The sequence below is a fragment of the Sphaerisporangium flaviroseum genome, assembly GCF_039537005.1.
GTDB classification, from domain to species: Bacteria; Actinomycetota; Actinomycetes; order Streptosporangiales; family Streptosporangiaceae; genus Sphaerisporangium; species Sphaerisporangium flaviroseum.
In genome coordinates this window covers 897105-954775 of sequence record NZ_BAAAZR010000002.1, presented here as the reverse complement: position 1 = coordinate 954775, position 57671 = coordinate 897105, and the positions used below count along the sequence as shown (strand labels likewise).

Sequence of the window (57671 nt, the reverse complement as noted above, 5' to 3'; positions counted from 1 at the left end):
CATCGAGGAGACCATCGACTACCTCGGCGCGGGCCTCGCGAACCTGATCAATCTGTTCAATCCCGAGCGCATCGTCATCGGCGGCTGGGCCGGGCTCATCCTGGGCCGGCACGAGCTGCCGAGGATCAAGAAGGCCGTCGCGGCGAACTCCCTGTCCCAGCCGTACGAGACGGCCTCCATCGTGCTCGGCAGGCTCGGGCCGGACGCGGTCGCGCTCGGCGCCGCGACGCTCGTCGTGGAGGAGTTCCTGCTCGGCAAGGGCTTCTCGTCCTCCGAGCAACCCGCCGCGATCTAGGTGTCGCGGGACAGGGCGTTCACCGAACGCCAGGCGCCGGTGGCGCCGCGGCCGATGCTCGGCCTGCCGGGCACGGTGTCGGGCGAGGACCGGCCGGGTCCTCCGTCAGCCGGTCCCGGCCATCGCCGCGAGGCGGCGGGCGAGCAGGGCGGCGGCCTCCCGCAGTTCCGGAGGCTCCAGCACCTCCGCCTCGAAGCCCAGCCGGGCCACGTGCATGGCGAGCCAGTCGAGGTCGTCCCCGCCGACGACGAGCAGGCACCACCCGTCGCGATCGTCCTCGACGCGCCCCACCTGGGGCGGCACCAGCTCCCGCACCCGGTCGGGCCGGGCGTGCACCCGCACCCGGGCGAGATACCGGTACGGCGCCTCCGTCACCGACCGTTGCACGTAGGCGACCGGGTCCGGATGATCCCTCGCCCGGAAGCGCCAGGTCGTCGCCACCACATCGCGCATCCGGTCCAGCCGGAAGGTGCGCCAGTCATCACGGTCGACGTCCCAGGCCATCAGGTACCAGCGGCGGCCGGTGGCGACCATCCGCACCGGCTCGACCATGCGCTCGTGGTGCCCGCCGTCGCGGCCGGCGTACCGGAACCGCACCCGGACGGCGTCGCGGCAGGCCCGCGCGAGCGTCACCAGCAGTTCCGCGTCGATCTGGACCCCGGGGCCCACCAGGGTCGAGGTGGCGCCGTGCACCGCCCGCACCTCGGCGCGCAGCCGGGGCGGCATCACCTGGTCGAGCTTCGCGAGCGCCCGCAGTGCCGCCTCGCCCGCCCCGGCGACCGTGCCCCCCGCCTCCAGCCGCAGGGACACCGCCGTCGCGATCGCCTCCTCGTCGTCGAGGAGCAGCGGCGGCAGCCGGGTGCCCGCGCCGAGCTGGTAGCCGCCGCCGACGCCGGCCGTCGCGTGCACGGGGTAGCCGAGCGTGCGCAGCCGCTCCACGTCGCGGCGCACCGAGCGGTCGGTGACCCCCAGCTCGGCGGCGAGCTCGGCGGCGGTCCAGGACGGCCGGCGCTGCAGCAGCACCAGCAGCCGCAGCACCCGCTCGGTCGTCGCCTCTACGGTCACGCGGTCATCGTTCCACAGATCAAGGAACGATCCTGTCCGCTATATGCGGGAGGGTGAACCCATGACTGACCAGACCTGGAATTCACTGCTCCGAGAGCAGATCGCCTGGCACTGGACCAACCAGCTGCGCGATCGCCTCGACGGGCTCACCGACGACGAGTACTTCTGGGAGCCGGTGCCCGGCTGCTGGAGCGTGCGCCCGCGCGGCACCGGCGCCGCACCGGTACAGGCCGGGTCCGGCGTGATGACCATCGACTTCGCGATGCAGGAGTCCGGCCCGCCACCGTTGACGACGATCGCCTGGCGACTCGGGCACGTGATCGTCGGCGTGCTCGCGGTGCGCAACGCCGCGCACTTCGGACGTACGCCCACCGACTACCGGTCGTTCGAGTACGCCGCGACCGCGACCGAGGCGCTGGCCCAGCTCGACGCGGAGTACGCCACGTGGATGGCCGGGGTCGAATCCCTCGGCGAAACCGGCCTCGCCCGTCCGTGCGGGGAGGCGGAGGGACCCTACGCCGAGCATCCTCTGGCGGCGCTGGTGCTGCACATCAACCGCGAAATGATCCACCATCTGGCCGAGGTCTGCCTACTGCGCGACCTCCACCAGCAGACCCGGCGGGAGGCGAGCTGAGATGGCCCGCGACGTCCAGATCACCATCGACTGCGCCGACCCTGCCGGGCTGGCGGCGTTCTGGGCCGAGGCCCTCGGCTATCAGGTGCAGGACCCGCCCAAGGGCTTCGCGTCCTGGGAGCAGGCCCTGGAGGCGATGGGAGTGCCGCCCGAGAAGCGCAACGACGCCTCGGCGGTGGTCGACCCCGAGGGCTCCGGGCCGCGGCTGTTCTTCCAGCGGGTGCCAGAGGGCAAGCAGGCCAAGAACCGCGTGCACCTCGATGTGCGAGCCGCCCCGGGGCTCGAAGGCGACGCGCGGATGGCGGCCCTGGAGGCGGAGGCCGAGCGGCTCCTCTCCCACGGCGCCACCCGGCTGCGGCGCTACGAGCCCGCTCCTCCGCTCAACGCCGGTCACGTCATGATGGCCGACCCCGAGGGCAACGAGTTCTGCCTCGACTGATCAGCCGCCACGGCCGCACCAATGTCGGCAACGTCCGCCCCTCGTACATCCAGGGCCCCGGCCGGTCGCGCTTCCTGGAGCGCCGCCCGGCCGGCCGGGGGTCCGGCAGGTTTCACTTTTATAAGCTGCCACTGATATATTCGCCTCCCTGTCGTCAAGGGAGGGAACGAGAGGCCATGAAGGACATCGTCGACGAGATCAACGCCGTCCACCGTGAGACCGGCAGGCGAGGGATCCCCGCGGGTGAGGCCCGCACCGTCCTGCTGCGGCGGACCTACGACGCGCCCGCCGAAGACGTCTGGGACGCCCTCACCGATCCCGCCCGCATCAGCCGCTGGTTCCTCCCCATCACCGGCGATCTCCGCCTGGGCGGGAAGTACCAGTTGGAGGGCAACGCCGGGGGCGAGATCCTCCAGTGTGAACCGCCCCGCCTGCTCAAGGCGTCGTGGGTGTACGGCGAGGAGCCCGCCGAGCCGGGAGGCAGCGTCGTGGAGGTACGGCTGTCCCCCGGCCCTGGCGGGGAGACGGTCTTCGAGCTCGAACACACGGCGATCGTCGACCCTGAATGGTGGGCCAAGTACGGGCCGGGCGCCGTCGGGGTCGGCTGGGACCTGGCCCTGCTCGGCCTGGGCCTGCACCTGCGCGGCGAATCCATCGGGGACCCGAGCGCCTGGGAACGGTCGCCGGAGGCGAGGCGCTTGATGACCGCGAGCAGCGGCGCGTGGGGAGCGGCGATGGCGGCGGCGGGCGCGACCGGCGACGAGATCGCCACGGCGGTGGCCAACACGACGGAGTTCTACGTCCCGGACGCCGGATCCGCCGAGGGCCGGGACACCACCGGCTGACCGAGCGGGCCACGCCGGGTGGGCGGTGCTGCGATGATGGGCCGATGCGGATCCCGCGCACGCCGGACGGGCGTCCAGACGACCACACGACCGCCCGGCCCGGACCACGACCCTCCACGGACACCCCGTCCACCCCGGCATCCGCCTCCACCGGGGCGCCCGACACGTTGCCCGGTCTGGGGGGCGTGGCGGCAGGATCGCGCGGCGCGGCCGGGCGGATCGCGAGCTACCAGATCGAGCAGGAGTTGCGCGCCGGTGGGGCGGTGCGCATCGCCGGGGTGGATGAGGTCGGCCGCGGCGCCTGGGCCGGGCCGGTCGTTGTCTGCGCGGCCGTCACCGGCCTCGGCCCGCCGCCCGAGCTCCCCGGCCGCGGCGGGCGCCCCGTACGGCTCACCGACTCCAAGCTGCTCACCCGGGCGCACCGCGAGGCCTTCGCCGAGGTGCTGCCGGGCTGGCTGGCAGGTCACGCGATCGGGCAGTCCGGTCCCGAGGAGATCGACGAGTTCGGTATGACCGAGGCCCTCCGCCGCGCCGCGGTGCGGGCCCTGGAGGCTCTGCCCCAGCGCCCCGACATGATCATCCTTGACGGTGAACACGACTTCCTCCGCAGGCCGTGGCCGGTGCGGTGCGAGGTCAAGGCCGACCAGCGCTCGATCACCGTGGCGGCGGCGTCGGTGCTGGCCAAAGTGCACCGCGACCGGCTGATGGCCGCCCTCGCCGCGGACCATCCGGCCTACGGATTCGCCGACAGCGCGGGCTATCCCTCCCCCGTCCACCAGCGGGCCCTCGCCGCCCACGGCCCCACGCCATACCACCGGCTCTCCTGGTCGTACCTCGACGACCTGCCTCGATGGCGGCACCTCAGGAAGCACCGAGACCCACACGCCGGCTCCGGCCAGCTCTCCTTGCTGTAGACCCGGGGCCGCTGTGCTGGAAGGCCGAGCCTGGGCCCCGGCACGTTCGCGTCATGGACCGTCGAGAGAACGGCTTGGGCGCGCGAACCGTTATGGCGAGGACGGCCTTTCGTCTCACCGAGAAAGAGCGGAACGCTGGTTTCGGCCCGCAGCATAAAGCGCGGTTAGGCGATTTATCCCGGTTTATGGGAGTATTTCAGGAAATTGTAGCAAGGTACCGCCGACGCCTGTTCTCCCGTGATTTCCGGACAATCCAGCGAAAGTCGATCGTGGAATGCCGGCCTGGGTTGGCGCGCGTACAGCGTCCCCGTCTCGGCGAGGAAAGGCGACACCCCCCAGTGCTCGCCCGCCGGTCGCCGGGTGAGCGCCGAGGCGGGCCAGGTCGGCGAGCTGGGCGGTGCGGGTCCTCTCCACGGTGGCGGCGAGCGCCTTGGTGTCCTCGCTGGTGCCCGAGCTCTGCTCGCCGCGGGACACCAGGGCGGACTGCCGGAGATGCTCTCCCATGTTCTCGGTGAACAGCCGGTCGAAGGCGGAACCCCTCGTCTCGCCGATGGCGCGCAGCTCGTCCGCGGTCACCATGCCGGGCATGTTGTGCCCCTTGTGCGGGTTGGTCAGGGGCACACCGGCCCGCAGCAGCAGTTGCCGCAGCCGTACGAGCTCGGCGCGGTGAGTGGTGCGTATCTGGGAGGCCAGCCTTTCCACGCCCGGGTCGGTGCTCCGCTCCGGAACCATCGCCAGCAGGCGCAGGGTCTGCTCGTTCATCGGGATCATCAGCTCCACCCACGCGATGTCGGTGGGGCCGAAGCCTCCCGGGGCGGTGACCGCCGCCGCGGAGGGGACGGTGGCGGTCGTGCCCCCCGAGGCCGGTCGAGCGCCCGGGGCAGGCGTGGCGGCGGCACACCCGGTGATCAGTGACACGGCGAGCAACGCGCCGGCCGCCGCCGCTCTCATCCCGCTGCCCTCATGGTCATCCTGGTCGCTCCACCTGCGCTGGGGCCTGGGAACGAGGTGACGGCTCGGCATGCCGCACCTCGCCCCCAGGAGAATCGGCTTCTCTCTCAAGGACGGGCTCGTCCGCTCATCGGCGACGGCCTCAGGGACGGCCGTCGGCACCACACTTGATCACTGGACGGATGCAGTCGTTCACCCGGCGCGCCATCTCGGCCTCGGGCCAGGCGTTGAAGAAGTCGCCGTGCATGGTGAAGCCCGCTCCCGAAGAGAGCCTGAAGTGCGACGGGTCCCCGTTGACGGGGTAGCGGAGGACCTGGCGCAGCTTCGGCACCGGGACGGGGTGGGTGGCGGGGCAGTTTTGGTTGACCGGGTAGGCCATGTGGCTCTTGTGGTCGGCGGAGTCCAGGTCCCTGCCGTTCCAGCACTGCGGGAAGTCCAGGTAGGACTCCATCATCGTGCCCGCGGGGCAGGTGACGAAGTCCTTGCCGGGGGGCACGTGTCCGGCGTGCAGGCACGACCAGCGGGAGATGGTCGTGGAGTCCGGCGCGGTCGCCTTGGCGTTGCCGGCCACGATCCGCAGGCCCAGGGGCAGGGGCTGTGTCCGTGCGACCACATCGCTGCGAACGCCCTCACCCAGGTAGTAGAAGGTGACGATGGACGGCTCCACCGGCACGTTGTCCCGGTACAGGGTCGGGACCCAGTACGACGACTTGTCGACCGCCGGGTTGCAGGTCGTGGGCGAGGTCATGAGGTTCGCCAGGGTGGTGCCGGCGTTGGTGACGGTGGCGCCGAAGAAGCTGTGCATGTGCGAGGCGCCGGGCAGGCCAGGGAACACGATGGGGTCGTCGGGAAGCCGGTGGGAGTACGGGCAGTCCGCGAGGAACTCCGCCACCCGCACGATGGGGCCGCCGGGCGCGGGCGGGGGCGCGGAGCCGCCGCTGCCGAACACCTGGAACTCCCACAAGGAGACGCCCCACTGGGTGGCGCGCTTGGTGGTGTGGATCCTCACGTAGCGGCCGTTGCCCGAGACGTTCAGGGTCTGGGTGCCGCCGGTGGCGCCGGTCGTGGTGTTGATCGTCGTCCAGGAGGCGCCGTCGGCGGAGGTGCGGATGGTGAAGTCGTTGGCGTACGCGTTCTCCCATTTCAGCACGACGCTCGAGATCGTGGCGGGTGCCCCGAGGTCGACCTGCAGCCACTGGGGGTCGCTGAAGGCGCTGGCCCAGCGGGTGCCGTCGTTGCCGTCGACCGCGGCGGAGGCCGGGGTGCCGCCGCTCTCGGAGGAGGAGGCGGTGACCGGCCTGCCTTGCGACAGCGGAGGCTCGGCGGCGTCGGCCCGGGTGCCGGCGGCGACGAGTGACGAGCCGAGGATCGCGATCAGGGCGCTCGCCAGTGTGGCCAGGCGCAGGCGGCGTCGCGGGAACCGGGGCGGGGGGATTGCCCGATCCATGGGTGACTCCTTCGGTCGGGGGTCCCGGCACGACCGGCGGGCCCCGCATCGGAGTCGCCTCGCGTCTCACGGGAAACCGGGGTCCGTACCGGCGTTGAACTTCGGGGAGCGCTCTCTCACCAAGAGAGTGCTTCCTTCCGACAACCCGTGTCAAGGGCCCAATTAACCCGCGCGAAACCCGCCGAACACAGCACGGCAACCAGGGTCTTTGCTGGGAACGCTTCCCGAGTTGCCCGTGCCGCGAATGCCATCCTGCCTGAGCTGGCCATACCCTCGCACTGCGCAGGGAGCGGTTTCTGGCACCGGGAGCGTCCGCCTGGCATCCGGCGGCTCCTCAGCGCCACACCCGGACACCAAGACGATCATCGATATCGGGGAGCGCGTTCTTCATGATCCAATACCACCGGTGGGCCTGGCCGGTTCACGACCTCTCGTGACCCGGCCCGTGCCGCCCGGCTCAGCGGGCGACGACCTCGGGGAGGGATCGGCGGATCAGCTCTCCGTCCCGCCCTCGCTCATGAGCGGCCACACCTCGATCCCGGTGTAACGGGCGTCCGGGATCTGGGCGGCCGGCGCGATCGCCCGTTCCCTGCTCTCGCAGTCGACCAGGTAGTAGCCGCAGAAGAACTCCTTGGCCTCGGCGTAGGGCCCGTCGGTGGCGGCTACGAGGAACGGCTCACGGAGCCCCTTCGCCGGAGGAACCGGAGTCCAGGGTGTGGCAGGCGCGGAGCCGCCACTGGCCGAGCGCCGGATCGTCGAGCGCCGCGGTGACCATGGCCTGGATCTCGTCGCTGGTGGTGTCGTCGGCGGTGTCGATACGGATGACGAGGTCTCCGTTGACCTGTCTGAGGTCTTTATGCCATTTTTCGGGCAAAAGTGCCAATATGCGAATACCGTCGATCGGCGAATTGGCAGATGCGGGTGACGTGGTGGTCCGGCGAATCGTCAGCTCGACCAGCATCGTCACGCGCCCTCATTCAGTCCCAGGTGACGCCTGGGGTCCTCATGGTGTCACCGCCCTGTATCGATGGTACCGGAGAAGGGAGCGGAGACAATCACGGCGGACGGATCGGCGGAGATAGCGGAGTTGGGCATTTCTCTTTCTCTTTTCGGGCGGCCATGAATTGCTTCTCGTACAAACAAGTCGGATTCACGGCCCGCGTACCTGACATGGCCGCCGCGGCGGGTGCCGGCTACGCGGACTCGCGCACGATCAGTTCGGTGGGCAGGACCACCGGGTCGGCCGGGCCGCCTTCGAGGAGCCGGAGCAGCAACCGGACCATGGCCGCCGCCTGCTCGCGGAAGGGATGGCGGACCGTCGTGAGCGGGGGTTCGGTGTAGCGGGCGGCCTCGATGTCGTCGAAACCCACCACCGCCACGTCGTCGGGCACCCGGCGGCCCGCCTGCCGCAGTGCCTGCAGGGCGCCGATGGCCATCAGGTCGTTGGCGACGAAGACGGCGTCGAGCCCGGGGTCGTCCTCAAGAAGCTGCCGCATCGCGATCGCACCCGACTCGCGGGTGAAGTCGCCGATGGCGACGATCGAGCGCCGGTCGGAGCCGTGCAGGACCGTGCGGTACCCGGCCAGCCGGTCCTGGCCTCCGATCATGTCCGGCGGCCCGGCGATGGTGGCGATCCGCCGCCGCCCCCGCTCGAGCAGGTGGCGTACGGCGGCCTCGGCGCCTCCCACGTTGTCGTTGTCGACGTAGGGCAGGTTGACGTTGACCGCCGGCCGGCCGTACGAGACCACAGGGACGCGCATGCGCATGATGGCGGCCGGGAGCGGGTCGGCGCCGTGCATGGAGATCAGCATGACGCCGTCGACGTGTCCGCCCGTGAGGTAGCGCTCCACCCGGGCGTGGCTCGTCGGGGTGCCGGCGAGCATCAGTATCACCTGCTTGTCCGCGGCCTCCAGCTCCGCGCTGGCGGAGCGGATGACGGTGGAGAACATCGGGTCGTCGGAGAAGACCCGCGTCGGCGGTTCGGAGACCACCAGGGCGATCGAGTCGGTCCGCTGCGTGACCAGGCTCCGCGCGGCGAGGTTGGGCACGTAGCCCATCTCGTCCACCGCGCGCATCACCGCGTCGCGAAGCTCCGCGGTCACGGTCGTCCCCCCGTTGACCACCCGGGAGACCGTGGCGCGGGAGACCCCCGCCCGTGCCGCCACGGCCTCGAGAGTCGGTCGTTTCATACCAGTGCCCTCCACGATGATGATTTACGCCGACTCTCTGATCACCAGCTCGTTGGGCATGATGACCGGATCGCCTGGCGCGCCTTCGAACAGGCCGAGCAGCAGCCTCGCCGCGGCCGCGGCCTGGTCCCCCATGGGACTTCTGATCGTCGTCAGCGGCGGTGCGGTGTAGAGGGCGGCCTCGATGTCGTCGAAGCCCACCACCGCCACGTCATCCGGCACCCGGCGCCCCGCCTCGCGCAAGGCGTGCAGGGCTCCGATGGCCATGAGGTCGTTCGCCGCGAAGACGGCGTCGAGACCCGGGTCGTCGTCGAGAAGCTGCCGCATGCCCTCGGCGCCGGAGATCCGGGTGAAGTCGCCGAGAGCCACGATCGACCGGCGCCCGGTGTCCCGCAGCGTCTCGCGGTAGCCCGTGAGCCGGTCCTGCGAGGCCAGCATGTCGAGCGGGCCGGTGATCGTGGCGATCCGCCGCCTGCCCTGGGAGTGCAGGTACCTCACCGCCACGGCCGCGCCGCCCACGTTGTCGTTGTCGACGTACGGCACCCCGGAGACGGACCGGCCCAGCGACACCATCGGCACGCCCATGCGGGCCAGTGATCCGGGCAGGGGGTCGGCGCCGTGCATCGACACCAGCATGACCCCCGCCACATGCCCGGCCGCCACGAACTGCTCCACCCGGAGCTGGCTCTCCGGCGACCCGGCGAGCATGAGCGTGACCTGCTTGCCCGCCGCCTCCAGCAGGCGGCTCATGGTGCGGACCACCGTGGAGAACATCGGGTCGTCGCAGACCAGGCCCTTCGGAGGGTCGGAGACGATCACGGCGACCGCGTTGGTCCGCTGGGTCGCGAGGCTCCTGGCCGCCCCGTTCGGCACGTAGCCGAGCTCGCGCACGGCCTTGATCACCAGGTCGCGAATCGCCGGGGTGACCGTGGCGTCTCCGTTGACCACCCGTGACACGCTGGACTTCGATACCCCCGCCCGGGCGGCGACCGCCTCCAAGGTGGGTCGTCTCATGCCAGTCCATTCTCCCTGATGACTCCGCCGTACCACATCCCGCTGTCCTTGAGCAGCCGCCGCTGGGTGGCGAAGTCGACGTGGACGATGCCGAACCTGCGGTGGTAGCCCTCGGCCCACTCGAAATTGTCCAGCAGCGACCACACCAGGTAACCACGAAGGTCGGCGCCTCCTTCGACGGCGGCGTGCACGGCCCTCAGGTGGGCGTCGAGGTAGGCGGTGCGGTCGATGTCGTGCACCCGCTCCCCCGCCTCGGTCCTGGTCACGACGTCGTCGAACGCGGCGCCGTTCTCGGTGACCATCAGGCCGACCTCGGGATAGTCGTGCGACAGCCGCAGCAGCAGCCGGGACAGCCCCGTGGGGACGATCGGCCACTCCATGGCGGTCTTCGGGACGTCGAGGGTGGCGAACTCGATGTCCTCGGTGCCGGGGAAGGCCGGGTTGCCGGGCTCCCCCGGGCTCGACCGCACGATGCAGGGGTTGTAGTAGTTGACGCCGATCACGTCCGTCGGCTGGTGGATGGTCCGCAGGTCGTCGTCGTGGATGTGGTCCAGACCCGCGTGCCGCTCCACGATCTCCAGCACTTCGGCCGGGTAGTGCCCGCGCAGCACCGGGTCGAGGATCTGCCGGTTGAGCAGGCAGTCCACCCGGTTCACCGCCTCCGCGTCGGCCTCGGACGGCTCGGCGGCGGGGTCGTTCGCCTGGGCCGGGGTCAGCACCGGCGAGGAGTTGATGACCAGCATGATCTCCTGCGCGCCCGCCTCGCGGAGCGTCTGGGCGGCCAGGCCGTGCCCGAGCAGGAAGTGGTGCGAGGCGAGCAGCGCGGAGGCGGCGTCCTGGCGTCCCGGGGCGTGCACGCCGGATCCGTACCCGAGGAACGCCTGGACCCAGGGCTCGTTCAGCGTCGCCCAGTTGCGGACGCGGTCTCCGAGCCGGGCGTAGACGGCTCCGGCGTAGTCGGCCAGCCGGTAGGCCGTGTCCCTGGACGTCCAGCCGCCGCGGTCCTCCAGCGTCTGGGGCAGGTCCCAGTGGTAGAGGGTGACGTACGGCGTGATGCCGGCGGCGCCCAGCTCGTCGACGAGCCGGTCGTAGAAGTCCAGGCCCCGCGTGTTGGTCGGCCCGGTCCCGTCGGGCTGCACGCGCGGCCAGGAGATGGAGAACCGGTAGGCGCCGAGGCCGAGGTCCGCCATGAGCCGGACGTCGTCGGGATAGCGGTGGTAGTGGTCGCAGGCCACGTCGCCGGTGTGCCCGAAGGCGACCTTGCCGGGCGTGCGGGAGAAGGTGTCCCAGACCGACGGGCCGCGGCCGTCGTCCCTGGCCGCCCCCTCGATCTGGTAGGACGCGGTCGCCGCGCCCCAGATGAAGCCTTCAGGGAAGACCGCCCGTCCCTCCGTCGAATATGAAGGCAGGGTCCCCCGAGTGGTGACGGTCATGGTCATCCCTTCACAGCTCCTTGCATGATTCCTCCGATGATCTGCTTGCCGAGCAGGGCGAACACGATGACCAGCGGCAGCGTGCCCAGTGCGGTGCCGGTCAGGCTGAGCGCGTAGTCGCTGACGTATCCGGCGGCAAGCGTGGACAACGCGACCTGCACGGTCGGGTTCTCCGGGGTCAGCACCACCAGGGGCCAGAAGTAGTCGTTCCAGGCGGACATGAACGTCAGCATGCCGAGCACGGCCGCCGCGGGGCGCGCGGCGGGGATGACCACGTGCCAGAACAGGCCCCAGGTGGTGCAGCCGTCGACCCGGCCGGCCTCCAGCAGCTCGGTCGGCAGCGCCCGCGACAGGTACTGCGTCATGAAGAACACGCCGAAGGCGCTGACGAGGGCGGGGACCACCAGCGCGTACATCGAGCCGGTCCACTCCAGCTTCACCATGAGCAGGTACAGCGGGATGATGCCGAGCTGGGTCGGGACCATCATCGTCGCGACGGTCAGCACCAGCAGCGCCCTGCCGCCGCGGAAGCGCAGCTTGGCGAAGGCGAACCCGGCCAGGGTGGAGAAGAACATGACCGAGATCGCGATCGCGCCGGAGACCAGCACCGAGTTCATCAGGGCCAGGGCGAAGGGCACGGTGTCGAAGACCCGGGCCACGTTGGCGAACAGGTTGCCGCCCGGGATGAGCGGAGGCGGCACGTCGGCCAGCGCCGAGTTGTCGCGGGACGCGACCACCACGCTGTAGTACAGCGGGAGCGCGGAGAAGAACGCCACCGCCAGCAGGGTGAGGTAGGTCAGCTTGCGGGCCGTGCCGGATCCGAGGCGGGGGTTCACGTCAGGCTTCCTCTCGTCCGGCGGGTCAGCAGGTAGTTGACGGCCGCGACGACGACGATGAACAGGAACATCATCCAGGAGACGGCGGAGGCGTAGCCGAAGTCCAGCTTGGTGAAGTACTCGTAGATGAACAGCGACAGCGTCTGGTACTGCCGGTCCGGGCCGCCGGTGATGCTGTAGGTGCCGAACAGCAGCGGTTCGGCGAGGATCTGCATGGCGCCGATGGTGGAGGTGATGACCACGAAGACGATCGTGGGCCGGATCATCGGCACGGTGATCTTGCGGAGCTGCGTGAAGCCGCTCGCGCCGTCGATGGTCGCGGCCTCGTACAGCTCCCGGGGCACCGCCTGCATGGCGGCGAGGAAGATCAGCGCGTTGTAACCCGTCCACCGCCACATGATCATGATAGAGATCGCGACGTGCGAGGTGGCGGTTCCGGCGTTCCAGTCGACGGCATCGACGCCGACCCAGGACAGCACCCAGTTGATCATGCCGAAGTCACGGCCGAAGAGCTGGCTGAAGATGACCACGACCGCCACCACGCTGGTGACGTTCGGCAGCAGCAGCGTCACCCGGAACAGCGTCTGGGCCCGCAGCGGGCGGTTCAGCAGGTGGGCCAGCCAGATGGCCAGCAGGAGCTGCGGCACCGTCGACAGCACGCCGATGGACAGCGTGTTGAACGTGGCGTTCCAGAAGTAGTCGTCGCCGAGCAGCGCGGTGAAGTTGTCCAGGCCCACGAACTTGTGCACGTCGGACAGCAGGGTCCAGTCGTGCAGGCTGACCCAGGCGGTGTAGGCCAGGGGGAACAATCCGAACGCGCAGAACAGCAGGAAGAACGGGGCGACGTAGGCGTACGGCGAGGCCTTGACGTCCATCCGGTGGGCCAGATGGCGCCGGTGGGACGGGGGACGTGGCCGCGCCGGCGGGGAAGGCGGGATCGCCGCCAGGTTGTCGGGGGCGCGGGTGGCCATGGCAGCTCCTTTCGGCAGGGCATCGAGTCGGGCGGGAGCGGGGGTTCGCCGCCTTCCCGCTGGAGGCGGAAGGGCGGAGATCCGCCGCCGTTTCCGCGGGACGGAAGGCGGGGCGATCCGCCGCCGTTTCCGCGACGGAAGGGCGGGAGAATCCAGCGCCGTTTCCGCAGGACGGAAGGGCGGGGAAATCCGCCACCCCTCGCTGGCGGGAGGACGGGGGTCCGCCGCCCCGCCACCAAAGGGAAGGGCGGGCGACCGGATCAAGCACCTGCCCGCGGATCCGGGAGGCGCCTGGCCGGTCCGGTGGATCCGGACCGGCCGCACATCCGGCGGGCTACTTGATCCTCTCGAGATCCTTGAGCACCTGTGCCCACGCTTCCTCTGGCGACTGCTTACCCTGCTCGATGCGCTGCAGGCCGTTGTCGAACGCCTGGCGGACGTCACCGGACTTCGGTCCTTCGTGCTGCGGCTTGAGCGCCTTGGCCGCGTCCGTGAAGATCTTCCCGGTCGGGGCGTCGTTGAAGAACGGGTTGGTGAACCCTGTGATCGCCGGGTCGTCGTAGAGCGCCGGGATCGAAGGAAGTGCCCCGGCCTCGGAGAACAGCTTCAGCTGGCTGTCCTTGGTGGTCAGCAGGTCGATGAGCTCCGCCGCCTCCTTGGGATGCTTGCCCTGCTTGGGAGCCATCAGGTGGGTGCCGCCCTGGTTGCCGCCACCGCCGCCCGGCACCGCGGCCACGTCCCACTTGCCGGCCGTGGTGGGGGCGGCGTCCTTGATGCTGCCGGTCTTCCACGAGGGGCAGACGATGGTGGCGAACGACCCCTTGGTGAGGCCGGTGTTCCACGGCGGGCTGAAGGCCAGCAGCTTGGCCGACTCGTCGGCCTGGATCATCTGCACCGACAGGTCCCAGGCCTTCTTCACGTCGGGATTCGTGCCCGCGACGATGGTGTTCTGCTCGTCGTAGAAGCCGACCGGGGCCTGCTCGACCATGGCGCGGAAGTTCTCACCCGGTCCGTCGAACCACTTGGCGCCCGACCCCTTGGCGGCGACGAACTTCTTCCCCGCTTCCAGGTAGGCCTCCCACGTCGGCCAGAGCTTCGACACCTCTTCACGGTCGGTCGGCAGCCCGGCCTTCTTGAACAGGTCGGTGCGGTAGCACATGGCGAGGCCGCCGACGTCGGTGCCGAGGCCCAGCAGCTTGGAGCCGTCGGGCGACAGGCCCTGCTTCCACTTCCAGTCGAGGTAGTCGCCCTGCCGCTTGGCCAGGCCGTAGTCGTTGAGGTTGTAGAACTTGTCGGCCAGCGGACTGAAGGTCGCGATGTAACCGGCCTCGACGGCCTCGACGTCCGCGGCCCCCGCCCCCGTGGCCAGCTGCGTGGTGAGGTTCTTGTGGTGGTCGTTGAACTGCGCCCGGCGCTCGACGATCTCGACGTTCGGGTGCGTCTTCTTGAACTCCTCGTACAGCGGCGCGAAGTGGAAGTCGCTGAACAGCGCGACGGTCAGCTTGATCTTCTCGGCCGGCTGGGCGGCGCCTGACGAGGCACCGGTACCGGCGGCGCCACCGCCGCCGCAGGCGGTCACGCCAACGGCCAGAACAGCGGCGAGCAGCGGGGTGACCATCCCCGGGCGAAGCTTGCCCATAGACCCTCCCTGGGGGGTTATTAAACGATCATGAAGGGAGCGCTCCCTCAGAAGGGTCATTCCGTTCAGCCCCTCGTGTCAACGGGTTCGCACGTAACGATCGTCGTGACCTGGGCTCCGGATCAACCTCCGCGCAAGGGAGCGCTCTCATATTTCTCGCACCGTTTACTCAGCTCAGCGGCGCCGATCGAACCTTTCGGGAACATAGAGAGAGCGCTCTCAGCTCTGCATCGTGGGTGGCGGAGGGGTGTGAGGAAGGTTTCTTTCGAGTTAATTGGGCCCTTGACAGCTCCTTACACAAAAGCGCACTCTCGGTCTCCGGGAGCGCTCCCCGAACCCCCCTGCCTGACGAGGAGACGCCGTGAGTTCTTCCCGCAGCCCGAGCCGCTACCGCTTGGGGTTGCTCGTCGCCACCGCGATCGTTGTGATCATGTCCTGCCTCCACCTCGCCCCCGCCATGGCCGCCGACGCCCTGCTGTCACAGGGCAAGACGGTCACCGCCTCGTCGTCGGAGAACGCCACCTTCGCCGCGGCCAACGCGGTCGACGGCAACGCCGCCACCCGCTGGGCGAGCGGGTTCACCGACCCGCAGTGGATCCAGGTCGACCTCGGCGCGAGCGCCGCCATCAGCCGCGTGGTCCTGAACTGGGAGGCCGCCTACGGCAGGGCCTTCCAGATCCAGACCTCCACCGACGCCGCCACCTGGACCCCGATCTACTCCACCACCACCGGCACCGGCGGCACGCAGGACCTCGCCGTGACGGGAACCGGGCGCTACGTGCGCATGTACGGCACGCAGCGGGCGACGGCGTACGGGTTCTCGCTGTTCGAGTTCCAGGTCTACGGCTCGACGGGAGCCCCCTCGGCCTGCGGCACCGGCAACGCAGCGCAGGGCCGCCCCGCCACCGCCTCCTCCACCGAGAGCGTGGCCTTCGCCGCGGCCAACGCGGTCGACGGCAACGCCGGCACCCGCTGGGCGAGCGGGTTCACCGACCCGCAGTGGATCCAGGTCGACCTCGGCTCCGTCACGCAGATCTGCGGGGTGACCCTGACCTGGGAGGCCGCCTACGGCAGGGCCTTCCAGATCCAGACCTCCACCGACGCCGCCACCTGGACCCCGATCTACTCCACCACCACCGGCACCGGCGGCACGCAGAACCTCACGGTGAGCGGCAGCGGGCGCTACGTGCGCATGTACGGCACACAGCGGGCGACGGCGTACGGGTACTCGCTGTTCGAACTGGCCGTCCACACCGGCACCGGCTCCACGCCCACCCCGACTCCCACCATCACCCCGACCGGCGACCCCGGTGGCGACAGGCTCCTGTCGTACGGCAGGCCCGGCGTGGCCTCCACCACCCAGGACGACGTGAACTGCGGAGGCTGCACGGCCGCCAAGGCGTTCGACCGCGACCCGGCGACCCGCTGGGCGACCAGTTCCACCACCGGATGGGTCGACCCGGGCTGGATCTACGTCGACCTCGGCGCCGTCGCCCAGATCCACAAGGTCGTGCTCCAGTGGGACCCGGCCTACGCCAGGGCCTTCCAGATCCAGACCTCCACCGACGCGGTCACCTGGACCCCGATCTACTCCACCACCACCGGCACCGGCTTCAAGCAGACCCTCACCGTGAACGGCACCGGGCGGTACGTCCGGATGTACGGCACGCAGCGGGCCACCGCCTACGGCTACTCGCTGTGGGAGTTCCAGGTCTACGGCACCGGCGGCGCCCCCATCACCCCGCCACCGCTCCCGCCCGACCCGCGTAACCCCCCGCAGCTGGTCTGGAGCGACGAGTTCAACGGCCCGGCCGGCACCAAGCCGGACGCGGCCAAGTGGAGGCCCGAGATCGGCCCCGGCGTCAACAACGAGCTTCAGTACTACACCAACAACGACAACGCCTCGACGGACGGCGCCGGCAGCCTCGTGATGGAGGCTCGCAGGCAGACCACCGCGGGCTCGTCCTGCCCGGGCGGCCCCTGCCAGTACACCTCCTCCCGGATCAACACCTACGGCAAGTTCACCTTCACCTACGGCCGGGTCGAGGCCAGGATCAAGGTGTCGGGGACCAAGGGCCTGTGGCCGGCGTTCTGGATGCTCGGCGCCGACTTCTTCGACCAGGGCAGGCCCTGGCCGTACGTCGGCGAGATCGACATCATGGAGCACCTCGGCCGGGAGCCGCAGACCGTCTACTCCACCATCCACGCGCCCGCCTACTTCGGCGGCGGCGGCTTCGGCTCGCCGTACTCCATCTCCGGTGACTTCGCGAGCGGCTTCCACGTCTTCGCGGTCGACTGGAACAGCCAGGGCATGAGGTTCACGGTCGACGGCAACACCATCCACACGGTCGACCGGGCGACGCTGGAGGCGACGCGCGGGCCGTGGGTCTTCGACCACCCGTTCTTCATCATCCTCAACAACGCCGTCGGCGGAGACTGGCCAGGCCCGCCCGACGCCACCACCGTCTTCCCGCAAAGGATGCTCGTCGACTACGTCCGCGTCTACCAGTGAGCGCCACCGGGGTCCCGCTCCCGCGGGACCCCGGTCACCCCCCACCCCCTGGATGCCGCCATGCCCTCGATCCGCCGCTGGGCCGGCGCCACGCTGCTGGCGCTCGCCCTGACCGCCCAACCGCTCGCGGCCATCGCCGCGCCGGTCGACCCCACCCAGTTCCAGCAGGTCACACTCGCCAAGGGTGTGGCCGAGGTAGGCGAACCCATGTCCATGGCCGTGCTGCCCGACCGCTCGGTCGTGCACACGGCCCGCGACGGCACGATCCGCGTCACCGACGCCGCGGGGGCCACGAAGGTCGCGGGAAAGCTCTCCGTGTACTTCAACGACGAGGAGGGCATGCAGGGCGTCGGTGTCGACCCCGGCTTCGCCACCAACCGGTTCATTTACCTGTACTACGCCCCGCCGCTGTCCACCCCGCCGAACGGCGCCCCGCTGGACGGGACCGCGGCCGACTTCGCCCGCTTCGACGGGGTCAACCGGCTGTCGCGCTTCCGGCTCAACACCGACAACACGCTCGACACGGCGAGCGAGAAGACCGTACTTGAGGTCAAGACCAGCAGGGGCTTCTGCTGCCACGTCGGCGGTGACATCGACTTCGACGCCGCGGGCAATCTCTACCTGACCACGGGGGACGACACCGAGCCCGGCTTCAACGACGGCTACGCCCCGCTGGACGACCGGCCCACCCGCAACCCCGCCCTCGACGCGCAGCGCGGCGCGGCCAACACCAACGACCTGCGCGGCAAGCTGCTGCGCATCAAGGTGAACGCCGACGGCTCCTACTCGATCCCCTCGGGCAACATGTTCCCTCCGGGAACGGCGAACACCAGGCCCGAGATCTACGCGATGGGATTCCGCAACCCGTTCAGGATGAGCGTCGACAAGGCCACGGGCGTGGTGTACCTCGGCGACTACGGCCCGGACGCCGGCGCCGCGGGGCCGCGCGGCCCCGGCGGCCAGGTGGAGTTCGACCGGGTGACCGGGCCGGGCTTCTACGGCTGGCCGTACTGCACCGGGAACAACACCCCGGCCGAGACCTACGCGCACTACGACTACGCCACCCGCGCGGTCGGCGCCAAGTACGACTGCGCGGGCGGGCCCACGAACGGCTCGCGCAACAACACCGGGCAGGCCAAGCTGCCGCCCGCCAAGGCCGCGTGGATCACCTACGACGGCTGCTCGCTGCCGGAGTTCGGCTGCGGCGCCGAGTCGCCGATGGGCGGCGTGGTCTACCGCTACAACACCAACGTCAGCTCGCCGGTCAAGTTCCCGCAGTCGCTGGACGGCCACTTCTTCGCGGGCGAGTTGCAGCGCGGGTGGATCAAGGACATCATCGTCAACGCCGACGGAAGCCGCGGCGCGATCCAGCCCTTCCCCTGGTCGGGCAAGACCGTGATGGACATGGCCTTCGGCCCGGACGGCGCCCTGTACGTGCTCGACTACGGCACGGGCTGGTTCAACGGCAACGCCGACTCCGCCCTCTACCGCATCGAGTACATCGGCGGCGGCACCGGCGGGCGTGCGCCCATCGCGGCCGCCTCGGGCACCCCGCTGAGCGGCAGGGCCCCGCTCAACGTGGCGTTCTCCTCGGCCGGCACCTCCGACCCCGACGGTGACGCGATCACCTACTCGTGGGCCTTCGGCGACGGCGGCACCTCGACGGCGGCCAACCCGGCCCACACCTACACCGCCAACGGCACCTACGTGGTCACGCTGACGGTACGCGACAGCACGGGCAGGACCGCGACCGCCAACGTCACGGTGACCGTCGGCAACACCGCGCCGGCCGTGAGCATCCAGCTCCCGCTGAACGGCCAGGTGTTCTCCTTCGGCGACGCGGTGCAGTACCGGATCACCGCGACCGACGCCGAGGACGGCACGATCGACTGTTCCCGAGTCAAGATCAACTACATCCTGGGGCACGACACGCACGGCCACCCGATGGCCACGGGGACCGGCTGCACCGGCACGCTCCAGACCCCGCTCAACGGGGAGCACGACGGCGCCGCCAACCTGTTCGGCGTCTGGGACGCCGAGTACACCGACGCCGGCGGCCTCACGTCCCACACCCAGGTCGTCACCCAGCCGAGGACCAGGCAGGCCGAGCACTACACCGCCTCGCAGGGGGTCGCGCTGTTCGACAAGGCGGCCGCCCACGGCGCCAAGACCGTCGGCAACATCGAGAACGGCGACTGGATCTCCTTCGACCCCTACGTCCTCGCGGGCATCACGACGTTCGGCGCCCGGGTCAGCTCGGGCGGGGTGGGCGGCTCCATCCAGGTCAGGGCGGGCTCCCCCACCGGCACGCTGCTCGGCACCGCCACCGTGCCCGTGACCGGAGGATGGGAGACCTTCACCGACGTCACGGCCCCCCTGTCCGGAGCCCCTGCGGGCACGACCAGGCTCTACCTGGTGTTCACCGGCGGCGCGGGCGCGCTGTTCGACCTCGACGACTTCACCCTCGGAGCGGGATCCACGACGCCCACCCCGGGGCTGCTGTCGGCGGGCCGTCCGGTCACCGCCTCCTCCACCGAGAACGCCGGCACCGCGGCCGCCAACGCCGTCGACGGCAACACCACCACCCGATGGTCCTCCACCTTCACCGACCCCCAATGGATCTCCGTCGACCTGGGCGCCAACCGCTCGATCACCAGGGTCAAACTCACCTGGGAAGCCGCCTACGGCAGGGCCTACCGCATCGAGACCTCCACCAACGGCACCACCTGGACCCCCGCATACACCACCACCACCTCCGACGGCGGAACCGACGACCTGACCATCACCCCCACCACCGCACGCCACGTCCGCATGTACGGCACCCAACGAGCCACCGGCTACGGCTACTCCCTCTGGGAAATGGAGGTCTACGGTGTCTAAGCTCATCGGCCTCGTCGCGGCACTGGTGGTCGCCGTCGCCGGCATCGGCGCGCCGGGCGCGCTCGCCGATCCGGCCTACAAGGTGCTCGTGTTCTCCAAGACCGCCGGGTTCCGGCACGACTCCATCCCCGCAGGCATCGCCGCGATCAGGGACCTCGGCACGGCGAACGGATTCACCGTCGAGGCCACCGAGGACGCCACCGCGTTCAACGCCGCCAACCTGGCCGGATACCAGGCGGTGGTCTTCCTGAGCACGACCGGCGACGTGCTCGACACCGGCCAGCAGGCGGCCTTCGAGTCCTATGTCGCCGCGGGCGGCGGTTACGTGGGCGTCCACGCCGCCGCCGACACCGAGTACGACTGGCCGTTCTACGGCGGGCTCGTCGGCGCGTACTTCGCCTCCCATCCCGCCATCCAGCAGGTCACGGTCCGGGTGGACGACCCCGCTCACCCCTCGACGGCGCATCTCCCTGCCGCCTGGGTGCGGACCGACGAGCTGTACAACTACCGCACCAACCCGCGTGAGGTCGCCCACGTGCTCGCCCGGCTCGACGAGTCGACCTACACCGGCGGGTCGATGGGCGCCGACCACCCCATCGCGTGGTGCCAGAACTATCGGGGCGGCCGGTCCTGGTACACCGGGCTCGGGCACACGCAGGCGTCGTACGCCGAGCCGGCGTTCCGCGCCCACCTGCTCGGCGGGATCCGGTGGGCCGCGGGCGTCGCCACCGGCGACTGCTCGGGGCCACCGCCCTCGTCCGCGGTGCAGGCGGAGGGCTTCTCCTCCCAGTCCGGCGTCCAGGTGGTCGACAAAGCCAGCGCGCGCGGCGGCAAGGCGATCGGCTACGTGGACAACGCCGACTGGCTCGGCTTCTCCGGCGTCGACACGGCCGGGGCCACGGGCTTCTCGGCGCGGATCGCCTCGGCGGGCGCGGGCGGCACCATCCAGGTGCGGTCAGGCTCGGCCACGGGCACGCTGCTCGGTTCGGTCACCGTGCCGGTGACCGGCGGCTGGGAGACCTGGCGGTCCGTCTCCACCACGCTCGCCGGTACGGGCGGCGGCCCGCTGTACCTGGTCTTCACCGGCGGCGCGGGGTCGCTGTTCGACATCGACGAGTTCACGCTGACCCGCGGCCCCGCCCCGACGCCGACGCCGACCGTGACCCCCACGCCGACGGTGTCGCTGCTGTCGGCGGGCCGTCCGGTCACCGCCTCCTCCACCGAGAACGCCGGCACCGCAGCCGCCAACGCCGTCGACGGCAACACCACCACCCGATGGTCCTCCACCTTCACCGACCCCCAATGGATCTCCATCGACCTGGGCGCCAACCGCTCGATCACCAGGGTCAAACTCACCTGGGAAGCCGCCTACGGCAGGGCCTACCGCATCGAGACCTCCACCAACGGCACCACCTGGACCCCCGCATACACCACCACCACCTCCGACGGCGGAACCGACGACCTGACCATCACCCCCACCACCGCACGCCACGTCCGCATGTACGGCACCCAACGAGCCACCGGCTACGGCTACTCCCTCTGGGAAATGGAGGTCTACGGGACCTGACGTCCCCGGTCCCGGCGGCCCGCCGCCGGGACCTTCCTTCACAGATCAGCCAGCACGGCCTCGGCGGCCCTGCGCCCGGAGACCAGGGCTCCCTGGGTCGACCCGGGGTCGACGGGCGCCCCGCGGCGCCCTCATCTTGACTTCGGGACCGGGCCTCGAAACGGATGCGGAGATCGCGGACGGCGGTTACGAGCCCGCGCCGAGCTGCTCGATCATCCACCTGCACCAGGCGGCGCGGTGCCTCTCGTAGCTGAGCCCGCACCACAGCGTCGCGTAGTTGCCGAACGCCGGCCGATCGGCCGCGGGAACGTCCTCGAAGTCCGCCTGCTGCCGCTCGTACTCGGCGATCCGCGCCTCGTGCTCGGCCAGCCGCTCCCGGAACAGCTCGGCGACCTGCTCGGGGTCCGCCAGCCACGAGGCGTAGCTCTTCAGGACCAGCTCGTCCCGCTCGGGCCGGGAACGCGGCGGCTCGGTCACCCAGTCGCGCAGCGCCTCCCTGCCCTGCGGGGTCAGGTGGTAGACCTTCCTGCCCTGCGGCCCGGGCCCGTGCTCGGCCTCGAACCGGACCAGATCCGCCGCCAGCAGCTTCTGCAGGTCGACGTGGATCTGGCTGTGCCCGGCGGTCCAGAAGTACCCCAGGGGACGGCTCATGGCCGTCGCCAGCTCGTAGCCGGTGCGGGCTCCTCTGGCCAGGACCGCCATGATCGCGAAACCAAGTGTTGAGGTCATCGTGTTCCCAGGGTAGTGTGCCCAACTATGTCAGTTCAGACATAGTTCAGGAGGCGGACGATGCGGAGAACAGTCGGCGTGGTGGCACTGGTCCTCGTGCTCGCGGCATGCGGGAACCAGCCCGGTACGACGAACGCCGGCCCGGCGCCCACCCCCACGACCGCCACCACACCGCCCGCGCCGCCATCGAGTCCCACCCCCACCAGATCACCTCTCAAGATCCCCACCGGGCCCAACCTGTCGGGCTGTTACACCGAGGAGGACGGCAAGATCTTCTCCTATGGGGACGATCTGCCCGGCGTGGTGATGGGCAAGGGCGAGGTGGGCGCCGTGATCACCTACGAGCGCGGGGGCAGGGCCTGCACCTGGCGTCCGCTGGCCGACCGGCTGGTGGCCGGCGGCTATCGCGTGCTGCTGTACGCGCGTGACCTGGACGCCGTCCCCGCGGACAACGTCGTGGCCATGGCCAGGCGGCTGGACAAGGAGCGCGGCGTCAAGCGGCTGTTCCTCATCGGCGGTTCGATCGGCGGCATCGCCTCCGTGGACGCCGCGCCGAGGCTTGAGGGCATGGTCGCGGGGGTGGTGAACCTGGCGGGCGCCCCCAACCCAGCCGACTCCGCCAAGCTCCGCGTGCCGTTGCTCCAGGTGACCGGCGAGAACGACGGCAGGATCCCGGCGGCCATCCAGCAGGCCCACGACGCCGCGACCGGGTCGCCCGACCGTCGCACGATCGTCGTCCCGGGCGAGTCGGCGCACGCGTCGTTCCTGTTCGACACTCCGCACGGCCAGGAGGTGCTGGACGGCATCATGGCCTTCGTGGATCGGCACAAGGGCTGAACGGCGATCAGAGGGCGATATGCCGCGAACGATGTCTTGTGACCCCTAAGTAATACGGCGTTACTAAGGTCCCGAGCATGAGTTCCAGAATCGGCCGGGCTCTCGCCGCCGGTGCCACCACCCTCATGGCCCTCGGTGTCCTCGCCCCCGCAGCACCCGCCTCCGCCACGCCCGACCACTCGGTGACGGTCACCGTGATGGCCAGTTCCGACATCCATGGCAACGCCCTCAACTGGGACTACTTCAAGAACGCCGAGTTCGACGACAGCGCGCACAACGACGTGGGCCTGGCGAAGGTCTCCACCCTCGTCAACCAGATCCGCGCCGACCGCGGCGCCGGGCACACCCTGCTGTTCGACTCCGGCGACACCATCCAGGGCACTCCGCTCGACTACTACTTCGCCAAGGTCGAACCGATCACCGAGACCGGTCGGACCCACCCCATGGCCAAGGCCATGAACGCCATCGGGTACGACGCGGTGACGCTCGGGAACCACGAGTTCAACTACGGCCTCCCCCTGCTCGCCAAGTGGGTCAAGCAGATGAAGGCCCCCGTCCTCGGCGCCAACGCGGTGTCGGCCAGGACCGGCCTTCCGGCCTACCTGCCGTTCATCATCAAGACCATGAAGGTCGACGGCGGCAAGCCCGTCAAGGTGGGCGTGCTCGGCCTCACCAACCCCGGCGTCGCGATCTGGGACAAGGCCAACGTCGAGGGCAGGCTGAAGTTCCTCGACCTGGTCGCCAGTGCCAAGAAGTGGGTGCCGGTGATCCGCGCCCTCGGTGCCGACGTCGTCCTGGTCACCGCGCACGCCGGCGACAACGGCCTGTCGTCCTACGGCACCGACCTCCCGGTCGAGAACGCCTCCGCGCTGGTCGCCGAGGAGGTCCCCGGGATCGACGCGGTCCTGTTCGGCCACGCCCACAACGACGTGCCGCAGAAGTTCGTCACCAACAAGGCGACGGGCCGGCAGGTACTGCTCACCGAGCCCGGCAAGTGGGGCCAGCGCCTCTCGGTGGTCGACTTCACCCTCGCCAGGCAGCACGGCAGGTGGGCCGTCACCGGCAAGTCCTCCACCACGCTGAACACCAACACCGTCGCAGAGGACCCCAAGATCGTCGCCCTGATGAAGGGCCAGCACGACAAGACGGTGGGCTACGTCAACCAGGTCGTCGCCCAGTCGAAGGAGCAGCTGTCCGCGGCCGAGTCGCCGTACAAGGACACCGCCATCCTCGACTACATCCAGAAGGTGCAGACCGACCTGGTCGCCAAGGCCGTGGAGGGGACGGCCGACGCGTCGCTGCCGGTGCTGTCCATCGCCGCGCCGTTCAGCCGCACCGCCGTCTTCCCGGCCGGTCCGGTGAGCGTCCGTGACATGGCGGGCCTGTACGTCTACGACAACACGCTGCTCGGCGTGAAGCTGACCGGTGCCCAGATCAAGGACTACCTGGAGTACTCCGCCAAGTACTTCGCCCAGGTGGCGCCGGGCGCGCCGATCGACCTGGCGACCCTCACCAACGCCGGCGGCACCCCCGACTACAACTACGACCAGTTGTCGGGCGTCTCCTACGACATCGACATCTCCAAGCCGGTCGGGCAGCGCATCGTCAACCTGTCCTACCAGGGCCAGCCGGTGACCGGCGACCGGCAGTTCGTGGTCGCCATCAACAACTACCGGCAGTCCGGCGGCGGCGGCTTCCCGCACGTCACCACCGCCCCGGTCGTCTACAACGCCCAGGTGGAGATCCGCCAGGCGCTGATCGACGCCGCCACCGCCTCCGGCACCATCGACCCCGCCACCTTCGCCGACCCCAACTGGAAACTCGTCCGCGAGGGAGTGCCCGTCTTCTAGACGCCCTCGCCGACACGGCCGTACGCGTTTCCATCGCGGCCTCCAGCACGCTGGAGGCCGCGATGCACGTTCGCGCGAGACTATCTGTACACGCCGAACTCCCACAGGGAGTAGCCGTAGGTGGTGGCGCGCTGGGTGAGGTTGAGGCGGACGTATCTGGCGGAGGCGGTCAGGTCGATGCCGTCGAAGCCGCCGTCACCGGTGGTGGTGGAGTAGGCGGTGGACCAGGTGGAACCGTCGGTGGACGTCTGGAGCTGGTACGCCCTGGCGTAGGCGCCCTCCCATCCGAGCTGCACATGCTTGATCGCGGTCACGCCGCCGAGGTCGACCTGGATCCATTGGGGGTCGCTCCACTCGCTCGCCCAGCGGGTGGTGAAGGCGCCGTCGACGGCCTTGGAGGGCAGGAAGGGCGCGCCGTCACCGGTCGGCTGGTAGGACGACGCGGTGGCCGGCCTGCCGAGCGCCACGTTGGTGCCGCTGACCGGTGGGGCCACGACGCGGAACGACTTCTGCTCGATCCCGACGTTGCCCTGACCGTCGTAGGCGTAGACGTAGACCTTCCACACCCCCATCCGCTGGGGCGCGGTGACCGAGAACCGGCCGGGAGCCGTCTCGGTGAACCGCACGTGGGAGAAGCCGGTGTTGCCGGTGATGTGCTTGTCACCGACCATCAGGTTGTAGCGGAGCGGGTCGCCGTCCGGGTCGCCGGCGGTGACGTCCACGGTGAAGCGACCGCCGGCGGGCACCGCGGTCTGCGAGCCGACCGTCATGGCGGTGATCTCCGGTGGCGTGTTGGCCGACGGCCGGCCGGTGTAGGCCTGCTTGAGTGCGTGGTAGCCGAGCCGGCGCCAGCCACCCGTGAAGGTGTTGAGCCACACGCCGCCGAAGTCGTTCTCCAGGCCGTAATGGAACTCGGTGGCCCCCAGGGCGACGCCGGGGTGCGCCTTGACGGCGTTCCAGCTCGCGGTGTAGCCGGCGCGCTTCTGCAGGTCGGTGGGCTCGGCCGGGACGCCGTTGACGTCGTTCGGCACCTCCCACTCCCCCGCGGGCCCGCCCTCGGTGATGATGTACGGCTTGGTGTGCCCGCCGTCGATCCACGCCTGCTTGACGCCGCCGATCGCACCGTAGGAGTTGACCGCGAGCAGGTCGAGCGCGGGGGCGTGGGCCTTGTAGTACGGCCAGGCGCCGGTCCAGGCGTCGGTCGAGGTGACCGGGTGGTTGGGGTCGGCGGCGTGGACGGCCTGGGCGACCTCATTGACGAACTTGGCGTAGCCGATCCGCCGTGCCTCGACCTCGGCCGCGGGCAGGCCGTGGTCCTGCATGGTCAGGATCACCTCGTTGCCGATGTCCCACATCAGCACGCCCTGGTGTCCCTTGAGCGCGTTGACGCGGGCGACGATCTCGTTCTTCACGCTGTTCTTGTAGGCGGTGTCGCCGACGTAGTCGGCGCCCTGGTTCAGCCAGTGCCCGACGACCACCTTGATGCCCTGCTGGGCGGCCCGGTTGAGCAGCGAGGGGGTGTTGGCGTCGTCCACGCCCCAGGTGCGGACCGTGTTGACGCCCATGGACTTCAGGTCCCGCATGTAGCCGTCGGCCGCCGCCTGCGGCGGGCCGTAGGTGAGGCCCTTGAGTTCGTACGGCGCGCCGTTGACGTTGAGCTGCCAGTTGCCCTGGGTTCCGGTCACCCTGACCACGCTCGGCCCCGCGGGGGTGGCCGGGTCGGTCATCGCCGGGGGCACGGTGCCGGTGCTCCTGGCGACCGCGACCGACTCGACGCTGAGGACGCCGCCGGAGGTGGTGGCCGGGGTCGGGGTGGTGAACCCGGCGACGGCGTTGGGCAGCGAGCCGCCGATGGCCAGGTCGAACCGCAGGTAGAAGCCGTGGTGGACGGCGGCCTGCCATGCGGCCACCCCGACCTGGCTCTCGCGTACGACCCACGTCTGCTTGCCGTCGAGGAGGAAGCGGATCTCCTCGTCCGTCTTAGTACGGTCGATGATCTGCGTGTACTCGTGATAACCGGTCTGGCAGCCCGTGCAGGAGGCCAGCCCGCTGGTACGGCCGTCGTACTCGTTGCACACTCCGCCGGGGGCGGTGCCGCAGTGCAGCGTGTTCAGCGACTGGCTGCGGCCGTTGACGTCGGTCATGATGTCGGTCTCGCCCACACCCGGCCAGTTGGTGTAGTTGCCTCGGTAGGCGGCGCCGGTCGCCCGGAAGCCCGGCCAGTAGCCCGTCGCGTCGGCCACGTCCGGCTGCTTGAGCGTCGCGGTGAACCTGAGCTGCTCGCCGGGCCGGGGGGTGAAGTCGGTGCGCTGCGTCTCGACGCGCCCGGAGGTCCAGTTGCCCGCGCCGTCCCTGATGGCCTTGATGGCGAGCCTGCCGCCGCCGTCCAGCGAGACGTTGGCGGTCGAGGCGCTCATGGTCTCGACCTCGCCGGTACCCCAGTTGGCGGCGCCGCCCGGGTACTGGGTGCCGGTGCGCAGGAGCCAGTTGGCCCCCGAGGGCGAGGTGCCGGCGGCGCCGTTGAAGTCGTCCCGCCAGAGCTCGGTCCAGGTGCCGGGGACCGTCGGGGTGGGAGTGGGCGTCGCTCCTGTGCTGCCGTAGACCTGGAACTCCCACAGCGAGTAGCCGTAGCCGGTGCCCCGGGCGGTGCCGTACATCCGCACGTACCGGCCGGTGCCCGAGACGGCAAGGGTCTGCACGCCGCCGGTGCCGGTGGACGTCGAGTACACGTCGGTCCAGGCGGACCCGTTGTCCGACACCTGGATCGCGAAGCTCCTCCCGTACGCGGCCTCCCAGGTCAGCACCACCTGGCTGAGCGTCGCGACGGCGCCGAGGTCGACCTGGATCCACTGCGGATCGCTGAAGGCGCTGGCCCAGCGGGTGCCGGTGAGGTCGCCGTCGACGGCGGCCGAGGCGCTGTAGGCCGCGCCCTCGGTGGAGGACGCCGTCGCGGGCCTGCCCTGGGACAGCAAGGTGTCGACGGCCATGGCGGGGGCGGTGAGCGCGAGGCCCGACGCGACCAGCGCGACCAGGGCGGCGACGAGCAGGCCCAGTCGGTACCTGGCTGGGCTACGGGATGGATGCACGATCTCTCCTCGGTACGGGGGTGCCGGCCGGTGTACGGCTGGGGCAACGATGGGAGAGCGCTCTCCGAATGGAGAGTGCACCCGCTCGACAAGCGCTGTCAAGACTCAGCGGCAACCCGGGTGAAACATGCCGCTCATGCCGGGGAAACGTGTGCGTCGCAGTGACCCGCGGCGATCGCCCCCCATTGACATCCCCGCCTGGGACGGTGACCCTATGGCCAGAACGGAGAGCGCTCTCCAATCCTGGAAGGAACCAGAGTGACCGACGACGAGTTCGACGACGTGGTGCGAAAGCTGGATCTGGAGCAGAAGGTGAGGCTGCTCACCGGAGCCACCGCGTGGCGGACCCATGCGGAGCCGGACATCGGCCTGCGTTCGATCGTGACCTCCGACGGGCCTATCGGCGTGCGGGGCCAGGGATGGGACGAGCGCACCACCTCCCTGACCCTGCCCTCCCCCACCGCGCTGGCGGCGAGCTGGGACGAGGGCCTGGTGGAGCGGCTCGGCGTGCTACTGGCGGCCGAGGCACGGCGCAAGCGCGTCGACGTGCTGCTGGCCCCCACCATCAACCTGCACCGCTCGCCGCTCGGCGGACGGCATTTCGAGTGCTACTCCGAGGACCCGCTGCTGACCGCGCGGATCGGCGCGGCCTATATCCGGGGTGTGCAGTCGCGCGGGGTCGCCGCCACGGCGAAGCACTACGTGGCCAACGACTCCGAGACCGAGCGCCTCACGCTGGACGCGCGCGTCGACGAGCGCACGCTGCGCGAGGTCTACATGGTTCCGTTCGAGGCCGCCGTCGAAGCGGGCGTGTGGGTGGTCATGGCCGCCTACAACGGCGTGAACGGCGCCACGATGACCGAGAACCCCCTGCTCGCCGAGCCGCTGAAGGGCGAGTGGGGTTTCGACGGCCTGGTCGTGTCCGACTGGGGCGCGGTACGCTCCACGGGCGCGGCGGGACGGGCCGCCCAGGACCTCGCCATGCCCGGGCCGGACGGGCCGTGGGGCGACGCCCTCGTGGCCGCCGTGCGGGCGGGCGAGGTGCCCGAGGAGGCGGTCGACGAGAAGGTCCGGCGCCTGCTGCGCCTGGCGTCCCGCGTGGGCGCCCTGTCCGCGGAGGACGCGCAGCCCGAGGAGGACGCCCGGCCCGAGGAGGACACGCGGCCCGCGCCGCCGGTCGCCGGCACCCACGCCGCGCACCCGCCGAACGACCCGGTCAGCCGGGCGCTGCTGCGCGAGGCGGTCGTGGCGGGCACCGTCCTGCTCCGCAACGAGCGGTCGATCCTCCCCCTGGACCCGGGACGGCTGCGCAGGGTCGCGGTGATCGGCCCCAGCGCCGCCGAACCCCGCATCCAGGGCGGAGGCAGCGCGGGCGTCTACCCGGTGTCCTTCGTGTCGCCTCTGGACGGCATCCGGGCCGCCCTCGCCGGCCGGGCCGAGGTCACCCACGCGTCCGGCGTGCACATCGCCGGCCGTCCCACGCCGCTGGACCTCGGCAACTCCCGTAACCCCCTCACCGGCGAGCCCGGCGTGCTCGTACGGCTCCTGGACGAGACCGGCGCCGAGGTGCACGCCGAACACCGGCTCACCGGGCGCATCCTCGAACCCGCGCTCGTCGGCTCCTCGGCCACCGTGGAGATCCGGGCGCGCCTGTGCCCGCAGGTCGGCGGCGCGTGGAGCCTGGCGGTGTCCGGATGGGGCCATGTGTTCCTCGAGGCGGACGGCGCGACGCTGATCGACGAGGAGGTCGCGCGCGACACCGACGACCCGGCGACCGTGCACCTCACCCCGCCGTACCGGCACGCCAGGCTGGACCTCACCGCGGGCCGGGAGGTCGAACTGGTCGCCCGGCGTCGCCTGGAACCCGGCACCGGGCTGGCCTCGGCGCTCGCCGCCGACCCGCCGCGCCGCGGCGACGAGGAGGAGTTCGCCGCGGCGATCGAGATGGCCAGGGCCGCGGACGTCGCGGTCGTGGTGGTCGGCACGACCGAGGAGGTCGAGAGCGAGGGGTACGACCGCGAGGGCCTGTCCCTGCCGGGTGAGCAGGACGCCCTCGTCCGCGCCGTGCTGGCGGCCAACCCCGACACCGTCGTGGTGGTCAACGCGGGCGGCCCGGTCGCCATGCCGTGGCGCGAGCAGGTGCCGGCCGTGCTCCTGAGCTGGTTCCCCGGGCAGGAGTACGGCGGCGGCCTGGCGGCGGTGCTCTTCGGCGCGTGCGAGCCCGGTGGGCGCCTTCCCACCACCTGGGCCGACCGCGCGCTCATCGGCACCACGCCCGTGGACGGCGTGCTGGAGTACGCCGAGGGCCCGCACATCGGCTACCGGGCATGGCTGCGGCAGGACGCCGCTCCCGCGTACTGGTTCGGCCACGGCCTGGGGTACACCACCTGGGCGTACGAGAGCATCCAGGTGGGGGAGAGCGCCGAGCCCGGCCGGCCGTTCACGGCACGGGTGCGGCTGCGCAACACCGGGGAGCGGGCGGGCGGCGAGGTCGTGCAGGTCTACCTGGCCCGGCCCGAGAGCGAGGTGCCGCGCCCGGCACGCTGGCTCGCCGGATACGCCCGGGTGGAGGCCGAACCGGGTGAGAGCGTGGAGGCCGAGATCGAGATACCGGCGCGCGCCCTGCGGCACTGGTCGGCCGAGGATCACGCCTGGGCGGCAGAGCCCGGTGCCTTCGCCGTACTGGCGGGCCGCTGCGCCGGGGACCTACCCTTGGAGACCACAGTGACCACGCCCGCGTGACAGCCGAGGCCGGGGCGGGTGGGAAGCCTGGAGAGCGCTCTCCCGCCATGCTATAAAAGCCACATGAGCGAAGTACGCCCGCCTCTGCCGGCCTCCCCCACCCTGGAGGACGTGGCGCGCGCGGCGGGTGTCTCGCGTGCCACCGTCTCCCGCGTGATCAACGGCATCCGCAACGTCGACCCCGTGATCCAGGAGACGGTCAAACGGGCCATCGCGGAGACCGGCTACGTGCCCAACCGGGCCGCCCGCTCCCTCGTCACGCGCCGCACCGGGTCGATCGCCCTGGTCGTCTCGGGCGCGGGCGAGGAGAGCGGGGAGAACCCCTTTCACAGCCAGGTCTTCGCCGACCCCTTCTTCGGCCGCGTGGCCAGCGGCGTCGTGGGGTTCCTGCGACCCCGGGGCATCCACCCGATCCTGATGTTCGCCGAGACCGCCGAGGCGCGTGCCCAGGTCATCGCCTACCTCCGGCAGGGGAACGCCGACGGGGCCGTCCTGGTCTCCACCCAGTCCGACGATCCGCTGCCCCGGCTGCTGGTCGACGCCGCGCTGCCGGCCGTGCTCTTCGCCAGGCCCTCCAAGCCCCTCCCCATCAGCTACGTCGACGTCGCCCACCGCACGGGGGCGAAGCTCGCGGCCGACCACCTGGTGGCCCGGGGCTGCCGCCGCGTGGCCACCATCGCCGGGCCGCTGGACGTGCAGGCCAGCCAGGACCGGCTGGCGGGGTTCCGTGACGCGATGGCCGCGCACGGCCATCCCTACATCCCGTGCGTCGAGGGGAACTTCACCCTCGACAGCGGCGAGGCCGCGATGGAGCGGCTGCTGAGCCAGCACCCCGGCATCGACGGCCTCTTCGTCGCCAACGACCTGATGGCCCAGGGCGCCCTGCCGGTGCTGCGCCACCACGGGCGCCGGGTGCCGGACGACGTCGCCGTGGTCGGCTTCGACGACAGCAGCGCGGCGACCGCCAGCCGCCCCCCGCTCACGACGATCCGCCACCCCGTCGAGGACATGGCCGCCGAGATGGCCCGGCTGCTGCTGACCCACGTCGACGACCCGGACCAGCCGGTGACCTCGATCATCTTCGAACCCTCCCTGGTGATCCGCGACTCCGCCTGAACCACTTCACGGTAGGCCTCAGAGCTGCAAGGGCAGGCTTTTTCGAACCGGTTCTTCACCAGGACGATCGACTGCTCCATGGTGTGCATGGCGAGATGAACCAGTCTTTCTTCCTGTGCCCCACATGCCCTAGACCGGTTCAGCTCCGGGTGTAGGTGTGGCGATCACCTTCTTTCCTGGAGTTCACGCTCTTGTCACTTCACCGCACCGGCGGTGAGACCCTGTACCAGGTAGCGCTGCAGGAGTAGGAAGCCGGCCACGACGGGCACGCTGACCACCAGGGATGCCGCCATGACCTGGTTCCAGTAGACGTCGTTCTCCGTCGCGTAGCCCCGTAGCCCTACGGCCAGGGTGCGGGTGGACTCATCGGTCATGACCGAGGCGAACAGCACCTCTCCCCATGCCGTCATGAACGCGTAGATGGCCACCGCCACGATTCCGGGGATCGCGGCCGGGATCACCACCCGGAACAGGGCTCCGAGCGGCCCGTTGCCGTCCACCTTGGCCGCCTCGTCCAGTGCCACCGGGATGGAGTCGAAGTAGCCGACCAGCATCCAGATGGAGAACGGCAGCGAGAAGGTCAGATAGGTGATGATCAGCCCGGTGCGGCTCCCGTAGAGCTCCAGCCCGGTGATGTTGCCGAGGTTCACGAAGATCATGAACAGCGGGAGCAGGAACAGGATGCCCGGGAACATCTGAGTGGACAGCACGGTGACCGAGAAGAGCCGCCGGCCGGGGAAGCGGTAGCGGCTGACGGCGTAGGCGGCGAAGATCGCCACCACCACCGAGAGCACGGAGGCGATGGACGCCACGATCACGCTGTTGACGAAGTAGCGGGCCAGCGGGATCGTCTTCCAGATGTCGGCGAAGGGCCGGAAGCTGATCGTCGAGGGGATCCAGCGGAACCCGCTCTGCACGTCACGTAGCGGCTTGATGGACGAACTCGCCATCACATACAGCGGTGTCAGGGTGAAAAGGCCGAGGAATCCAAGGCCGATCCAGCGCGCCCAGGGCAACCAGCGCGGCTCATGCATGGGTCCTCCTCCGGGAGGTGATCATCAGGTACACCGCGGTCACCACGAGGAGGAACAGCAGCAGCAGGACCGACATCGCCGAGCCCGAGCCGAAGTTCCAGGTGATGAAGGAGCTTTGGTAGATGTGCACCGAGATGAGGTCCGCCTGTTGTGGCGCCGCCTGACCGAACAGCACATACGGGGTGTTGAAGTCGTTGAAGGTCCACAGGAACAGCACCAGGATCAGCACCTGGTTCACCGGGCGCAGCATGGGGAGCGTGATGGAGCGCAGTTGCCGCCACCAGCCGGCCCCGTCGATGGCCGCCGCCTCGTACAGGTCCCTGTCGATGTTCTGCAGCCCGGCCATGAGGATCAGGAAGGCGAACGGCCACGACCGCCACACGCAGACCACCACCACCGCGGCGAAGCTGTTCGGGCCGATCAGCCAGAACGGACGGTCGTCGGCCAGGTGCAACTGGTCGACCAGGATGTGGTTCACGAACCCGGTGTCGCGCTGGAACATGAAGCTCCACGTGATCACCCCTGCGTAGACGGGCAGCGCGTAGGGGACCAGGAAGAACGTGCGCAGGAACCCGCGCCCCCAGAAGGCGCCCTGCATCAGCACCGCCCCCATCGTGCCGAAGAGCCAGGAGAACCCGACCGCCAGCGCGGTGAAGCAGACGGTGACGATGAACGAGTGCAGCAGCGAGCTTCCGACGGCGGAGTCGAAGTCGACCGCGACACGGTAGTTGGCGAGCCCCACGAACGGGGCGGCCGACCAGTTCCTGATGAAGAACTGCGTGAGCTTCAGGAAGCTCATCCCGACGCCGATCAGCATCGGCACCACGTGGATGAGCAGTTCCAGCACGATCGCCGGCAGGATCAGCAGATAGGGCACGCTGAGCCGGCGCAGCCGCACCGGGAACCTGCCGGCGACCCGCGACGGCAGCCCTCCCGCGGGCGGGGGCGGCCCGCCACTCGCCTGCGCGATCTCGCGGCGCTCGTCTTGGCCGGGCGTGGTACGGGCGACCATCGATTCCTCTCGATTCGGCAGGGCGGACGGACCGGCGGGGGCATCGCACGGCGCCGGGACGGGCGGCGATCGCGGGTGGCGATCGGGGAAGCCGCCCGGCCCGGCACCGTGGCGCTGGGCGGTCGGCGGCTCAGCCGCCGGCCTGGACCTGCTCGTTCGCCTGGGTCAGCTTGGTCTTGACCGCTTCGTCGGTGATGGGCTTGCCGCTCGCCGCGTCGGCCCACAACTGGTTCATGGCGGTGCCGACCAGGGTCTCGAACTGGCTCTCCTCCGGCACCTGCGGCAGCGGCGCGGCGGTCTTGGCGAGGATGTCCTGGAAGGTCTTGATCTCCTCGGACTGGAACGCCGGGTCGTCGTAGGCGTCCTGGACGGTGGGCAGCGAGCCGTAGGTCTTGTTCAGGGTCTTCTGCTCCTCCGGGCTCGTCATGAACTTCACGAACTTCAGCGCGCCGTCCTTGTTCTTCGTGAAGTTGAACACGGCCAGGTTGATGCCGGCCACCATCCCGTTGACCTGCTTGCCGCCCGAGCCCGGCGCGGGCAGCGGGATCGGCGCGAGGCCGTAGAAGTCGTCGGTCAGCCCGGCGGACTTGATCTGGGAGGCGATCGACTGCCACATCAGCATCGCGGCCTTGCCGTTGACGAAGTCGTTCACGGCCTCGGTGCCGTTGGAGTACTCGGCGTTGCTCGGATTGACGATCTTGTGCACGGCCATCAGGTCGAGGTACTGCTTGATGGCCGCGACCTGCTGGGGAGAGTCGAACTGCGGCTTGCCGCTCGGGTCGAACAGCTCTGAGCCGTGCTGCTGGCCGAAGATGAAGGCGTGGTGGGAGTTCTCGCTGACGCTGGCGCCCTCGACCGCGAGCCCCCACTGCTTGCCGTGCGTCAGCTTCTTGCCGTCGGCGACCAGCTCGTCCCAGGTGGCCGGCGGCTTGTCGATGCCGGCCTCCTTGAACATCTTCTTGTTGTAGTACAGCCCGTACGTCATGCCGTAGATCGGAACGGCCGTGGGCGGCTTGCCCGGCGCGCCGGTGGCGGCCAGGCTCGGGCCGAGGAAGCGGTCCTTGCCGCCGAGCCCGGCCAGCAGGGCGTCGTCGAAGGGAAGGAAGGCACCCGTGGCCTGGAGCGAGGCCGACCAGGTGTTGCCGATGTTCACCACGTCCGGGCCCTTGCCCGACGTGGTCGCGGCGAGGATCCGGTTCAGCAGGTCGGCCCAGGGCACCACTTCGACGTTCACCTTGATGCCGGTCTGCTTCTCGAACTTGTCCAGCTCGGGCTGGAGCACCTGCTTGTCGTACTCGAGGCTGGTGCCCTGGTTGGACGCCCAGTACGTGAGCGTCTTGGCCGCCCCGCTGCCGGCGGATCCGCCACCCGAGGCGGTGCCGCCGCCGTCACCGCCGCCGCACGCAGCGGCCGCCACCATCAGCGCGCCCGCCACGGCGATGTATCCGAACCTGCCTATACGCACGATGAACCCCTCACTTGATCGCGGCTCCGGCCTCGTGCCGATGGAGCCGCCACATGCCACAGCGGCCTCGCCGCCTTGTGGCGGGAAGCCGAAAGGAGGCCGTCAAAGGCCAAAAGAAAGAGACCTCCCCCTTCAAGGACTCCGGGCCCCGCCGCCGGCGGCGGGGCCCGGACCGTTTCCTATGGGTAGTTGGTGAGGTAGGCGACCTGCGTGCTCGTGTTCGCCGGGCCTCCGGTGGTGTTGATGACATGGCGGATCGTGCCGACCCCGCCGAGGGAGACGCTCACCAGGTCGTGGAACCTGACGCCCGGCTTCTGCGGCACCTCGAACGAACGGTCGGCCACGATGCTGGGGTCGACGTTGAAGTAGGAGTAGCTCCCGACGCCCCAGGCCTCATGGGTGGTGACCGAGTCGGCGACCTTGTAGGCCGCGTATCCCTGGAGCGACCCGTTCATCCAGGCCGCCTGGTTGGGCGGGTCGTACGGGAACTCGTTCTGGAAGAAGTAGGTCCGGCCGCGGTCGCCGTTCCACACCGTCTCGTACTTCTGGTAGTGCTCGACGAACAACCCGTACATGATGACGTCCGAGCCGTTGACGATCAGGCCGGTGTCCGCGGTGTTCACGGTCCAGCCGATGCCGGTGCCGTGGTCTCCTCGCCACAGCCACAGGTTGTCGCCGATGACGTTGCGGCTGTTGATGACGACGCTGGTCGTGGCCTTGCCGACGTGCGCCCCGCCGATGCGGACGAACACGTCCTGCAGCGTGGTCGGATTCGCCGCGTGGCTCGCCGACGATCCGGCGGGCCCGACCTCCAGCAGCACGGGCGAGTTGACCGGGCCCGCGTCGATGAGGATGCCGGCCAGCTTCACGCCGTCGACGTCGGCCACCGACAGGGCGGTGACGCCGTTGTCGGGGATCAGCGTGGCCAGGCCGAGGCCCAGCACGACGGTGTCGGGGCGGGTCACCCGGAGCGGCTGGTCCAGGTGGTAGACGCCCGGTGTGAACAGCAGGTGCTTGCCCGAGGCGAGCGCCGAGTTGAGCGTGGCGGCCGAGTCACCCGGCTTGGCGACGCAGAACTGGCTGATCGGAATGGACGATCCGGCCGTGGAGCCGCCGGTCCAGCTCGGACCGCGGGAGTTCGTCCTGAGCGCGGGCGTGAAGACGTTGTACTGCCCGGCCTGGTCGACGTAGAGGAACGGCTTCTCCCGGGTCAGGGGTGCCTGGTCGACCGTGGTGTGCGAGGGGTTGGGGAAGTGCTGCGGGGGCGCGTTGTTCACGCCGACGAAGACCATGTTCCACACCGAACCCGACCAGCTGCCCCACTCGCTGTTCCTGGACAGCCACTGCTGCTGCGACCCGGAGCGCACCTGGCCGTCGATCTTGGAGTCGGAGATGAAGCCGCCGCTCGACCAGCCGCCGTCGTCCAGTTGCAGGTCGGAGCGCACGTGCATGCGGCGGAACGGAGCGGCCTGGGAGACGGCCCAGCGGTTGTAGCCCTCGTTCGGCCGCATCGACAGGTTCTCGGCGGCCCGCCAGAAGTTCTGCGTGGCGTTCCCGCTGAACCATCCGGCGTCGACCATGACGGGCCCGTTGATGGTGACGTCGTCCGGCGACAGGCCGAGGCCGGCGACCTGGGTGTAGAAGCCCACCCGCGCGCCGACGTTGTAGGTGCCCGGCTTGAACAGCAGCGCGTACCTTTCCGTGCCGAACTGGTTGCGCTCCTGCTGGGCGAACACCGTGTTCAGCCGGTCCTGGATCGTCGCGGCGGACATGGAGGGGTCGAAGACGAAGACGTTCGGGCCGAGGCCGGAGCTGCACGGCGGGCCGGAGGATCCCGATCCGGCGCGCACGGCCAGTTCCCACAGCGAGTAGCCGTACCCGGTGGCCCGTGTCGTGCCGTACATCCGCACGTAGCGGCCGGTGCCGGAGACGGCCAGCGTCTGCGTGCCGCCCGTGCCCGTCGTGGTCGAGTAGACGTCGGTCCAGGTGGATCCGTTGCCCGACACCTGGATGCTGAAGGCCCTTGCGTACGCGGCCTCCCAGGTCAGCACGACCTCGCAGATCGCCTGGGAGGAGCCCAGGTCGACCTGGAGCCACTGGGGGTCGCTCGCCGCGCTCGACCAGCGGGTGCCGGTGGTGTTCCCGTCGAACGCCGCCGAGGCGGGCGTGCCCGCGTTCTCGGTCGAGGAGGCCGACGCCGCCTTGCCCTGGGCCACGTTGGCCGTGCCACACCCCGGCGGGGGCGGCGGAGGGGGCGGGGTGGTGCCTGAGGTGCCGTAGACCTGGAACTCCCACAGCGAATAGCCGTACCCGGTCGCGCGCGCCGTGCCGTACATCCGCACGTAGCGGCCGGTGCCGGAGACGGCCAGCGTCTGCGTGCCGCCAGTGCCCGTCGTGGTCGAGTAGACGTCGGTCCAGGTGGATCCGTTGCCCGACACCTGGATGCTGAAGGCCCTTGCGTAGGCGGCCTCCCAGGTCAGCACGACCTGGCTGATCGTCGCGGACGCGCCGAGGTCGACCTGGAGCCACTGGGGGTCGCTCGCCGCGCTCGACCAGCGGGTGCCGGTGGTGTTCCCGTCGAACGCCGCCGAGGCGGGCGTACCCGCGATCTGGGTCGAGGAGGCGGTGGCGGGCTTGCCCTGCGAGAGCAGGGCGTCGGCGGCCATGGCGGGTCCGGTCACCGTCAGGCTTGAGGCGATCATCACCACCGAGGAGGCGATGAGCAGGCCTAATCGGAACAGGCCTGGACTGCGAGGAGGATGCACAGCCTCTCCTTGTGACAAGGGGGTGTACCCGTCGATCATGGTCACGACGGGCAGGGAGAGCGCTCTCCTGACCGAGGCTGTCTGTTCTATCCCGACTTGTCAACACATCGCTGCGGACGTTTTGGAAACCCCCTGCTCACTCCCCTGAAACATGGAAGAGCTTCGCCGGACCGCCCTTCCGACGTCAGGGAACGGCGTACCGGCCCGCTCCGAGCGCAGGCCGAACCCTGTCGAGCACCGGTTGACAGATACGAAACATGTGCGTAACTCTCAATGGAGAGCGCTCTCACCCTCTGCCCACACCGGGCGGCGGGCCGCCATCCGCTTCTCCGCGCGGAGATCCTTCGTCCGCCGCGCCCGGCCACAGGTCGTGGGCGCACCGGTGCGATCGCCCACCGGGAGCGACGGCGCGACGGTCGTCACCAATCTTGACTCCCGCTGAAATGTCGTGCCAGATAGAGGGATGCAGGAGACCTGTCACAGGCGTACACCGGCCGATACGATCTCGACCGGGCGCGGCTGACGATTTCTCGATCAGGTTAGAGGTCCATGGCTTTGCCAGGGTATTCCGAATCGAAGCGGCCTCACGGAGCGACGTTTCCGGCTCCCATTGATCTGGAGAAGTTGCTCGAGTCGGGCTGGCGGCCCTCCGCTTTCCGGCAATTCATCCTCAAGATCAATAGCCGGTGCGATCTGTCCTGCCGATACTGCTACATCTACGAGATGGCGGATCAGTCGTGGCGGTCCCAGCCGCGCCACATGGCCCCCGCCATCGTCGATCACGCGGCCCGGCGCATCGCCGCCCACGCCCGCCTGCACGACCTCGGGGAGATCGAGGTCATCCTGCATGGAGGCGAGCCGCTGCTGGTGGGCCCCGACCTGCTCTCCTACACCGTGAAGGCCGTGCGGGGGGCCGCCGACACGGGCACGCGCGTCCACGTGGCCCTGCAGACCAACGCCGTGCGAATGGACGAGGCGTATCTCCGGGTCCTCGACGGCCTGGGCGTCCGCGTGGGCGTCAGCCTGGACGGCTATGCGGAGGCACACGACAGGCACCGAAGGTTCGCCAACGGCAAGGGAAGCCACACCGCGGTTGCGTCGTCTCTGCGCCGCCTCGCCGCAGGTCCTTTTCACCATCTGTTCAGCGGAATCCTCTGCACCATCGACGTCCGCAACGACCCGGTGCGAACGTACGAGGCATTGATCGAGTTCGACCCGCCCGCGGTGGATTTCCTGCTGCCGCACGGAAACTGGGTCACGCCTCCGCCGTTTCGCGATCCGGAAAGCACGGAGACGCCGTACGCCGACTGGCTGATTCCCATATTCGACCGCTGGTACGGATCGCCCAGGGAGGAGACCGAAGTGCGCATGTTCAATGAGATCATGCGCCTTCTCATGGGCCGTCCATCACGTACGGAGGCGGTCGGGCTCTCCCCCGCGCGCATGGTCGTCATCGAGACCGACGGAAGCTACGAGCAGTCCGACATCCTGAAGTCCGCCTACCACGGCGCCGCCGCGACGAAGATGCACGTGCTGCGGGACTCCCTGGAGGACGTACTGGCGCACCCGTCGATGATGGCCAGGCAACTGGGCGTGGCGGCGCTGTCCCCTCGCTGCCACGCCTGCGACATCCACACGATCTGCGGCGGAGGCCTCTACGCGCATCGCTACGACGACACCGGGGGATTCACCAATCCGTCGGTCTACTGTCCGGACCTCTATCGCCTGATCGCGCACATCCACCACCGGGTGGCCGACGACATCGCCAAGCTGAAGGGCCGACGAGATGGAGCTCCTCCCGCACCGGATCTCCGATGAGGCCTTCGCGGGCCTGTCGAAGGGCGGCGGCGGCGCCCAGGTGGTGGCCGGGCTGGCGACCGCCCAATCGAGCAAGCACCGGGTGCTGGTACGCGCGCTGACCGAGGAGGCCGCCCGGTCCGGGCACCCGAATGCCGGCGTGGCAAGGGCGGCGTACGGGCTGCTGTCCGACCTCGAAGACCGGGCTCCGGAGCAGGTCGAGCGGGTCCTGCGGTATCCCGCCGTGGGAGCGTGGGCATGGCGGACCTACCGGTCGCTGACCACCGATCAGGACCGCCGGGACGACCCCGGTCATCTGGGCGCGGTCACCGCGGCGGCCGCGGTCCACGCCGGCCTCCCCTGTCGCCTGCGGCTCCCGGTCGGCGGCGGGACGATCATGCTGCCGTCGCTGGGCCGCCTGCTGCTGGAGGACGGCACCCGCGCGGTAACCGACGTCCTGGTGGAACCGAGCCGGCCCGGCGCCGCGGTGCTGGACGTCGGCGGGACCAAGGTGCTCGTCGACCGCTCCCGGGACGAGTCCGGCTGGCAGGTCCTGCGCCGCATCACGGTCACCCCGGACCTCTCGCTCGTCATCGACGACCTCGACCCCTACCGGTGGCTCAGCGCCGACCTGGTGGACGAGCGCACGAGAGAGGACCGGCTCGGCATCTGGCGGTCGGCCGTCACCGGCGGCTGGCGGCTGCTGGAGCGCGACCACTGGACCCTCGCCGCCGAGACCGCCTCCGCGATCCGCGTCCTGACGCCGATCAAGGCTCCGCCGGTCGGCCAGAACAGCGGCACCTCCCGGGAGACGTTCGGCACGATCGCCCTGTCGGAACCGCCGAGCGCGCTGTCGGTGGCCGCGACCTTCGCGCACGAGGTCCAGCATGCCAAGCTGATGGCCCTGCTCGACATCATGCCGCTCACCACCCCCGACGACGGCTCGCGCCACTACGCGCCCTGGCGGGACGACCCTCGGCCTGTCTCCGGCCTGCTCCAGGGCGCCTACGCCTTCCTGGGGGTCAGCGGGTTCTGGAGGCGGCACCGCCACCGGGAGAGCGGGCAGGGGGCCTTCGTGGCCGAGGTGCAGTTCGCCCGGTGGCGCGAAGGCGCCCACCTGGTCACCGGCACGCTCCTGGCGGGCGACGGGCTCACCCCGCGCGGCCGGGACTTCGTCACCGGCATGCGGGCGACGCTGGAGTCCTGGTGCGGCGAACCGGTGGACCCGGCCGCCCTGGCGCAGGCTCGCGCCGACAACGACGCCCACCGCGACGCCTGGCTCCTCCGCAACGCATGACGGGGACCGGCGCGTGGCATGCCCGCGACAGACCCACGTGAGGTAGGCGCACGGGATCAGAAGGGCGGCGGGTCGAAGTCGCAGTCGACGCGGACGCCTTCGACCACGCGCAGGGCATCGGGATATCCGAGGCGCACCGCCCTCTGCTGGCGCCCGACCATCTCGTCCCTGATCCGGTCGGCCTCCGCCACCTCCCCGCACGCACGAAGGTCGAGCGCGTGGTTGGCCCCGGCGCACACCGTGAGGTAGTGCTGCTCGCCGAACCTGTCCTCCAGCCGCCGATAGGTCTCGTGGCCGAGCTCGCGGGCCTCGTCGAGCTTCCCCAGCGCCACGAGATCGGTGGTCAGGTTGATCGCGCAGGTCAGGGAGAAGTCGTGGTCGCGGCTCACTCGGCCGGCCAGCCCTTCCAGGGCGGCGGTGTCGACCCGGCACGCCTCGGCGGCGTCACCCTGAAGGCGATGCAGCAACGCGAGGTTCACCTGGCAGCCGTAGGTGTACGGGTGGGTCTCGCCGTAGACGTCGGGATAGAGCGGAAGCACCCGCTCGACAAGCTCGAAGGCCTCCCCGAGCTGGCCTGCGGCCCGCAGGCAGTTCGACAGGTTCAGCGCGGCGGCCATCGTGTCGGGATGCCGGTCGGTGAACAGCCGCTGGAACCGGGAGTGGGAGTCCCGTGCCAGCTCCAGGGCGGCGTCGTGCTCCGCCAGCCGCCGGAGGGCGATGGACAGATCCTTCGCCGTGAGCAGTGTGCGGGGGTGGTCGGGGCCCAGTTCCCTGACCCCGTACTCGTAGGCCTCCTCGCCCAGGTCGCGGGCCTCTGTGTAGTCTCCGCACAGACGCACCGTGCGGGCGAGGTTGTTCCAGGCGATGAGGACGGACGCCTTCCCGACCTCGTCGGTCTTGGACTGCTGGTCCATGAAGTTCTCGGTCAGCACGGCTCGGGCCGACTGGTAGTCACTGGTCAGGGCGTGGTCGAGCCCCACGCTGTTGCGCAGCCGCAGCAGGTCGGGGTGGCCCTCCCCGAACACCGACAGGTAGTCGCCCTCCAGCTCCTGGTCGAGTTCGAGGGCGGGAAGGAAGTGACCGCGGGCACGGAGGCTGGCGCCGAAGCTGCGGCCCATCCACAGGCGATCGGGAGCTTCCGGCGGAAGCGTGTCGCGCATCTGCCGCAGGGTGGCCTCGTCCTCGGTGAAGGCGTCGCCGAACCTGCCGAGCGCTCGCAGGATGTTGCCGCGAAGGCGACGGGCGGCGAGCACGTCCGGATGTGAGGGCCCGTCGACCTTCGTCCACTCCACCTCGAAGTCCTCGACGAAGGACAGCGCCGACGGGTAGTTACCGGCCGCGGACAGGTAGCCGACGATGTCGAGCGCGAACTTGCGGACGGCCGGCGCCTTGCACCGCGCTACCTCCGACCGCTGCACATGCGGCAGCAGTGCCTCGAAGACCGGCCACCGGTCGGTGCTCTCCGGACGGGAGGGGGCGCCAAGGGCCAGCAGCAGGTGCACCTGGTGGCGCAGCTCCTCCTGGTCGGTCTTCGGCAGCTCGTCACGCAGCAGGGCCTGGACCAGCCGGTGGACCTGGATGGTGCCGGTGGTCGCGTCGATGCGGGTGAGCGCGAACCGCCCGAGCTCGCGCAGGATCCGGTTGAGCAGGATGGGATCGGAGAGCACCTGGTCCAGTTTCGGCACCGCTCCGCCGACGTTCCTGCGGAACAGGTCGCGGGGAATGGGCTCGGGGCCGAAGAACGCGCAGCAGCGCAGCAGGGCGATCGCCTCCGGCAGGCGGTCTTCGAGGCCCGAGACCGACAGCCGCCACACGGCGCTCATCGACCGGGGATACCCCTGTGGCCGGTTGACGCCCAGCAGCCGGGTGGTCTGCTCGTCGAGCAGTTGGATGTACTCCTCGACGGGGATACCGGTCTGCGCCTGGAAGGCGGCGGCCTGTTCGAGCGCCAGCGGGAGGTCGCCCACCTTCTCCGCGAGCCGGTCGGCCAAGACGTCGTCGATCTGCCTCGGCAGCCTCTTGGCGAGGAACTCCCTGCTCTCGGCCCGGGTGAAGACGTCGATGGGGAGCGTCTCCCCGTACTCGTCCCACCCGGGATTGCGGGAGGTGATCAGAACATGGCCGGTGCCCCGCGGGATCAGGTCCTTGATGTGCTCGGGCTCTTCGGCGTTGTCGAAGACGATCAGCCACCGCCGGTAGGGCTCACCCAGCTCAAGGGCCTTGCGCACGGCGTCGGCCGCCGCGGGGACGCCCGTGACCGCGGCGGAGGGCAGGTCGAGCGACGGTGCGAGCGCCGCCAGGGCCGACGGCACCAGCAGGGGCTGGTCGGCGGAGATCCACCACACGAAGTCGTAGTGCGACCGATAGCGCCAGGCGTACTCGATCGCCAATTGTGTCTTGCCCACCCCGCCGAGGCCGTGAATCGTCTGCGCCTGCGGAAGCACGGCCGTGATGGCGCCGATGTTCTGGCGCAGCTCCTGCAGCAGCCCGTCGCGACCTGTGAAGTTCTTGTTCCGTGGCGGAACCTTCTCCCAGATCTCGGGCCTGCGATCGGGTGTCGTATGGACCGCGCGTGAAACCCCGCCCATGTTCGCGCCTCCGCCCGCCCTGTCGATCAATTAATGGCTCGGCATCATCCTAGAGGCGCGCAGGTTGATTTGAACGCCCAGCGCGCAGAGAATCGATCGAGGGACGCGGGAGCCGATATCGCGACCAATGCGGGAGCGGCACCCGGCGCCCCATTTCGGTCGACCGGAATCTGGGCACCTTTACAGGCCGGGCGGCCGGGTGTCCCCGCCACGAGCGAGCACGGGAGCGCAGATGACCGAAGCGGCAGTACAGCCCACGGGCCTCATCGACACCACCGGCATTCCATTGCGGGATCTTATGCGGGTCGACAGCGCCGCTCTGCAGAAAGCCCTGCTGCGGATCGTCACCCAGCAGGAGGAATCGGTCCCGGCCGCCGGCTTCGACTCCACGATCGAACTCCACGATGGCGGCGGGTGATCCCCGCATCCGACCCCACAATGTGGGGGAAAGGGTTGCCCTTTCGGCGCCGACACGCCACAAAGGAGTGTGGCGAATTTTCTTCTCTCTCGTTCGCCCGAACAGCGAGCACAGCACCTCCCCTGGTTCGCGACCGGCCCGGCCGGTAGGTTCTCTCGTCACGGTGGCCGACACCGCGAGAGGACACCAGAGTGCGAGGTCGTGTTACGGGTGCCCGAAATCCAAGAGGTCGACGACGACGACTGGCAGCGGCTGACGTATCAGCTGAGGAACGGTGACTGCACACCGTTCCTCGGCGCGGGGGCCTGCGGCACCAGCCTCCCCACCGGGCGGCAGCTCAGCCTGGAGCTGGCCGGGGAATGGGACTACCCCTTCGCGGACGCCCATGACCTGACGAAGGTCACGCAGTTCGGAACGGTGAAGTTCGGCGACGCCGTGTACGTCAAGCAGCTCGTCTGCGACCGGTTGAGCGATGCGGAACCACCCGACTTCTCCGATCCGCTGGAACCGCACGGCCTGCTGGCCGGCCTTCCGCTCCCGGTCTACCTGACCACCAATTACGACGACTTCATCGTCCAAGCCCTGACCTCGGCGGACAAGAAGCCGAACTCCGCCGTGTGCGCCTGGAATGACGACATCGGCTACGCGCACGATCTGCTAGATCGGGAGGCCGGATGGAACCCGCTTCCCGACACTCCCCTGGTCTACCATTTGCACGGCAGCCTGGAAGACCCCCGGTCGATCGTCATCACCGAGGACGACTACATCGAATTCATGTCCGGCCTCATCCTGGACAGGCGCAATGACGACCAGCGCATGATTCCGCCCGTGATATTGGCGGCGCTCACCAGACGGGCCCTTCTCTTCGTGGGTTACAGCCTTCAGGACTGGACCTTTCGCGCCCTGTTCACCAGGCTGGCGCGAACGGTTCCCGGAATCAACAGGCGCAGGCATGTCAGCGTTCAGCTGACACCGGCTTCTGCGAATCCGAAGAACGACGTCCGCAAGATACGAGATCTGATGACCAGACATTACGAAGGCTGGAAGATCTCGGTTTTCTGGGGGACGGCCGAAGATTTCTGCGGTGAACTCCGGCGGCGGATGGAATCAAGCTGATGAATTCCACGACAGGCGACCAGGCATCGGCGTACGAGCCCTATGTCGGAGTGCGGCCCTACCGGCAGGACGAGAGCGCCAAGTTCTTCGGACGTGAGAAGGAGGCCCGGCAGATATCCGACCTGTGGCAGGGCAACCGGATGACGGTCCTGTACGGGCCCTCGGGAGCGGGGAAGACCTCGCTGATCCATGCGGGCGTGCTTCCGCTGCTCGATCCGCAACGGACCGACGTGCTGCCGATCGGACGGGTCTCCCACGCGTCCGCGTTCCCGATCGCCGCGTTGCCCGAGCACAATCCGCACGTGTTCGGTCTGCTGTCCTCGTGGTCGCCCGAGGAGCGCCCGACGCGTCTGGCCGGCCTGACGTTGCGAGGCTTCCTCCAGGAGCGGCCCATCCGGGAGGACCCCTACGGCGATCCGGTGCTCGTCCTGGTCGCGATCGACCAGGCGGAGGAACTGTTCGGCGACGCCCTGCCCGACCGCCGTCACCGGGAGTGGTTCATCGCCCAGATGGTGGAGGCACTGGACGAGGACCCCAACCTCCGCCTGCTGATCTCCATCCGTGACGATCACCTGGACACGCTCATCGAATACGAACCCAAGCTCGCCGGCTTCGACAGGGGACGGTTCCCTCTCGGGCCGCTGAGCCGCCCGTGCGCGGTGCGCGCCGCCGAGGGGCCGCTGGCGGGCACCGGCCGGTCGTTCGCCGACGGGGTCGCCGACCACCTGGTGAACGAGTTACGCATGGTCAAGTCGGAGAGCGGGCCCTGGCAGCGGGTCATCCCCTCCAAAGAGCTCTACGAGCCGGGGCCGCTGCCATTCGTGGAGCCGTTCCGCCTCCAGGTCGTCTGCTCGGCGTTGTGGCGCTCGTGGCCGGGGAACACGCCGGTGATCTCCGACCTCGATCTGCTGCGGCACGTCAAGAAGGACGAGCTGCTCGCCGACTACTTCAGGCGCAGCATCACGGAGGTGGCGGGCACCGACTTCGCCGGTGACCGTGCCGCGCTCACCGACTGGCTGCGGCGCACCTTCGTCGACGAGCACGGCAACCTCCAGAAGGTGCCCGAGGGCCGCACGACGACGGCGGGCGTCCCCAACTCCACCGTGCGAGTGCTGCTGGACCGGCACATCCTGCGCGTCGACCTCCAGGCGGGCAAGCGGTGGTATGAGCTGGCGCACCACCTGCTCGTCGACCCGCTCACGCAGGAGGACGCCGGCGAGGAGCCGATCCGAAGGGACGCCGGCGCGGAGGAGTACCTGCGCACCGCGGTACTGGCGCTGGGCGACGGCCACTACGAGATGGCGGCCAAATGCGCCGAGGAGGCCGCGAACCGGAGCGGCGGCGACACCCGGCTCCAGGCGAGGATCGAGTCCTTCCGCGGGAACGTCATGTACCGGCGCGGCGACATCGAGGGCGCGCTGGCCCACTACAGCCAGGCGGCGGTCCTGTTCGAGACGCTGGGCGCCACCACGACCGTCGGGCAGCTCCTGGCGGCCATCGGACGCCTACGGGTGCGGCAGGGCAGGCCGGCGACCGCGGTACAAGAGCTGCAGACGGCCCTGAACCGCCTACCGGACGACGTCAGCATCCACACCCAGCTGGCCTGGGCGCTCTGGTACGACGGCCATGCCCGGGCCGCCGTAGACCTGCTGACCGGGCTGCTCGACCAGGAGGGCAACGTCCCCGAGGCGCTCCGTGCGCGCGGGGAGATCTCGGCCGACATGGGAGTGGCGACCGCGGCGCTGACGGATCTGGAGCGTATACGTCCGCTGCAGTGGCCGAGAAGCCGGGCCGCCCGCGCCTTCGCCCTCGCGCTCATCGGCAACCTCTCGGAGGCCGAGCAGCAGCTCGCCGAGGCACTGGACGAGGCGGACGACGACCACCTGGTGCTGATGTACGCCGCGCGTGTCAGGGAGGCGACCGGCGACACGCGGGACGCGGCGGATCTGGCCCGGCTAGCACTGGAGTCGGCCTCTCCCCCGCTGCCGGCCCGCCTCATCGCGGAGGCCCGCCGGCTGATCGCCCTGCCCTCCACGGCGTCCGCCCCCTCTCGCCGTTCACCGGGGTCCTGAACCCGCGGCCCCCGGGCGCGTTCCGCTCGTGGTCAGGTGGCGACGACCTCCCGCTTCCAGGTGACGCCGAACCATTTGCGAAGGGTCGGCACGGACGAGACCAGCAGCGCGGCCACGGCCATGAAACCGCAGAGAATCCACGCGGCGGGCTTCATCTGGAACCAATGGACGAAGAGCCCGCCCAGCGGGGCGGCGACGGCCATGCCCACGCGGCCGGCGAGCCTGGAGACGCTCGCGACGCGCGCACGCCGCTCCTCGTCGATGTGACGGCTCTCGAAGCTCCGCAGCGCGACGTTGCTGAGCCCGCCGATGCATCCGCTGAGGAACAGGGCGATGCCGAACCCGACCGGCCCGCTCCAGACCGCGGCGATGAGAAGAGCCAGCGTCCAGGTCCATATCTGCAGCAAGAGCATGGATCCGGGTGGAGTGATCCAGTTGGCCACGCTGGACGCGATGGCCCCGCCGATGCCTCCGGCGGCAAGGACGAGCCCGACCGTGGTGGAGGACATCTGCGCCGAACCGGTGATGAAGACCATGATCAGCATGTGGATCATGAAGTTCGTGAAGAGCGTCGTCACGGCGAGGGCGCGCAGGAAGTGCTCGTCCGGCCACAGCTTGATGCCGGTGGTGCGTCCCCTCGGCTGTCGCGTGCCGCGGCGTTCCCTGATGCGCCACACGAGGAAGAGGGACCCGGTGAAGAGGGCGACATTGATCGCGAATGGCATCACCGGCCCGCTCACCAGCAGGAACCCTCCAAGAGGCCGCCCCGCCAGCGCGGCCAGCTGGGAGCCGGTCTCCAGTCGCGCGTTGGATCGGTCGATCCGGGAGTCGTCGACGAGCGCTGGGACCAGCGCCGTTTCGGCGAGCGAGTACAGGATCCACATCGTGCCCTCGACGAAGGCGGCCACGATCAGGTGGATCAGCGTCACCCCGCCGGTGAGCGCCGCGGCCAACACGCTGGCGGCGAAGGCGATGCGGACGCCTTCGGTGATCAGCATGACCCTGCGGGGACCCCAGCGATCGACCAGGACGCCCGCGGGGATGTACGCGACGACCCCGGGGATGGTCCAGGCGAATCCCACCCATCCCGCCATCGCCGGAGAATGCGTGGCCCCCAGGGCGATCAATGGATAGACGACGCCCAGCGCGCGGAACGCGACCGCGGAGGACAGCGACGCCAGGAACATCCGCCGGAAAGCGCCGTTAGGGTGGCCGCCCCGGGCGGAACTCGGACCGTTCTGCACTTCACGCTCTTCCCCCGCGTTCTCCTGACATTGCAGGGGGTCAGGAGGAACATTAGGAGAAGGTGGATCCGCCGCCGTCAGGGCGTAGGGATGAGACATCACATTTCTTACTCAAGAGCAGGCAACCAGTGGGGATACCGTCTTGACCTTGGCCGGCGACGGTCGGAGATGTGCGGGAGTCCACAATTGGGCCCCTGCCCCTCCGCCCTCGTGACCGGCGGATCGGGGAGTGGCGGCCAGAGCCGCTAGGAGACCTGCGGAATCGGCGGATGGCGACGAGTGGTGTCAGCCGGTGCGCTGGAGCCTCAGGTCTCCCCGGGCGTTCGGGGCGCGGGCCCCGAGGGCGGACGCGATCGCGGGATACTCAAAGCGCGGGCGGGCACACTGTGTCGAGCCGCCATTGAAGGGGCCGACCGGCCACAAAAGATATCCGGCTCCACGGTCCACATCGTGGCTGGCCACCTTCATCACCCCACCCGCATCGCAAATATCAGCCTCGATATGCACGCTGTGCATTTCACCCGGCACGCCGGTCGTACTGGGAGTCGTCGGCGATCCGCTCAGAGTGACGCCCTCGCCACCCTGGTTAATCCGAGAGAGACGACAATACCGCGATATGTCACCCGCAGTGCGTAACGCAGAAGGATCGATGTGAGGAATCATACGGGTTACGCGCCGGAGCGGGCATTAACAAGCGGACATCTGACCGGTCGGTGACCGGAAAGGCCCCTTATCGCTGGCATTCGTTCAGGCGGTGAAGGCGGAGTGAGCCATTCGATCGGGTGAAGAGACCGGCTCGGGGTTCGGCGGGAAGGGGGACGCGGACGAGATGGTTATGGGTCGGTGTGAGCAGCGTGGATGTGGACGTCGTCGTGATCGGAGGCCGGGCAGGCGCGCCGAGTTCGCCGGGCGCGGCGTGGTCGTGGTGGGCGGGGGCGCTTGACGACCAGGTACCGCGCGCGGTCCCCGGGAAGGGTCGGCGACCGCTCCGCTCCTCCTCGGCGCTTGACGTGCGGACCGCGGTCCCATGCTCGCGACCGCCCGCTCCTCGTCAGCGCTTGACGTGCGGACCCAGGGGGCGGTCTCAGGTCCGTGCTGGTCGCCGGCGGGTCCAGCGGCGTTCGTCGTACTGGAAGGCGTCGGTGGGCACGAGGCCCGCGCGTCGTGCCACCGCGCCGGAGGCCTCGTGGTCGGGGTGCACGTGGGCGTCGATGCGGGTGACGCCGTGGGAGTCGAGCCAGGCGACCAGGGCCTTCGCGGCCTCGGAGGCGTAGCCCTGGCGCTGCCAGGCCAGGCCGACGACCCAGGCGACCTCGGCGTGCCGGCCACCGCCGTCGACGGTCGCCTGGACGGTGCCGACGGCCTTGCCGTCCGGCCTGCGGCGGATGATCCAGTTGTACCAGTCCTGCGAGCCGTCACCCGGGCCGCCGGTGACCAGCTTGGCGTACCGGATCCGCAGGGCCTCCGGGGTCGGCGGGGTCCCGCCGATGAAGGAGTACAGCTCCTCCCCGCCGAGCACCTCCGCCATCTCCTCGGCGTCCTCCACCGTCAGCGGGACCAGGTCCACCCGTTCGGCGATGATGCGGTGGTCGGAGTCCGTCATCGATCCCTCGGTTCGTTCGGCACGGCCTTCCAGCGCGGAGGTCAAGCATCCCTCATGCGGCGGGACGGCGTCTCCGGTCACGCGTCGCCCATGCGCTGGATGCGGTCCTCGAGGAGGGTGGTGGCGATCGAGGCGCGGCGCGGCCGGCCGTACTCGGCCACGTCGGCGAACACCTTGTCCAGATCTTCCCCGTGGCCTTGGCGTACCGCGGTCGCATGGTGCCTTAACCGGCGCCGTGGCCTCAAACACGGCGAGTCCGGCGGCACACACTTGTGTCGGGGTGCCGGCGGTAACAGACTGGGGGGAGATCTCGGCCCGGGAGGTGGACATGCCGCTGAGGGTTCAGTGCGGACACCGTCACGACTTCACCGTCATCACCGTCATCGGTGACGTGGACAGCAACGGTGTGTCCCATCTCGGCGACAACATCGACGAGGCCCTCCGCGACACCGCTCCCCGGCTGCTGTTCGATCTGTCCCACATGGAGTTCATCGACTCGGCGGGCCTGCGGCAGCTGGTGAGGGCGTGCGGCACGGCCAGGCGCAGTGGTGGCACCTGCGCGCTGTGCTGCCTGTGCCCGACACCGCGGAAGATCATGCACCTGACGGGCATGGTGGCCGCGTTCGACATCTATCCCAGCATGGACGCCGCCCTGGCCGGAGGCCCGATCGAGAGCCCGGCCTCGATCGAGCTCTCCTGAGCCCGCCACGATGAGCGACCTGCACCCCTAGGGAGGTTCGTTCCCGCGTTCCGACTCGTGGGCGCACACCTCGGTGAGGTCGGGGAGGCGGCGCATGCCGTGGACGCTGCGGGCCATGCGGGGGTTGTGTTCGAGGCGGTCCTGGTTGCGGGCGACGAACCACCAGTAGCCGGCGGTGAACGGGCAGGCGTCGTCGCCCGTGCGCCGGGCGGGGCGGTAGCGGCAGCCCGAGCAGAAGTCGCTCATGCGGTTGAGGTAGGCGCCGCCGGCGGCGTAGGGCTTGGTGGCGAGCATCCCGCCGTCGGCGTGCTGCGACATGCCCACCACGTTGGGCACCATCACCCACTCGTACCCGTCGACGAAGCAGCGGTGGAACCAGTCGGTGAGCCCGGACGGGTCGAAGCCGCGCTGGAGCGCGTAGTTGCCGAGCACCATCAGCCGCACGATGTGGTGGGTGAAGCCGGTGTCGCGGACCTGGCTCAGCGCCCAGGACAGGCAGCGCGCCTCGACGGCGTCGGCGTCCAGCTCGGCGAACCACGCGGGCAGGGGCACGTTGGCCGACAGACGGTTGAGCTCCCGGTAGTGCTCGCCGAAGTGCCAGTAGAGGTGCCAGATGTAGTCGCGCCAGCCGATGAGCTGCCGCACGTACCCCTCGACGCTCGCCAGCGGCGCCCGCCCGGCCCGGTAGGCCGCCTCGGCGGCGCGCACGCACTCCATCGGATCGAGCAGGCCGAGGTTCATGGCCGGGGACAGCATGCTGTGCGCCATGACCGGGTCGGCCGAGAGCATGGCGTCCTGGTAGGGGCCGAACACCGGCAATCGCCGGGTGATGAAGTGCCGCAAAGCCCGCACCGCCTCGGTCCTGGTGGCGGGGAACGTCCGGGGCCCGTCCCTGCCCACGAAGGCGACCTCGCCGTCACGTTCCCTGCGGTCGAGGTCGTGGCGCACCTCCTCGTCGATCTCGTCCTCCTCGGCGCGCCAGGGCCCGGGGACCTCCAGGCCTTCCGAGGGCGGCGGGAGGCGGTTGTCGGCGTCGAGGTTCCACCGGCCTCCCGCGGGCTCGTCGCCGTCCATCAGCACGTCCAGGCGGCGGCGCGCGTCGCGGTAGAAGTCCTCCATCAGCAGCCTGCGCCTACCGCCCCTGCCGCGTGCCCAGGCGGCGAACTCCTCCGCCGTGCTGATGAAGCCCCGCGCGGGCAGCACGGTCACCTCGTCGCGGCGCTGTACGAACGCCTCCGCCGCGTGGCTGGTCGGATGGCAGACGGTGAACCGGCCGCCGGCCTGGTCGAGGGCCTCGCCGTAGGTCTCCGTCCTGAGGAACACCGCGCGGTCGCCGAGCTCGGCCGCGCGGTGGCGGAGCGCCGAGAGCACGAGGTGGGCCTTCTGCCGGTGGAAGCGCCGCCGCCGCAGGACCGACCGCGCCTCGACCAGCAGGACCGGCTGATCGGAGGAGTCGAGGAAGTGGTCGCCGAGCTGGTCGGCGAAGAGCCACCGCGTGTCGCGCCCCTCCATCTCTCTATTGTCGTACACGCGTTTTCGCAGGTCACCCCGGACGGGGTGACCTGCGGGCGCCGATCGCTCAGGCCACGGCCCCGGCCGTCCGGTTCTGGTCGAACTGGGTGCGGTACAGCTCCTCGTACCGGCCGCCTGCGGCGAGCAGGCCGACATGCGTGCCGCGCTCGACGACCCTGCCGTCCTCGATCACCAAGATGAGGTCCGCTGCCCTGATGGTGGACAGCCGGTGCGCGATGACCACGGCGGTCCGTCCGGCGAGGGCCTCGGCCAGCGCCTCCTGGACCGCCGCCTCCGAGGTGGAGTCGAGGTGGGCGGTGGCCTCGTCGAGGATCACGACCCGCGGGCGGGCCAGCAGCAGCCGGGCGATCGTGAGCCGCTGCCGCTCGCCGCCGGAGAGGCGGTACCCGCGCTCGCCGACGACGGTGTCCAGCCCGTCGGGCAGCCCCGCGATCAGGTCCTCGAGCCGGGCACGGCGCAGCGCGTCCCACAGCTCCTCCTCCTGCGCCTCCGGCCGGGCGAGCAGCAGGTTCGCGCGGACGGACTCGTGGAACAGGTGCCCGTCCTGCGTCACCATGCCGAGCGTCTCGCGGATCGACTCGGCGGACAGGTCCCTGATGTCCACGTCCGCCAGTCGTACGGCGCCGGCGTCGACGTCGTAGAGCCGCGCCGCGAGCTGGGCGATCGTCGACTTCCCCGCTCCGGAGGAGCCGACCAGCGCCACCATCTGGCCCGGCTCGGCGCGGAACGACACCTCGTGCAGCACATCGACACCGCCCCGCGTGTCGAGGGTGGCGACCTCCTCAAGGGAGGCGAGCGACACCTTGTCGGCCGAGGGGTAGGCGAACCGGACGCTGTCGAACTCCACCGACACCGGGCCTTCGGGCACGTGGCGGGCGCCGGGCCTGTCGACGATCAAGGGCTTGAGGTCCAGCACCTCGAAGACCCGCTCGAAGCTCACCAGCGCGCTCATCACCTCGACCCGCGCGCTGGCCAGGGCCGTGAGCGGGGCGTACAGCCGGGTGAGCAGCAGCGCGAGCGCGACCACGTCCCCGGGCTCAAGCTGGGCGCGCAGGGAGTAGAAGCCACCGAGACCGTAGACGACCGCCAGGGCCAGCGCGGAGACCAGTGTCAGCGCCGTGACGAACACCGACTGCACCATGGCCGTGCGCACCCCGATGTCGCGGACCCGCCGCGCCCGCTCGGCGAACTCCGCCGACTCCTTGGCCGGCCGGCCGAACAGCTTGATCAGCGTCGCGCCCGGCGCGGAGAAGCGCTCGGTCATCTGGGTGCTCATCAGCGCGTTGTGGTCGGCCGCCTCTCGCTGGAGCCGCGCCAGGCGTGCGCCCATCCGCCGCGCGGGCAGCACGAACACCGGTAGCAGCACCAGCGCGATCAAGGTGACCTGCCAGGAGATGCCGATCATCACGACGAGCGTCAGCGCGAGCATCACCAGGTTGCTGACCACGCCCGACAGGGTGTCGCTGAACGCCCTCTGGGCGCCGATGACGTCGTTGTTCAGGCGGCTGACCAGCGCGCCGGTCCTCGTCCGCGTGAAGAAGGCGATCGGCATGCGCTGCACGTGGTCGAACACCGACGTGCGCAGGTCGAGGATCAGCCCCTCACCGAGGCTGGCCGACAGCCAGCGCGTGAGCAGGCCGAGCCCGGCGTCCAGGAGCGCGATCACGGCGATGAGCGCGGCCAGCCCGAAAACGGTCTCCAGCGCCGACCGGTGCACGATCGCGTCGACGACGCGACCGGCGAGCACCGGTGAGGCGACCGCGAGCATCGCCGACACCACACTCAAGATCAGGAACCACACCAGCATCCGGCGATGCGGCGCGGCGAACCTGCCGATACGCCGCAACGTGACCCTCGAGAACGGCCGCCGCTCCTCCTGCGCGTTCATCGCGTGGTAGAGCGAATGCCACGCGGTCACTTCCATATCCATAACCCACCACCGGATCCCGTGTCGGAGTCGTCGACTGCGCGCGACATCACCGGGCGTCTCCGTCCACGACCCTCACCGGTGATACATGACCGACTTTAGAACCTCAACTTAAGTTGATGTCAAACCATTTCCACGACGTGGCGGGCGCGGAGTACGGGAGGCACGCTCGGCGGCACCCTCTCTGTCGATCATGAGCTACGCGGGGTTTTCGCCGGTCTTGGGCGGGCATCGTCCCAGCGTGCGGCATGACTTCGCTGGGCCGGAAGCGGGCCTCAAGGGCGAGCCGGTCGGCAGGGACGGGCCGGGGACCGCCTGTGGGAACGGACCGGTGACGGTGACCGCCTGTGAGGACGGGCCGCTTCTGGTGCGCGGCCCCTTCACGCTGCTCACTCAGGACGGACGTCCGATCGATCCCGGGCGGGCGACCGTGGCGCTGTGCCGCTGCGGCCGGTCGTCGGTCAAGCCGTTCTGCGATGGATCGCACAAGGTCGTGGGCTTCCGCGCCGCGGGCGAGCCCTCGCCGCCCGGTTGACGCTCCAGGCCGGGCCGGCGTCCGGGGCGGTCCCCTGCCCTGCTGAGCCGGCGGACCGAGTGCGCCGCCACGTGGATGCGCCGTCCCCAGTAAGGGATGCCCCTGCCGGTGAGCCGGGCGCCGAGCGCCACCCAGCTGCACACCGCTCGCTCGAGAACCCAGCCGGGTGCCAGCAGGACGCTGGTGAACGGGTAGACCCGGCACCCACCGCCCCGGCGCCGGCCGATCTCGGCGAGTGCGGTCACCAGGACCGCGCAGCCCAGGACCGCGCGAGGGCGCCGCCACAGCGTGACGGTCAGGGCGGGCAGGATGGACAGGAAGAGCGCCATGCGGGCGGGCTGGGCCAGGTCGTCGTACGCCTGCCAGACACGCTGTGAGACGAAGCGGTCGAGGCCGGGCGGGACGCGCGCGACGAACAGGTCGCGGGGACGGCACTCGCGCCCGCCGTACGCTCGGACCGTGCGGATGAGCTCCAGGTTCTCGAACAGCACGTCCCCGTCGTATCCGCCCATCGCGAGGAAGGCCGACCGGCGCACGCCGAACGTGCCGGGGTAGTCCGCCCCGAACGCACGGTTGAGCAGCGTACGGGCGGTGTCCCAGCGGGCGTACCAGGTCAGGGGGCGGAAGTGGTTCTGCGGGCGCACCAGGTCCGCCTCGCCGAGGAGCGCGTCCACCCGTGCGAGCGCGGCCTCGTCGTAGCGGACGTCGTCGTCGGCGATCACGACGTGTTCCGCCACGGCCCGGCGCAGCCCCGTGATGACCCCCGCCACCTTGCCGTTGAGGAAGTCCAGGTCGGCGTCGGGCCGCACGTGCTCGGCCAGCCCGCGCCAGGCCCGCGCGTGCCGATCGAACAGGCCGGGCGCCGAGCCGTCGACCACCACGACCCGCGCGTACGTGCTCAGCCGGCGCAGGTAGGCGGTCAGCTCCTCCAGCCGGTCGTCGCCCGACCATCGGAGCGGGAGCACGTAGTCGAGGTCTCTCACACCGCCTCCTCCTCGCGGAGCGAGCTGACCCCGTGTTCCCAGCACTTCATGACGTGCGTGGTGAAAAGACGGTCGAGTGCCAGGCAGCACGCGGCCCCGTACAGGACGTCGCCGGCCAGGGAGGGATGCGCGGTGACGAAGGATCCGCACATGTCGTGCCCGGCGATCTGCTCGTGGACGGCGTCGGCCTGCACGTGCTCGTCGTAGAAGCGGGCCGCGTTCGCGTCGCCGCCGATACGCCGCAGGCCGCGGCCGTAATTCGCGTTGGGCAGCGAGGAGGTCATCTCCAGCGCCGCGAGATGGCCGAGGAGAGCTCCCCGGAGCCTGCGGTGCAGCCCGAACAGCGACATTGTGTTGTTGACCGCCAGGGTGATCGCCGGGACCCGGTCGAGGTAGGCGCCGTAGGCGTCCGACAGGCCGAGGCCGCGCATCGTGGCGCGGAACAGCTCGGCGTGCATCCGCTCGGCGCGCCCGCCACCGTACTCGTCGGCCTGGATCTCCACCAGCGCCGCCTTGGCGTGGCCGCGCAGCCGGGGAATCCCCCACGTGTGGGGGTCGGCCTCCTTCAGGTGGTAGATCGACCGGTGCACGACGAACTCGCGGAACCGCCCTCGTCCGGCCTCGTGGCGCAGGTGCTCCGCGAGCGGGGAGTACCTCTCCGCCGCCGCGAGCTCGCCCAGCGCCCGGGGAAGCCGGTCCGCCGGCACGGGGTCGGGGCGGCGCACGACGGCGGACAACCCGTCCTCGAACCGCCGCTCCATGAGACCCCGGACGCGCAGCAGCGAGGGCTGCCACTCCCACCGCTCGTCGACCCCGTCGAAGCCCTGGTAGTGCAGTTCGTAGCAGGCGTACAGGGCGATCTGCAGGTCCTCGTCCCACAGGGGCGGGCCGGTGGCGGGGATGCTCACCTCGCCGAGCTCGTGCGGCGGGCGTGCCAGCAGCTCGAAGAGGCGGGCGCTGACCGGGCCCCGTGGCCTCGGCAGCCGCGTCGGGGAGTCCCCGCTCCCGAAGGACCCTTCAGGTTCGGCGACGTTGACGGATTCCATGCGGGACCTCATTCCGATGTGCCGTTGTCGCGCGAGACCCGCCGCCAGGGCGCGTGTATCTGTTTCTGCAGGTTAAGCGGTCGATGGACGCGTGGACTGGTTCGCGTGCGGCGCGTCGCGAGCGGCGTCCTGGCCTTGCCCCAACCCATGCTGCGGATTTGCCTCCGCCCGGGTGACCGGCGTGAGATGTCGTGATTAGGGTGGATTTGTACCGCGCCGTACTGGCGTATCCCGGGAACCCAACGCGACGCTCCGTCGGCCCAGGGCTCGCCCCGAGGGCTACAGAAGAACCTGGTTACGGAGTGATTTCCATGCTCAGACGACTCATCGCCACCGGCCTTCTGCTCACGGTCGCCCTGCTCACCGCCGCGGCCCCGGCCTCCCGCCTTCGAGGCGACGACGACGACTGGGACGACGATGACGACGATGCCTACTAGGAGTCGTCGACGTACGCGGCCGGCCTGACCGCCGGTGGCACGGTCCTGGAGCCGGGGTCCGCGGCCCCAGGACCGGGAGAAATGCCGTCGCCCCGCGAGAGAGACCTC

Annotated in this window: 43 protein-coding genes and 1 pseudogene (1 of these 44 only partly in view); 20 read left to right on the top strand and 24 right to left on the bottom strand. The window is 70.1% G+C overall.

From position 1 onward, the window contains the following. Positions 1-295, top strand: the 3' end of a protein-coding gene (locus ABD810_RS10400; protein ID WP_344937294.1) for an ROK family protein. The gene continues 899 nt to the left of window position 1, outside the view; 295 of the gene's 1194 nt are visible here — the last part of the coding sequence; its start codon lies off the left edge, out of view; it ends in the stop codon at positions 293-295. Between the two features lie 105 nt (positions 296-400). Here the strand turns inward: ABD810_RS10400 and ABD810_RS10395 are convergent, their stop codons facing one another. Next, on the bottom strand, positions 401-1360 hold the full coding sequence (locus tag ABD810_RS10395; protein ID WP_344937291.1) for a helix-turn-helix transcriptional regulator: 960 nt from the start codon (positions 1358-1360) through the stop codon (positions 401-403). 61 nt (positions 1361-1421) lie between these two features. Here ABD810_RS10395 and ABD810_RS10390 point away from each other — a divergent pair, with 61 nt between their 5' ends. The 4 genes from ABD810_RS10390 to ABD810_RS10375 all read left to right on the top strand — a co-directional run bounded on the left by ABD810_RS10390 (position 1422) and on the right by ABD810_RS10375 (position 4192). Further along, positions 1422-1994, top strand: a complete 573-nt coding sequence (locus ABD810_RS10390; RefSeq protein ID WP_344937288.1) for a DinB family protein — start codon at positions 1422-1424, stop codon at positions 1992-1994. A 1-nt stretch (position 1995) separates the two neighbouring features. After that, a complete protein-coding gene (locus ABD810_RS10385) occupies positions 1996-2433 on the top strand; it encodes a VOC family protein (RefSeq protein ID WP_344937286.1) in 438 nt (145 codons plus the stop codon). Between the two features lie 176 nt (positions 2434-2609). Continuing rightward, on the top strand, positions 2610-3278 hold the full coding sequence (locus tag ABD810_RS10380) for an SRPBCC family protein (protein WP_344937282.1): 669 nt from the start codon (positions 2610-2612) through the stop codon (positions 3276-3278). 44 nt (positions 3279-3322) lie between these two features. Continuing rightward, positions 3323-4192 (top strand): ribonuclease HII, encoded by an 870-nt coding sequence (locus tag ABD810_RS10375; protein ID WP_344937279.1) that lies wholly within the window; start codon positions 3323-3325, stop codon positions 4190-4192. 183 nt (positions 4193-4375) lie between these two features. Here ABD810_RS10375 and ABD810_RS10370 read toward each other — a convergent pair whose 3' ends face one another. The 10 genes from ABD810_RS10370 to ABD810_RS10325 all read right to left on the bottom strand — a co-directional run bounded on the left by ABD810_RS10370 (position 4376) and on the right by ABD810_RS10325 (position 14672). Further along, positions 4376-5215, bottom strand: a complete 840-nt coding sequence (locus ABD810_RS10370) for a DUF305 domain-containing protein (RefSeq protein WP_344937277.1) — start codon at positions 5213-5215, stop codon at positions 4376-4378. A gap of 70 nt (positions 5216-5285) precedes the next feature. Continuing rightward, positions 5286-6590, bottom strand: coding sequence for a DUF1996 domain-containing protein (locus ABD810_RS10365; RefSeq protein ID WP_344937275.1), 1305 nt, complete (start codon positions 6588-6590; stop codon positions 5286-5288). A gap of 492 nt (positions 6591-7082) precedes the next feature. Beyond that, positions 7083-7343, bottom strand: coding sequence for a YciI family protein (locus tag ABD810_RS10360; RefSeq protein ID WP_344937582.1), 261 nt, complete (start codon positions 7341-7343; stop codon positions 7083-7085). Further along, positions 7267-7551: a hypothetical protein gene (locus ABD810_RS10355; RefSeq protein WP_344937580.1), complete on the bottom strand. Its 285-nt coding sequence runs from the start codon at positions 7549-7551 to the stop codon at positions 7267-7269. Before ABD810_RS10355 ends, ABD810_RS10360 begins: the two co-directional genes overlap by 77 nt. A gap of 232 nt (positions 7552-7783) precedes the next feature. Further along, positions 7784-8779, bottom strand: coding sequence for a LacI family DNA-binding transcriptional regulator (locus ABD810_RS10350; protein WP_344937272.1), 996 nt, complete (start codon positions 8777-8779; stop codon positions 7784-7786). Between the two features lie 24 nt (positions 8780-8803). Beyond that, positions 8804-9793, bottom strand: a complete 990-nt coding sequence (locus ABD810_RS10345; protein WP_344937267.1) for a LacI family DNA-binding transcriptional regulator — start codon at positions 9791-9793, stop codon at positions 8804-8806. Continuing rightward, positions 9790-11226 carry a GH1 family beta-glucosidase gene (locus tag ABD810_RS10340; RefSeq protein WP_344937264.1) on the bottom strand — a complete coding sequence of 479 codons (1437 nt, stop codon included), beginning with the start codon at positions 11224-11226 and terminating at the stop codon, positions 9790-9792. Before ABD810_RS10340 ends, ABD810_RS10345 begins: the two co-directional genes overlap by 4 nt. Before the next feature lie 2 nt (positions 11227-11228). Next, positions 11229-12062 (bottom strand): carbohydrate ABC transporter permease, encoded by an 834-nt coding sequence (locus tag ABD810_RS10335; RefSeq protein WP_344937261.1) that lies wholly within the window; start codon positions 12060-12062, stop codon positions 11229-11231. Continuing rightward, positions 12059-13033 (bottom strand): carbohydrate ABC transporter permease, encoded by a 975-nt coding sequence (locus ABD810_RS10330; RefSeq protein ID WP_344937257.1) that lies wholly within the window; start codon positions 13031-13033, stop codon positions 12059-12061. Before ABD810_RS10330 ends, ABD810_RS10335 begins: the two co-directional genes overlap by 4 nt. A gap of 334 nt (positions 13034-13367) precedes the next feature. Beyond that, complete coding sequence (locus ABD810_RS10325; RefSeq protein ID WP_344937255.1) at positions 13368-14672, bottom strand: ABC transporter substrate-binding protein; 1305 nt, start codon at positions 14670-14672, stop codon at positions 13368-13370. Positions 14673-15033: 361 nt separating this feature from the next. Between ABD810_RS10325 and ABD810_RS10320 the strand changes: the two genes are divergently transcribed. Genes ABD810_RS10320 through ABD810_RS10310 form a run of 3 tightly spaced genes read left to right on the top strand, consistent with a single transcriptional unit; the run spans position 15034 to position 21631 of the window. Beyond that, on the top strand, positions 15034-17184 hold the full coding sequence (locus tag ABD810_RS10320) for a discoidin domain-containing protein (RefSeq protein ID WP_344937254.1): 2151 nt from the start codon (positions 15034-15036) through the stop codon (positions 17182-17184). Positions 17185-17244: 60 nt separating this feature from the next. Continuing rightward, positions 17245-20064: a carbohydrate-binding protein gene (locus tag ABD810_RS10315; RefSeq protein WP_344937252.1), complete on the top strand. Its 2820-nt coding sequence runs from the start codon at positions 17245-17247 to the stop codon at positions 20062-20064. After that, complete coding sequence (locus ABD810_RS10310; protein WP_425566872.1) at positions 20057-21631, top strand: ThuA domain-containing protein; 1575 nt, start codon at positions 20057-20059, stop codon at positions 21629-21631. Before ABD810_RS10315 ends, ABD810_RS10310 begins: the two co-directional genes overlap by 8 nt. Positions 21632-21817: 186 nt before the next feature. Here the strand turns inward: ABD810_RS10310 and ABD810_RS10305 are convergent, their stop codons facing one another. Continuing rightward, complete coding sequence (locus ABD810_RS10305) at positions 21818-22360, bottom strand: PadR family transcriptional regulator (protein ID WP_344937249.1); 543 nt, start codon at positions 22358-22360, stop codon at positions 21818-21820. Positions 22361-22420: 60 nt separating this feature from the next. Between ABD810_RS10305 and ABD810_RS10300 the strand changes: the two genes are divergently transcribed. After that, a complete protein-coding gene (locus ABD810_RS10300; RefSeq protein ID WP_344937246.1) occupies positions 22421-23197 on the top strand; it encodes an alpha/beta hydrolase family protein in 777 nt (258 codons plus the stop codon). A 77-nt stretch (positions 23198-23274) separates the two neighbouring features. Next, entirely contained in the window at positions 23275-25047 is a 1773-nt protein-coding gene (locus tag ABD810_RS10295) for a bifunctional metallophosphatase/5'-nucleotidase (protein ID WP_344937243.1), read from the top strand. Positions 25048-25127: 80 nt separating this feature from the next. Here the strand turns inward: ABD810_RS10295 and ABD810_RS10290 are convergent, their stop codons facing one another. Further along, the gene (locus ABD810_RS10290) at positions 25128-28133 is read right to left on the bottom strand and encodes a discoidin domain-containing protein (RefSeq protein ID WP_344937240.1); all 3006 of its coding nucleotides are present in this window, start codon (positions 28131-28133) and stop codon (positions 25128-25130) included. Positions 28134-28391: 258 nt separating this feature from the next. Between ABD810_RS10290 and ABD810_RS10285 the strand changes: the two genes are divergently transcribed. Then, the gene (locus ABD810_RS10285; RefSeq protein WP_344937237.1) at positions 28392-30875 is read left to right on the top strand and encodes a glycoside hydrolase family 3 C-terminal domain-containing protein; all 2484 of its coding nucleotides are present in this window, start codon (positions 28392-28394) and stop codon (positions 30873-30875) included. Positions 30876-30938: 63 nt separating this feature from the next. Beyond that, positions 30939-31991, top strand: coding sequence for a LacI family DNA-binding transcriptional regulator (locus ABD810_RS10280; protein ID WP_344937234.1), 1053 nt, complete (start codon positions 30939-30941; stop codon positions 31989-31991). A gap of 194 nt (positions 31992-32185) precedes the next feature. On the opposite strand, the gene ABD810_RS10275 is transcribed toward ABD810_RS10280, so the two are convergent. From ABD810_RS10275 to ABD810_RS10260, 4 genes are all read right to left on the bottom strand, one after another. After that, positions 32186-33025: a carbohydrate ABC transporter permease gene (locus ABD810_RS10275; RefSeq protein WP_344937231.1), complete on the bottom strand. Its 840-nt coding sequence runs from the start codon at positions 33023-33025 to the stop codon at positions 32186-32188. Continuing rightward, positions 33018-34037 (bottom strand): carbohydrate ABC transporter permease, encoded by a 1020-nt coding sequence (locus tag ABD810_RS10270; protein ID WP_344937228.1) that lies wholly within the window; start codon positions 34035-34037, stop codon positions 33018-33020. The genes ABD810_RS10275 and ABD810_RS10270 overlap by 8 nt, the downstream gene beginning before the upstream one ends. Before the next feature lie 130 nt (positions 34038-34167). Further along, positions 34168-35502 carry an extracellular solute-binding protein gene (locus ABD810_RS10265; protein WP_344937226.1) on the bottom strand — a complete coding sequence of 445 codons (1335 nt, stop codon included), beginning with the start codon at positions 35500-35502 and terminating at the stop codon, positions 34168-34170. Between the two features lie 179 nt (positions 35503-35681). Further along, a complete protein-coding gene (locus ABD810_RS10260; protein WP_344937224.1) occupies positions 35682-38267 on the bottom strand; it encodes a discoidin domain-containing protein in 2586 nt (861 codons plus the stop codon). A 549-nt stretch (positions 38268-38816) separates the two neighbouring features. On the opposite strand from ABD810_RS10260, the gene ABD810_RS10255 reads away from it, so the two are divergent. Together ABD810_RS10255 and ABD810_RS10250 are read left to right on the top strand one after the other, a co-directional pair. Then, complete coding sequence (locus tag ABD810_RS10255; RefSeq protein WP_344937221.1) at positions 38817-40085, top strand: FxsB family cyclophane-forming radical SAM/SPASM peptide maturase; 1269 nt, start codon at positions 38817-38819, stop codon at positions 40083-40085. Then, the gene (locus ABD810_RS10250; RefSeq protein WP_344937218.1) at positions 40054-41361 is read left to right on the top strand and encodes an HEXXH motif domain-containing protein; all 1308 of its coding nucleotides are present in this window, start codon (positions 40054-40056) and stop codon (positions 41359-41361) included. The genes ABD810_RS10255 and ABD810_RS10250 overlap by 32 nt, the downstream gene beginning before the upstream one ends. 56 nt (positions 41362-41417) lie before the next feature. Here the strand turns inward: ABD810_RS10250 and fxsT are convergent, their stop codons facing one another. Further along, the gene (gene fxsT, locus ABD810_RS10245; RefSeq protein WP_344937215.1) at positions 41418-43949 is read right to left on the bottom strand and encodes an FxSxx-COOH system tetratricopeptide repeat protein; all 2532 of its coding nucleotides are present in this window, start codon (positions 43947-43949) and stop codon (positions 41418-41420) included. Positions 43950-44181: 232 nt separating this feature from the next. Between fxsT and ABD810_RS10240 the strand changes: the two genes are divergently transcribed. From ABD810_RS10240 to ABD810_RS10230, 3 genes are all read left to right on the top strand, one after another. Next, positions 44182-44367, top strand: a complete 186-nt coding sequence (locus tag ABD810_RS10240; RefSeq protein WP_344937212.1) for a hypothetical protein — start codon at positions 44182-44184, stop codon at positions 44365-44367. A 210-nt stretch (positions 44368-44577) separates the two neighbouring features. After that, on the top strand, positions 44578-45483 hold the full coding sequence (locus ABD810_RS10235; protein ID WP_344937210.1) for an SIR2 family NAD-dependent protein deacylase: 906 nt from the start codon (positions 44578-44580) through the stop codon (positions 45481-45483). Further along, a complete protein-coding gene (locus ABD810_RS10230; protein WP_344937207.1) occupies positions 45483-47555 on the top strand; it encodes a tetratricopeptide repeat protein in 2073 nt (690 codons plus the stop codon). The genes ABD810_RS10235 and ABD810_RS10230 overlap by 1 nt, the downstream gene beginning before the upstream one ends. A gap of 32 nt (positions 47556-47587) precedes the next feature. On the opposite strand, the gene ABD810_RS10225 is transcribed toward ABD810_RS10230, so the two are convergent. Together ABD810_RS10225 and ABD810_RS10220 are read right to left on the bottom strand one after the other, a co-directional pair. After that, positions 47588-48799, bottom strand: a complete 1212-nt coding sequence (locus tag ABD810_RS10225) for an MFS transporter (protein WP_344937204.1) — start codon at positions 48797-48799, stop codon at positions 47588-47590. A gap of 1084 nt (positions 48800-49883) precedes the next feature. Continuing rightward, entirely contained in the window at positions 49884-50402 is a 519-nt protein-coding gene (locus ABD810_RS10220) for a GNAT family N-acetyltransferase (RefSeq protein WP_344937201.1), read from the bottom strand. A gap of 328 nt (positions 50403-50730) precedes the next feature. On the opposite strand from ABD810_RS10220, the gene ABD810_RS10215 reads away from it, so the two are divergent. Then, positions 50731-51102, top strand: coding sequence for an STAS domain-containing protein (locus ABD810_RS10215; protein ID WP_344937198.1), 372 nt, complete (start codon positions 50731-50733; stop codon positions 51100-51102). A 27-nt stretch (positions 51103-51129) separates the two neighbouring features. Here ABD810_RS10215 and ABD810_RS10210 read toward each other — a convergent pair whose 3' ends face one another. Then, entirely contained in the window at positions 51130-52632 is a 1503-nt protein-coding gene (locus tag ABD810_RS10210; RefSeq protein ID WP_344937196.1) for a cryptochrome/photolyase family protein, read from the bottom strand. Between the two features lie 49 nt (positions 52633-52681). Beyond that, a complete protein-coding gene (locus tag ABD810_RS10205; protein ID WP_344937194.1) occupies positions 52682-54565 on the bottom strand; it encodes an ABC transporter ATP-binding protein in 1884 nt (627 codons plus the stop codon). A gap of 190 nt (positions 54566-54755) precedes the next feature. Between ABD810_RS10205 and ABD810_RS10200 the strand changes: the two are divergent. Then, positions 54756-54992, top strand: a pseudogene (locus ABD810_RS10200) (hypothetical protein); the annotation flags it as partial. Here ABD810_RS10200 and ABD810_RS10195 read toward each other — a convergent pair. Together ABD810_RS10195 and ABD810_RS10190 are read right to left on the bottom strand one after the other, a co-directional pair. Next, a complete protein-coding gene (locus ABD810_RS10195) occupies positions 54956-56080 on the bottom strand; it encodes a glycosyltransferase family 2 protein (protein ID WP_344937192.1) in 1125 nt (374 codons plus the stop codon). The pseudogene ABD810_RS10200 and the gene ABD810_RS10195 overlap by 37 nt on opposite strands. After that, entirely contained in the window at positions 56077-57126 is a 1050-nt protein-coding gene (locus ABD810_RS10190; protein ID WP_344937189.1) for an iron-containing redox enzyme family protein, read from the bottom strand. Before ABD810_RS10190 ends, ABD810_RS10195 begins: the two co-directional genes overlap by 4 nt. Before the next feature lie 311 nt (positions 57127-57437). Between ABD810_RS10190 and ABD810_RS10185 the strand changes: the two genes are divergently transcribed. Further along, positions 57438-57563, top strand: a complete 126-nt coding sequence (locus tag ABD810_RS10185; RefSeq protein ID WP_344937187.1) for a hypothetical protein — start codon at positions 57438-57440, stop codon at positions 57561-57563. The last annotated feature ends 108 nt before the right edge of the window (positions 57564-57671 follow it).

Coding starts and splice junctions, on each gene's coding strand:
- ABD810_RS10390 (WP_344937288.1), top strand. CDS start 1,422: ATGACTGACCAGACCTGGAATTCACTGCTCCGAGAGCAGATCGCCTGG.
- ABD810_RS10385 (WP_344937286.1), top strand. CDS start 1,996: ATGGCCCGCGACGTCCAGATCACCATCGACTGCGCCGACCCTGCCGGG.
- ABD810_RS10380 (WP_344937282.1), top strand. CDS start 2,610: ATGAAGGACATCGTCGACGAGATCAACGCCGTCCACCGTGAGACCGGC.
- ABD810_RS10375 (WP_344937279.1), top strand. CDS start 3,323: ATGCGGATCCCGCGCACGCCGGACGGGCGTCCAGACGACCACACGACC.
- ABD810_RS10370 (WP_344937277.1), bottom strand. CDS start 5,215: ATGCCGAGCCGTCACCTCGTTCCCAGGCCCCAGCGCAGGTGGAGCGAC.
- ABD810_RS10365 (WP_344937275.1), bottom strand. CDS start 6,590: ATGGATCGGGCAATCCCCCCGCCCCGGTTCCCGCGACGCCGCCTGCGC.
- ABD810_RS10355 (WP_344937580.1), bottom strand. CDS start 7,551: ATGCTGGTCGAGCTGACGATTCGCCGGACCACCACGTCACCCGCATCT.
- ABD810_RS10350 (WP_344937272.1), bottom strand. CDS start 8,779: ATGAAACGACCGACTCTCGAGGCCGTGGCGGCACGGGCGGGGGTCTCC.
- ABD810_RS10345 (WP_344937267.1), bottom strand. CDS start 9,793: ATGAGACGACCCACCTTGGAGGCGGTCGCCGCCCGGGCGGGGGTATCG.
- ABD810_RS10340 (WP_344937264.1), bottom strand. CDS start 11,226: ATGACCGTCACCACTCGGGGGACCCTGCCTTCATATTCGACGGAGGGA.
- ABD810_RS10330 (WP_344937257.1), bottom strand. CDS start 13,033: ATGGCCACCCGCGCCCCCGACAACCTGGCGGCGATCCCGCCTTCCCCG.
- ABD810_RS10325 (WP_344937255.1), bottom strand. CDS start 14,672: ATGGGCAAGCTTCGCCCGGGGATGGTCACCCCGCTGCTCGCCGCTGTT.
- ABD810_RS10315 (WP_344937252.1), top strand. CDS start 17,245: ATGCCCTCGATCCGCCGCTGGGCCGGCGCCACGCTGCTGGCGCTCGCC.
- ABD810_RS10305 (WP_344937249.1), bottom strand. CDS start 22,360: ATGACCTCAACACTTGGTTTCGCGATCATGGCGGTCCTGGCCAGAGGA.
- ABD810_RS10300 (WP_344937246.1), top strand. CDS start 22,421: ATGCGGAGAACAGTCGGCGTGGTGGCACTGGTCCTCGTGCTCGCGGCA.
- ABD810_RS10295 (WP_344937243.1), top strand. CDS start 23,275: ATGAGTTCCAGAATCGGCCGGGCTCTCGCCGCCGGTGCCACCACCCTC.
- ABD810_RS10280 (WP_344937234.1), top strand. CDS start 30,939: ATGAGCGAAGTACGCCCGCCTCTGCCGGCCTCCCCCACCCTGGAGGAC.
- ABD810_RS10275 (WP_344937231.1), bottom strand. CDS start 33,025: ATGCATGAGCCGCGCTGGTTGCCCTGGGCGCGCTGGATCGGCCTTGGA.
- ABD810_RS10270 (WP_344937228.1), bottom strand. CDS start 34,037: ATGGTCGCCCGTACCACGCCCGGCCAAGACGAGCGCCGCGAGATCGCG.
- ABD810_RS10255 (WP_344937221.1), top strand. CDS start 38,817: ATGGCTTTGCCAGGGTATTCCGAATCGAAGCGGCCTCACGGAGCGACG.
- ABD810_RS10250 (WP_344937218.1), top strand. CDS start 40,054: ATGGAGCTCCTCCCGCACCGGATCTCCGATGAGGCCTTCGCGGGCCTG.
- fxsT (WP_344937215.1), bottom strand. CDS start 43,949: ATGGGCGGGGTTTCACGCGCGGTCCATACGACACCCGATCGCAGGCCC.
- ABD810_RS10240 (WP_344937212.1), top strand. CDS start 44,182: ATGACCGAAGCGGCAGTACAGCCCACGGGCCTCATCGACACCACCGGC.
- ABD810_RS10230 (WP_344937207.1), top strand. CDS start 45,483: ATGAATTCCACGACAGGCGACCAGGCATCGGCGTACGAGCCCTATGTC.
- ABD810_RS10220 (WP_344937201.1), bottom strand. CDS start 50,402: ATGACGGACTCCGACCACCGCATCATCGCCGAACGGGTGGACCTGGTC.
- ABD810_RS10215 (WP_344937198.1), top strand. CDS start 50,731: ATGCCGCTGAGGGTTCAGTGCGGACACCGTCACGACTTCACCGTCATC.
- ABD810_RS10205 (WP_344937194.1), bottom strand. CDS start 54,565: ATGGATATGGAAGTGACCGCGTGGCATTCGCTCTACCACGCGATGAAC.
- ABD810_RS10190 (WP_344937189.1), bottom strand. CDS start 57,126: ATGGAATCCGTCAACGTCGCCGAACCTGAAGGGTCCTTCGGGAGCGGG.
- ABD810_RS10185 (WP_344937187.1), top strand. CDS start 57,438: ATGCTCAGACGACTCATCGCCACCGGCCTTCTGCTCACGGTCGCCCTG.